At 68.3% G+C, this 55,510-nt stretch carries 51 protein-coding genes and 5 pseudogenes (1 of these 56 cut by a window edge); 24 read left to right on the top strand and 32 right to left on the bottom strand.

What is annotated here, in order from left to right:
- From upp to mutY, 7 genes and pseudogenes are all read right to left on the bottom strand, one after another.
- Positions 1-10, bottom strand: partial view of a uracil phosphoribosyltransferase gene (upp, locus tag CLG85_RS17185; protein WP_095884186.1) — the 5' portion only. The gene continues 620 nt to the left of window position 1, outside the view; the window shows 10 of its 630 coding nt (coding positions 1-10); its start codon is at positions 8-10; its stop codon lies beyond the left edge, outside the window.
- On the bottom strand, positions 7-1,029 hold the full coding sequence (locus CLG85_RS17180) for an adenosine deaminase (RefSeq protein ID WP_095884187.1): 1,023 nt from the start codon (positions 1,027-1,029) through the stop codon (positions 7-9). Before CLG85_RS17180 ends, upp begins: the two co-directional genes overlap by 4 nt.
- Positions 1,026-2,231, bottom strand: coding sequence for a phosphopentomutase (locus CLG85_RS17175; RefSeq protein ID WP_375796934.1), 1,206 nt, complete (start codon positions 2,229-2,231; stop codon positions 1,026-1,028). The genes CLG85_RS17180 and CLG85_RS17175 overlap by 4 nt, the downstream gene beginning before the upstream one ends.
- Positions 2,231-3,522 (bottom strand): annotated as a pseudogene (locus tag CLG85_RS17170) (thymidine phosphorylase). Before CLG85_RS17170 ends, CLG85_RS17175 begins: the two are co-directional and overlap by 1 nt.
- Complete coding sequence (locus tag CLG85_RS17165; protein WP_512699375.1) at positions 3,522-3,926, bottom strand: cytidine deaminase; 405 nt, start codon at positions 3,924-3,926, stop codon at positions 3,522-3,524. The pseudogene CLG85_RS17170 and the gene CLG85_RS17165 overlap by 1 nt, the downstream one beginning before the upstream one ends.
- A gap of 133 nt (positions 3,927-4,059) precedes the next feature.
- The gene (locus tag CLG85_RS17160; RefSeq protein WP_095884361.1) at positions 4,060-5,202 is read right to left on the bottom strand and encodes an alkane 1-monooxygenase; all 1,143 of its coding nucleotides are present in this window, start codon (positions 5,200-5,202) and stop codon (positions 4,060-4,062) included.
- A 123-nt stretch (positions 5,203-5,325) separates the two neighbouring features.
- Positions 5,326-6,381 (bottom strand): A/G-specific adenine glycosylase, encoded by a 1,056-nt coding sequence (gene mutY / locus CLG85_RS17155; RefSeq protein WP_224845610.1) that lies wholly within the window; start codon positions 6,379-6,381, stop codon positions 5,326-5,328.
- Positions 6,382-6,467: 86 nt separating this feature from the next.
- On the opposite strand from mutY, the gene CLG85_RS17150 reads away from it, so the two are divergent.
- The 3 genes from CLG85_RS17150 (at position 6,468) to CLG85_RS17140 (ending at position 8,424) form a co-directional block, all read left to right on the top strand.
- The gene (locus tag CLG85_RS17150) at positions 6,468-6,977 is read left to right on the top strand and encodes a DUF721 domain-containing protein (RefSeq protein WP_095883078.1); all 510 of its coding nucleotides are present in this window, start codon (positions 6,468-6,470) and stop codon (positions 6,975-6,977) included.
- Between the two features lie 85 nt (positions 6,978-7,062).
- Entirely contained in the window at positions 7,063-7,725 is a 663-nt protein-coding gene (locus CLG85_RS17145; protein WP_095883077.1) for a DsbA family protein, read from the top strand.
- Positions 7,726-7,866: 141 nt separating this feature from the next.
- Positions 7,867-8,424, top strand: coding sequence for a CYTH domain-containing protein (locus tag CLG85_RS17140; RefSeq protein ID WP_260349702.1), 558 nt, complete (start codon positions 7,867-7,869; stop codon positions 8,422-8,424).
- Positions 8,425-8,506: 82 nt separating this feature from the next.
- Here the strand turns inward: CLG85_RS17140 and CLG85_RS17135 are convergent, their stop codons facing one another.
- The 7 genes from CLG85_RS17135 to aroA form a co-directional block, all read right to left on the bottom strand.
- On the bottom strand, positions 8,507-9,634 hold the full coding sequence (locus tag CLG85_RS17135) for a saccharopine dehydrogenase C-terminal domain-containing protein (protein WP_095883075.1): 1,128 nt from the start codon (positions 9,632-9,634) through the stop codon (positions 8,507-8,509).
- Entirely contained in the window at positions 9,631-10,692 is a 1,062-nt protein-coding gene (locus CLG85_RS17130; RefSeq protein WP_095883074.1) for a saccharopine dehydrogenase, read from the bottom strand. Before CLG85_RS17130 ends, CLG85_RS17135 begins: the two co-directional genes overlap by 4 nt.
- Before the next feature lie 65 nt (positions 10,693-10,757).
- On the bottom strand, positions 10,758-11,411 hold the full coding sequence (locus CLG85_RS17125) for a histidine phosphatase family protein (protein WP_095883073.1): 654 nt from the start codon (positions 11,409-11,411) through the stop codon (positions 10,758-10,760).
- Between the two features lie 51 nt (positions 11,412-11,462).
- A complete protein-coding gene (locus tag CLG85_RS17120; protein ID WP_095883072.1) occupies positions 11,463-12,461 on the bottom strand; it encodes an aldo/keto reductase in 999 nt (332 codons plus the stop codon).
- A gap of 2 nt (positions 12,462-12,463) precedes the next feature.
- Positions 12,464-13,087 (bottom strand): (d)CMP kinase, encoded by a 624-nt coding sequence (locus CLG85_RS17115; protein WP_224845600.1) that lies wholly within the window; start codon positions 13,085-13,087, stop codon positions 12,464-12,466.
- Positions 13,088-13,145: 58 nt separating this feature from the next.
- Positions 13,146-13,649, bottom strand: a complete 504-nt coding sequence (locus CLG85_RS17110; RefSeq protein WP_260349697.1) for a hypothetical protein — start codon at positions 13,647-13,649, stop codon at positions 13,146-13,148.
- Positions 13,650-13,653: 4 nt separating this feature from the next.
- Positions 13,654-15,000 (bottom strand): 3-phosphoshikimate 1-carboxyvinyltransferase, encoded by a 1,347-nt coding sequence (gene aroA, locus CLG85_RS17105; protein WP_224845596.1) that lies wholly within the window; start codon positions 14,998-15,000, stop codon positions 13,654-13,656.
- A 216-nt stretch (positions 15,001-15,216) separates the two neighbouring features.
- Between aroA and CLG85_RS17100 the strand changes: the two are divergent.
- The 5 genes and pseudogenes from CLG85_RS17100 to CLG85_RS17075 form a co-directional block, all read left to right on the top strand.
- Positions 15,217-16,078 (top strand): annotated as a pseudogene (locus CLG85_RS17100) (MFS transporter); the annotation flags it as partial.
- A 97-nt stretch (positions 16,079-16,175) separates the two neighbouring features.
- Positions 16,176-16,436, top strand: coding sequence for a hypothetical protein (locus tag CLG85_RS17090; RefSeq protein WP_260349695.1), 261 nt, complete (start codon positions 16,176-16,178; stop codon positions 16,434-16,436).
- Between the two features lie 253 nt (positions 16,437-16,689).
- Complete coding sequence (locus CLG85_RS17085; RefSeq protein WP_095882288.1) at positions 16,690-17,628, top strand: sulfurtransferase; 939 nt, start codon at positions 16,690-16,692, stop codon at positions 17,626-17,628.
- Positions 17,628-18,767 carry a YeeE/YedE family protein gene (locus tag CLG85_RS17080; protein WP_375796932.1) on the top strand — a complete coding sequence of 380 codons (1,140 nt, stop codon included), beginning with the start codon at positions 17,628-17,630 and terminating at the stop codon, positions 18,765-18,767. The genes CLG85_RS17085 and CLG85_RS17080 overlap by 1 nt, the downstream gene beginning before the upstream one ends.
- Complete coding sequence (locus CLG85_RS17075) at positions 18,764-18,928, top strand: hypothetical protein (RefSeq protein WP_260349692.1); 165 nt, start codon at positions 18,764-18,766, stop codon at positions 18,926-18,928. The genes CLG85_RS17080 and CLG85_RS17075 overlap by 4 nt, the downstream gene beginning before the upstream one ends.
- A 324-nt stretch (positions 18,929-19,252) precedes the next feature.
- On the opposite strand, the gene CLG85_RS17070 is transcribed toward CLG85_RS17075, so the two are convergent.
- Positions 19,253-20,008, bottom strand: coding sequence for an SDR family NAD(P)-dependent oxidoreductase (locus tag CLG85_RS17070; RefSeq protein WP_260349690.1), 756 nt, complete (start codon positions 20,006-20,008; stop codon positions 19,253-19,255).
- 118 nt (positions 20,009-20,126) lie between these two features.
- Between CLG85_RS17070 and CLG85_RS17065 the strand changes: the two genes are divergently transcribed.
- From CLG85_RS17065 to CLG85_RS17050, 4 genes are all read left to right on the top strand, one after another.
- A complete protein-coding gene (locus tag CLG85_RS17065) occupies positions 20,127-21,041 on the top strand; it encodes a LysR substrate-binding domain-containing protein (protein ID WP_260349688.1) in 915 nt (304 codons plus the stop codon).
- A 68-nt stretch (positions 21,042-21,109) separates the two neighbouring features.
- On the top strand, positions 21,110-21,436 hold the full coding sequence (locus tag CLG85_RS17060) for a hypothetical protein (RefSeq protein ID WP_235865517.1): 327 nt from the start codon (positions 21,110-21,112) through the stop codon (positions 21,434-21,436).
- A 150-nt stretch (positions 21,437-21,586) separates the two neighbouring features.
- Positions 21,587-22,708, top strand: a complete 1,122-nt coding sequence (locus CLG85_RS17055) for an isochorismate synthase (protein ID WP_260349686.1) — start codon at positions 21,587-21,589, stop codon at positions 22,706-22,708.
- Between the two features lie 43 nt (positions 22,709-22,751).
- On the top strand, positions 22,752-23,414 hold the full coding sequence (locus CLG85_RS17050) for an isochorismatase family protein (RefSeq protein WP_095884093.1): 663 nt from the start codon (positions 22,752-22,754) through the stop codon (positions 23,412-23,414).
- A 38-nt stretch (positions 23,415-23,452) separates the two neighbouring features.
- Here the strand turns inward: CLG85_RS17050 and fzlA are convergent, their stop codons facing one another.
- The 6 genes and pseudogenes from fzlA to CLG85_RS17020 all read right to left on the bottom strand — a co-directional run bounded on the left by fzlA (position 23,453) and on the right by CLG85_RS17020 (position 33,113).
- Entirely contained in the window at positions 23,453-24,118 is a 666-nt protein-coding gene (gene fzlA, locus CLG85_RS17045) for an FtsZ-binding protein FzlA (RefSeq protein ID WP_095884094.1), read from the bottom strand.
- A gap of 213 nt (positions 24,119-24,331) precedes the next feature.
- The gene (locus CLG85_RS17040; RefSeq protein ID WP_095881792.1) at positions 24,332-25,408 is read right to left on the bottom strand and encodes a linear amide C-N hydrolase; all 1,077 of its coding nucleotides are present in this window, start codon (positions 25,406-25,408) and stop codon (positions 24,332-24,334) included.
- Positions 25,409-25,605: 197 nt separating this feature from the next.
- Entirely contained in the window at positions 25,606-26,355 is a 750-nt protein-coding gene (mtgA, locus tag CLG85_RS17035; protein ID WP_095881791.1) for a monofunctional biosynthetic peptidoglycan transglycosylase, read from the bottom strand.
- 112 nt (positions 26,356-26,467) lie between these two features.
- A pseudogene (gltB, locus tag CLG85_RS17030) lies at positions 26,468-31,010 on the bottom strand (glutamate synthase large subunit).
- A 106-nt stretch (positions 31,011-31,116) separates the two neighbouring features.
- Positions 31,117-31,632, bottom strand: coding sequence for a GFA family protein (locus tag CLG85_RS17025; RefSeq protein WP_235865361.1), 516 nt, complete (start codon positions 31,630-31,632; stop codon positions 31,117-31,119).
- Between the two features lie 41 nt (positions 31,633-31,673).
- The gene (locus CLG85_RS17020) at positions 31,674-33,113 is read right to left on the bottom strand and encodes an NAD(P)-dependent oxidoreductase (RefSeq protein WP_095881788.1); all 1,440 of its coding nucleotides are present in this window, start codon (positions 33,111-33,113) and stop codon (positions 31,674-31,676) included.
- Between the two features lie 226 nt (positions 33,114-33,339).
- On the opposite strand from CLG85_RS17020, the gene CLG85_RS17015 reads away from it, so the two are divergent.
- Positions 33,340-34,143, top strand: a complete 804-nt coding sequence (locus CLG85_RS17015) for an undecaprenyl-diphosphate phosphatase (RefSeq protein ID WP_095881787.1) — start codon at positions 33,340-33,342, stop codon at positions 34,141-34,143.
- 282 nt (positions 34,144-34,425) lie between these two features.
- Here CLG85_RS17015 and rlmH read toward each other — a convergent pair whose 3' ends face one another.
- From rlmH to deoC, 4 genes are all read right to left on the bottom strand, one after another.
- On the bottom strand, positions 34,426-34,896 hold the full coding sequence (gene rlmH, locus CLG85_RS17010) for a 23S rRNA (pseudouridine(1915)-N(3))-methyltransferase RlmH (protein ID WP_095881786.1): 471 nt from the start codon (positions 34,894-34,896) through the stop codon (positions 34,426-34,428).
- A 12-nt stretch (positions 34,897-34,908) separates the two neighbouring features.
- Positions 34,909-35,280: a ribosome silencing factor gene (gene rsfS, locus CLG85_RS17005; RefSeq protein ID WP_095881785.1), complete on the bottom strand. Its 372-nt coding sequence runs from the start codon at positions 35,278-35,280 to the stop codon at positions 34,909-34,911.
- A gap of 248 nt (positions 35,281-35,528) precedes the next feature.
- A complete protein-coding gene (locus CLG85_RS17000; RefSeq protein ID WP_095881784.1) occupies positions 35,529-37,868 on the bottom strand; it encodes an aldehyde dehydrogenase family protein in 2,340 nt (779 codons plus the stop codon).
- Positions 37,869-37,899: 31 nt separating this feature from the next.
- A complete protein-coding gene (deoC, locus tag CLG85_RS16995) occupies positions 37,900-38,892 on the bottom strand; it encodes a deoxyribose-phosphate aldolase (protein ID WP_235865359.1) in 993 nt (330 codons plus the stop codon).
- A 404-nt stretch (positions 38,893-39,296) separates the two neighbouring features.
- Between deoC and CLG85_RS16990 the strand changes: the two genes are divergently transcribed.
- Complete coding sequence (locus CLG85_RS16990; RefSeq protein ID WP_095881783.1) at positions 39,297-39,641, top strand: antibiotic biosynthesis monooxygenase family protein; 345 nt, start codon at positions 39,297-39,299, stop codon at positions 39,639-39,641.
- Positions 39,642-39,707: 66 nt separating this feature from the next.
- Here the strand turns inward: CLG85_RS16990 and CLG85_RS16985 are convergent, their stop codons facing one another.
- From CLG85_RS16985 to smpB, 3 genes and pseudogenes are all read right to left on the bottom strand, one after another.
- Entirely contained in the window at positions 39,708-40,892 is a 1,185-nt protein-coding gene (locus tag CLG85_RS16985) for an amino acid aminotransferase (protein WP_095881782.1), read from the bottom strand.
- Positions 40,892-41,750 (bottom strand): annotated as a pseudogene (sseA, locus tag CLG85_RS16980) (3-mercaptopyruvate sulfurtransferase). The gene CLG85_RS16985 and the pseudogene sseA overlap by 1 nt, the downstream one beginning before the upstream one ends.
- A 109-nt stretch (positions 41,751-41,859) precedes the next feature.
- Entirely contained in the window at positions 41,860-42,333 is a 474-nt protein-coding gene (smpB, locus tag CLG85_RS16975) for an SsrA-binding protein SmpB (protein ID WP_095881780.1), read from the bottom strand.
- A 410-nt stretch (positions 42,334-42,743) separates the two neighbouring features.
- Between smpB and puuE the strand changes: the two genes are divergently transcribed.
- The 4 genes from puuE (at position 42,744) to CLG85_RS16955 (ending at position 46,970) form a co-directional block, all read left to right on the top strand.
- Positions 42,744-44,156 carry an allantoinase PuuE gene (gene puuE / locus CLG85_RS16970; protein ID WP_095883230.1) on the top strand — a complete coding sequence of 471 codons (1,413 nt, stop codon included), beginning with the start codon at positions 42,744-42,746 and terminating at the stop codon, positions 44,154-44,156.
- 5 nt (positions 44,157-44,161) lie between these two features.
- Entirely contained in the window at positions 44,162-45,004 is an 843-nt protein-coding gene (locus tag CLG85_RS16965; RefSeq protein ID WP_095883231.1) for a bifunctional allantoicase/(S)-ureidoglycine aminohydrolase, read from the top strand.
- Positions 45,001-45,498 carry an ureidoglycolate lyase gene (locus tag CLG85_RS16960; RefSeq protein ID WP_095883221.1) on the top strand — a complete coding sequence of 166 codons (498 nt, stop codon included), beginning with the start codon at positions 45,001-45,003 and terminating at the stop codon, positions 45,496-45,498. The genes CLG85_RS16965 and CLG85_RS16960 overlap by 4 nt, the downstream gene beginning before the upstream one ends.
- 104 nt (positions 45,499-45,602) lie before the next feature.
- Positions 45,603-46,970 (top strand): uracil-xanthine permease family protein, encoded by a 1,368-nt coding sequence (locus tag CLG85_RS16955; RefSeq protein WP_095883222.1) that lies wholly within the window; start codon positions 45,603-45,605, stop codon positions 46,968-46,970.
- A 28-nt stretch (positions 46,971-46,998) separates the two neighbouring features.
- On the opposite strand, the gene CLG85_RS16950 is transcribed toward CLG85_RS16955, so the two are convergent.
- Positions 46,999-47,607: a hypothetical protein gene (locus tag CLG85_RS16950; RefSeq protein ID WP_095883223.1), complete on the bottom strand. Its 609-nt coding sequence runs from the start codon at positions 47,605-47,607 to the stop codon at positions 46,999-47,001.
- A 171-nt stretch (positions 47,608-47,778) separates the two neighbouring features.
- Between CLG85_RS16950 and CLG85_RS16945 the strand changes: the two genes are divergently transcribed.
- The 6 genes and pseudogenes from CLG85_RS16945 to CLG85_RS16920 all read left to right on the top strand — a co-directional run bounded on the left by CLG85_RS16945 (position 47,779) and on the right by CLG85_RS16920 (position 52,824).
- Positions 47,779-48,069 (top strand): hypothetical protein, encoded by a 291-nt coding sequence (locus CLG85_RS16945; protein WP_095883224.1) that lies wholly within the window; start codon positions 47,779-47,781, stop codon positions 48,067-48,069.
- Positions 48,041-48,743 (top strand): annotated as a pseudogene (locus CLG85_RS16940) (winged helix-turn-helix domain-containing protein). Before CLG85_RS16945 ends, CLG85_RS16940 begins: the two are co-directional and overlap by 29 nt.
- A 231-nt stretch (positions 48,744-48,974) precedes the next feature.
- Positions 48,975-50,303, top strand: a complete 1,329-nt coding sequence (locus CLG85_RS16935; protein WP_260349678.1) for an arylsulfotransferase family protein — start codon at positions 48,975-48,977, stop codon at positions 50,301-50,303.
- Positions 50,304-50,353: 50 nt separating this feature from the next.
- Positions 50,354-50,578, top strand: coding sequence for a hypothetical protein (locus CLG85_RS16930; protein WP_095883227.1), 225 nt, complete (start codon positions 50,354-50,356; stop codon positions 50,576-50,578).
- Positions 50,575-52,086: a sulfotransferase gene (locus CLG85_RS16925; RefSeq protein WP_260349676.1), complete on the top strand. Its 1,512-nt coding sequence runs from the start codon at positions 50,575-50,577 to the stop codon at positions 52,084-52,086. Before CLG85_RS16930 ends, CLG85_RS16925 begins: the two co-directional genes overlap by 4 nt.
- 243 nt (positions 52,087-52,329) lie before the next feature.
- Positions 52,330-52,824: a hypothetical protein gene (locus tag CLG85_RS16920; RefSeq protein ID WP_095883229.1), complete on the top strand. Its 495-nt coding sequence runs from the start codon at positions 52,330-52,332 to the stop codon at positions 52,822-52,824.
- A gap of 28 nt (positions 52,825-52,852) precedes the next feature.
- Here the strand turns inward: CLG85_RS16920 and CLG85_RS16915 are convergent, their stop codons facing one another.
- From CLG85_RS16915 to CLG85_RS16905, 3 genes are all read right to left on the bottom strand, one after another.
- Positions 52,853-54,091 carry a lytic murein transglycosylase gene (locus CLG85_RS16915; protein ID WP_260349674.1) on the bottom strand — a complete coding sequence of 413 codons (1,239 nt, stop codon included), beginning with the start codon at positions 54,089-54,091 and terminating at the stop codon, positions 52,853-52,855.
- Between the two features lie 120 nt (positions 54,092-54,211).
- Positions 54,212-54,814, bottom strand: a complete 603-nt coding sequence (locus tag CLG85_RS16910; protein ID WP_260349672.1) for an SCO family protein — start codon at positions 54,812-54,814, stop codon at positions 54,212-54,214.
- A 10-nt stretch (positions 54,815-54,824) separates the two neighbouring features.
- Entirely contained in the window at positions 54,825-55,379 is a 555-nt protein-coding gene (locus CLG85_RS16905; protein ID WP_260349671.1) for a copper chaperone PCu(A)C, read from the bottom strand.
- Positions 55,380-55,510: the final 131 nt, after the last annotated feature.

The raw sequence follows: 55,510 nt of genomic DNA, 5'->3' as shown, positions 1-55,510 counted from the left end.
GGTGTTTCATGCGCTCTCCAGTCTTTTCAGCAGCGCCTCGCGCGTGTCGGCCGAGCAGAAGGCCGCATCTGCGGAGGTCTTGGAAATCTCGATGAAGTCCTCTTCTTCCCATCCGAAGGTGCGTGCAAGGTTTTCGTACTCCTGCATCATGGTGGAATGGAAGAACGGAGGGTCATCCGTGGACACGGTGACCCGGGCGCCGCGATCGCGCAGCTTCTGGATCGGATGCGCGGCCAGCGAGGGGTAGACGCCGAGCCGCACGTTCGAGCCCGGGCAGACCTCGAGGGTGATGCCGCGCTCGGCGATGAGATCAACCAGCGCCGGATCCTCGATGGCGCGCACGCCGTGGCCGATGCGCTCGACGCCGAGATCCTCGATCGCCCGGCGCACCTCGGCGGCCCCGCGCCATTCGCCGGCGTGGGTGGTCAGCCGCAGCCCGGCCTCGCGCGCCATGTCGAAGCTGTAGGCAAAGTCGCGCTGCTCGCCGCGGTTCTCGTCGCCGCCCATGCCGAAGCCGCAAATCCAGTCTCCCGCGGTCTCGGCCGCGCAAAGCGCCGCGGCCCTGGCCTTCTCGGGGCCGAAGTGGCGCACGCAGGTGACGATACCGCGCAGGGTGATGCCCATGTCGCGCTCGGCCTTGTCCGCGGCGTCCTGCATCGCGTGCAGGTACTCGCGCCACGCCCCGAGATCACCGCCGCCGCAGAAATCGGGCGAGATGAAGGTCTCCGCGTAGATCACGCCGCTGCCGGCGCATTCCTCGAGCACCGCGGTGGTCAGCCGGGCGTAATCCTCGGGCGATTTCAGCACCGAGGTCGCGGCCTCGTAGACCTCGAGGAAATGCACGAAGTCGCGGTAGACGTAGGAACCATCCTCGGCGAAGACGCCGTCGAGCCGCACTTTCTTCTCCTGCGCCAGCCCGCGGATGAAGGCCGGCGGGGCCGCGCCCTCGATGTGCAGATGCAGCTCGACCTTGGGCAAGCCCTTGATCCGGTGCAGGCTTTCCTCGTCGTGGTCTCTGGGGTCTCTCAAAGGAAGCTCCTTCCCGGTCCTTGCGCGGGCACCCCCAGGTGCGCCGCGATACTTGCCGCCACATCGGCGAATGCGATCTGCCCGATCTGCCCCGCCCCGCGCCCGTGCACAAGCACCGGAACCCGTTCGCGGGTGTGGTCGGTGCCGGTCCACGTCGGGTCATTGCCATGATCGGCGGTGATCAGCAGCAGGTCGCCCTCGCGCAGGCGCGGCAGCAGGCGGCCAAGTTCAGCATCGAACCACTCCAGAGCCCGCGCGTAGCCCGAGACGTCGCGCCGGTGTCCGTAGAGGCTGTCGAACTCGACGAAATTGGCAAAGGTGAGCGCGCCGTCCGCGGCGCTGTCCACGAGATCGGACAGGTGGCGCATGAGCGTGGCATCGTCGCCCTTGCGGACCTCGTCGATGCCCTGCATCGAGAAGATGTCGCCGATCTTGCCGATGGCGTAGACGCGGCGCCCGGCGTCCTGCACCCAGTTGGTGAGGATCGGCTCCGGCGGCATGATCGCGTAGTCGTGGCGATTGCTGGTGCGCCTGTAACTGCCGGGCTCCCCGAGGAAGGGCCGCGCGATCACCCTGCCCACCTTCATCGCATGCAGGGTGGGGGCGATCTTCTCGCAGAGGTCCAGCAGTCGCTCCAGTCCGAAGCTCTCCTCATGCGCGGCGATCTGGAAGACGCTGTCGGCGGAGGTGTAGCAGATCGGCTTTCCGCTGCGCTGGTGCTCCGGGCCGAACTGGTCCAGCATCACCGTGCCCGAGCCGTGGCAGTTGCCGAGCGTGCCGTCCACCCCGGCAATCTCGCAGACCTTCGCGAGCAGCTCTGCCGGAAAGACCGGCTGCGCGACCGGAAAATAATGCCAGTCCCAGGGCACCGGCAACCCCGCCAGTTCCCAATGCCCCGAGGGCGTATCCTTGCCCTTGGAGCTTTCCGAGGCCGCGCCCCAGAGGCCTGAGGGTTCCGCCCCGAGCCCCGGCACCGCCTCGCCGCTGGCCAGCCGCGTGGCCGCGCCGAGCCCCAGCGCATCCAGGACCGGCAGGTGCAGCGGCCCGTTGCGCCCTTCCTCGGCCCGCCCCTCGGCACAGGCCTGCGCGATATGCGCCAGAGTGTTCGCCCCGGTGTCCGGCACGCCGGCGTTGAAATAGGAGGCCGCATCCGGCGCGCCGCCGATGCCCACCGAATCCATCACCACCAGAAATGCCCGCATCAGGCGATCCTTTCCCGCACCAGAGGGCCGACATCCGGCGGCTCGCCGATCTGGACCGCCGCCGTGACCGCCCGCGCCGCAGCCTGCGCGTCGTCCGCGCTTGCCGCATGGACCCGCGCCAGCGGCTCTCCCGCCTCGAGCCTTTGCCCGAGCCGCACCACATGGGACAGGCCGACGGCAGGGTCAACCGGATCGCTCTCGACCTCGCGCCCACCGCCGAGCCGCACCACCGCCAGCCCCAGCGCCTCGCCGTCCATGGCGGCCACGTGCCCCGCCCTGGGGGCGGGCACGTCGATCACCACCGGCGCCTGCGGCAGCATCTGCTGCCAGCGTTCGACAAAATCCGCCGGCCCGCCGAGTCCGTGCACCATGCGCCCGAACCGCTCCGCCGCCGCGCCGCTGGTGATGCTGCCCCGCAGCTTCGCCGCGCCGTCGCCGATCCCGGCCCCCGCCAGAAGCTCGGCACCCAGCGCCACGGAGAGCTCCAGCAGCGGCCCGCCAGCCCCCCCCGGTCAGCACCCCCATCGAAGAGCGCACTTCCAGCGCATTGCCAAGCGCATCGGCGAGCGGCTGGTCCATGTCGGTGACCAGCGCCGTTGTCGGGCAGCCCGCGGCCTTGGCGGTGCCGACCAGCGAACGCGCCAGCGAACGCGCCTCCTCCGCGGTCTTCATGAACGCCCCTGATCCCACCTTCACATCCAGCACCAGCCCCCACAGCCCCGCCGCCAGCTTCTTCGACAGGATAGAGGCGGTGATGAGATCGAGCGACTCCACCGTCGCGGTCACGTCGCGGATGGCATAGAGCCGCTTGTCCGCCGGGGCGATCCCCTCCGAGGCCGAGACGATGGCACAGCCCGCCTCCCGCATGACCGTACGCAGCCGGTCCTCCGAAGGATCGGTGACATAGCCCGGGATCGCCTCGAGCTTGTCGAGCGTGCCGCCGGTATGGCCGAGCCCGCGCCCCGAGATCATCGGCACGTAGACCCCACAGGCGGCCAGCATCGGCGCCAGCACGAGGCTCACGCAATCCCCCACGCCGCCGGTCGAATGCTTGTCGAGCACCGGTCCCGGCAGATCCCAATGCAGCACGTGGCCGCTGTCGCGCATGGCCAGCGTCAGCACCGCCCGTGCCTCTTCGGGCAGACCGCGCAGGCAGACCCCCATGGCAAAGGCCCCGGCCTGCGCCGAGGTCACCGTGCCATCGGCAAGCCCTTTGGCGAACCAGCGCAGCCCCTCGTCCGAAGGCGTCTCCCCCCCGCCGCAGCGCGGCGATGACCGTGCGCGCGTCCATCAGACGCGGTCCATGTGCCCCGCACCGAAGGCGCCGGGCAGCAGCTCGCCGACGGTGGTCTCCAGCGTCGCCCCGTCGGTGGTCGCGAGCGTCACCTTGGCATGGGACTTGCCGAACTCCGCGAGCTTCTGCCGGCAGCCGCCGCAGGGCGGCAGCGGGTGCTCGCAATCGGCGACGACATAGGCCTCGAGGAACTCGGTCTCTCCCGCCGCGACCATGGCCGCGATCGCCCCGGCCTCGGCGCAGGTGCCCTCGGGATAGGCCACGTTCTCGACGTTGCAGCCGGCATAGACGGTCCCCGAGGGTGCCAGCAGCGCCGCCCCCACCTTGAACTTCGAATAGGGGACGTAAGCGTTTTCACGCACCGCGCGGGCGGCTTTCTCGAGCGACATGGCGCACCTCATTGACCTTGCTTGGCCCATGTTGCTGAGCGCACAGGCCGAATGCAATCCCCGCGCCCGCGCCGGCCGTTCTTCTAGGCGGAAATATCCCGCGGGGGTCCGGGGGCATGAAACCCCCGGCGGCGCGACACCGGCCTCAGGCCGAGCCCTTCGGCAATGGCGTGCGCGCCTTGTTGTAGTCCGACCAGTCCTCGATTTCCGGGTACCAGGTCCGCCTCCAGGCCTTCACCTTCGGGTTCATCACCCGCCGCCAGACCGGCGGCACCATGGCCGCCATGGTCATCACCGGATAGCCGTAGGGAAGCTGCGGCGCCTCGCTCTCGGCGTAGGTCTGCAAGAGCGGGAAGCGCCGGTCGGGCTTGTAGTGGTGGTCGGAATGCCGCTGCAGGTTGATCAGCAGCCAGTTGGTGGCCGTATGGGCCGAGTTCCACGAATGGTGCGGCTTGACGTGTTCGTAGCGCCCCTCGCCGAGGTACTTCCGGGTCAGAGCGTAGTGCTCAACGTAATTGGTCAGCTCGAGTTGCCAGATCGCCACCCCGGCCTGCACAAGGAACAAGGCAAGCCCGCCCCAGCCGCCCAGCGCGACAGCCAGCGCCAGCATCGCCACCTGCAGCAGCAGGTAGAGCCAGAACGGGTTGCGCCGGTGCCACCAGGGCAGCCCGCGACGGGCCAGCAGCCTCTTCTCAGCGCGAAACGCCGAGACCGGGCATTCGCGCAGCACGCGGGGATAGTAGCGGTGGAACCCCTCGTTGTAGCGCGCGGTGACCGGGTCGCGCGGCGTGCCGACCCAGAGGTGATGCACCAGCAGGTGCTCCGAACGGAAATGCGAATAGAGCACCATCGCCAGCAGCCAGTCCCCGAGCCGCCGCTCGAGGTTGTTGCGCTGGTGCAGGAGCTCGTGGGAATAGACGATCCCAACCGTGCCGGTCATCACCCCGGTGCCGAAGAAGATGCCGAATTTCTCCCACCCCGAGAGCGCCGCGTTGCCCGACACATACCAGATCAGCGCAAACAAGGTGACGAACTGCACCGGCGTCCAGAGCATCACCCCGGCGCGGTACCAGAAGAGCGCGCGCTCCTCGGTCTGCGGATCGGCATTCTCGGTGTGCAGCCCCAACGCCGCGTCCAGCGCCGAGAAGAGATACCAGGTGGCCAGCGGCGGCAGGATCACCCAGAGCCCGCCGTTGAGGGCGCCGATCCAGACCAGCACGGGCAGCAGGTAGACCAGCCAGAAGGGCGCCGCAGCCGTCCAGCGCGCCAGCTTCGTCGAAGAGATCATTGCCCCTGTTTCCATCGTTACGCCTACGCAGGGTCCCGTTGTCACCGCTGGCGCGGGCCGGGGCCTCTGGCGGACAGCTTGTCGCGCGGGGCGGTGCCGGTCAATGCGGCGTGTCGGCCCGGCTCAGGGCGACGTCAGGGCAAAGGCCTTGCGCATGACCGTCGGCAGGTCGCCGGCGTCGAAGACCTCGGCCTCGACGAACGCGCCGCGCGCGGGGGTGCGCTCCATCGGCACCAGCGCGGTCTTCACCGTCAGGCGCAGGTGGAAATGGGTGAAGGTGTGGCGGGCCTCGGCGTTGAGCGTCTTCCACTCCGCCCGGATCGGCGGCGCATCGGCCGGGGCCTCCTCGGACCACTCCGAGCCCGGCCAGCCCAGCATCCCGCCCAGCAGCCCGCTGTCGGGCCGCCGCTCCAGCAGCCAGGCCCCGTCCACCCGCTTCACCAGGTAGGCGATGCCGTGGCGCGTCGGCTTGCGTTTCTTCGGCGCCTTCTTCGGCAGCTCGGCCTGCGTGCCGCGATCCCAGGCGGCGCAGGCGCTGCGCCAGGGACAGAGGCCGCAGGCCGGGTTGCGTGGGGTGCAGATCGTGGCACCAAGATCCATCACCGCCTGCGCATAGTCTCCGGGCCGCTCCTGCGGCGTCAGCGCTGCGGCATAGTCGGTCAGCACGGGTTTCGACTGCGGCAGCGGCAGATGCTCGTCGTGCAGCCGCGCCATGACCCGCTCGACGTTGCCGTCCACCACCGTCTCGGGCAGGTCGAAGGCGATCGCCGCCACCGCCGCCGCCGTATAGGGGCCGATCCCGGGCAAGGCGCGCAGGCCGTCGAGCGTCTGCGGGAACACCCCGCCGTGCTCATCGGCCACCGCCCGCGCGCATTTCAGCAGGTTCCGGGCGCGGGCGTAGTAGCCGAGCCCCGCCCAGGCGGCCATGACGTCGGCATCCTCGGCGGCGGCAAGGTCCGAGACCGTCGGCCAGCGCGTGGTGAAGGCCTCGAAATAGCTCTTCACCGCCGCGACGGTGGTCTGCTGCAGCATGATCTCCGACATCCAGACGCGGTAGGGATCGGGTCTCACCCCCGCCGCCCGCGCCGCCGGGCTGACGCGCCACGGCAGCTCGCGCGCGTGGCGATCGTACCAGGTGAGCAGATCTGCGGCCTGCGCCGTGTCACGCGTGGCTGACATTCCCTTGATCATCGACGACAAAAGCGATTCCCTGCTGGCATGCGGATGCGGGGTCACTAGAATAGGTCCGCAGAGAGGGATTCAAGATGGCACGGCGCAACACCTCAACATACGGGTTCGCAAAAACCTCGGGCCTGCTGAACGCGCAGATCCGCAAGGCCAGCGAGAGCCGCGGCTTCGCGCAGTCGCGCCTGCTCACCCATTGGGACGAGATCGTCGGCGCCGACGTCGCCGCCATGGCCCGCCCGGTCGAGGTCAGCTACGCGCGCCAGCAGGGGCTTGGCGCCACGCTGACGCTGCTCACCACCGGCGCCATGGCGCCGCTCCTCGAGATGCAGAAGGAACAGCTGCGCGAAAAGGTCAACGCGGTCTACGGCTACAACGCCATCGCGCGTATCCGCATCACCCAGACCGCATCGAGCGGCTTCGCCGAGGGACGCGTTGCCTTCGGCCACGCACCGAAGGCCGAGAAGCCCGAGCCCTCGCCCGAGATCAAGGCCGAGGCGCACAAGGTGGCCGGAGACATCCACGATGACGGGCTGCGCGCCGCGCTCGAGCGCCTCGCCGGCAACGTTATCTCGAAATCGCGGCAATAGCGCCGCGCAGAAACACGTGGCAGAAACGCCGCAGGCAGAAACGCGGCCCCGTGCCGCAGGCAAGGCAACCACAAGAGGACCTTACATGACCCGCATTCTTCCCGTCGCCGCGCTCGCGGCCGCAGTCGCCCTCGGCGGCGTCGCCCTGCCCGGCGCGGTCAGCGCGCAGGAGGCGAGCAGCGAGGCCAGCGCCGCCGAAACCACCTCGGAAACCGCACCCGAGATCGTCGAGATGGTGAAGGGCGACGTCAACGCCCCCGTCGAGATCATCGAATACGCCTCCTTCACCTGCCCGCATTGCGCGCGCTTCTCCAACGAGGTGCTGCCGCAGATCGACGAGAACTACATCAAGACCGGCAAGGTGAAGCTGGTCTACCGCGACGTCTACTTCGACAAGTACGGCATGTGGGCCGCCATGGTCGCGCGCTGCTCGCCCGAGAAGTTCTTCGGCATTTCGGACATGATCTACAAGACCCAGGGCGATTGGGTGAAGGCGGGCTCCGATCAGGGCATCGCCGACGGCCTGCGCAAGATCGGCCTGATGGCCGGCATCGGCAAGGACCAGCTCGACGCCTGCATGAACGACAGCGCCAAGCTCAAGGCCCTCGTCGGCTGGTACCAGGAGAACGCGACCCGCGACAAGATCACCGCGACGCCCTCCTTCCTCATCGACGGCAAGTCCTACTCGAACATGTCCTACGACGAATTCGCCAAGGTGCTCGACGAGCACTACGAAGCGGCGCAGTAGGCGCAGCCCGAACCTGCGAAAGGCGCGTCCCTCGGGGCGCGCCTTTTTCGTGGCGCTGCGGGGCCTCGTTCCGGGCCAGAAGCCTCCCGGATCGCGCAGATCGGAAATGCGCCAGATTTCCCCGACGCGGCATTTCTGCCCATGGCGTTTCCCCCCCGCGCCCGGCTAAAGCTGGTGCGCACGCAAACTGCCCAGAAATTCATCGAAAGCGGTGCCGGATTGGCCAAGGAAATCGAACGGAAGTTTCTCGTGGCCGACGACAGTTGGCGGGCTCACGTGGCGCAGAGCGAGCGCCTGCGCGACGGGCTGATCGCCTCCGAGGACGGCCGCAAGGTGCGGGTGCGCTTCTACGACGGGCGCGCGACGCTCTGCATCAAGGGCAAGCGCGAGGGGCTCTCGCGCGACGAATTCGAATACCCGATCCCGGCGCAGGACGCCGAGGAGATGCTCGCCGCCCATTGCGGCGACCTGGTCGAGAAGACCCGCCACCACGTGCCCGCGGGCGCGCTGGTCTGGACCGTGGATGTCTACGAGGGGCTGCTGTCGGGCATCACCATCGCCGAGGTCGAACTGCCGTCGCTCGACACGCCGCTGCCGCTGCCCGCCTGGGTCGGCCGCGAGGTCACCGGGGTGCAGGACTACCGCAAGGTGAACATGGTCGCCGCGCGCAAGGCGTTGATCGGCACGACCGCCGCCTGAGCGGCGCAACCGTGCCCAGCACCGGGCTCCAAACCCATGACCGTACTGGCGAGGCCCTCGCCCCGCCAGCATGTCATCAAGTTCAGCCTGCCTCGTCGACGCGCATCATCCGCTGCGCAAGGCTTTCGACCCCGCCCAGCCAGCGCGTCACCAGCTTGGGATCCGACGGTGCTGCCGAAACCCCCGGCGTGATCTCGCGGTTCAGCACCGCCTCGATCGCCCAGGACACCGGCATCGACACCAGCCGCGCCATCGCAGAGCCGCGGGCATCGCCCCAGGCATCCATCACCCAGGTCTTGTGCCAGACAGTCTCGCCCGCCTTCTCGGCCTTGAGCGTGACGCAGAGCACGACCCGGTCGGGCTCGCCCTCTTCGTACTTGTTCTCGGCCAGCAGCTCGGAGGCCATTTGCGCCAGCCGCGCATCGTCCGCCGTCTCGACCTCGGCGAAGACATCCTTCCACGCCTCGGACCAGCCGTTGAGGCGCAGCGTGCCGCGCACGAAGTCCTTCACCTTCCAGTCCTGCCCGAACTCGTACTGCTCGATGAAGGGCAGCGAGTCGCGGTTGGGGTAGACCTCGAAGCTCTCGGGCGGATCGAGCGGCGCGTCGTAGCGGGTCAGCGCGTCCCAGGGACGCTGCACGTTCAGCTCCTCGAAATGGCGGATCGAGCGCGAGGGCGAGCGCAGCGCCTTCAGCACACCGACCGGTGCCCAGGAGAACTTGTAGCGGAAGGCGTTGGCCTCCTTCGGCACGCCGCCGCAATAGCTCAGGAAGCTGATTTCGTTCTCGGGATCGAAGGCATCGGATGCGCGGTAGGCCGCGACCAGATCATGCGCCATCAGGTGATCGATCCCCGGGTCGAGCCCGACCTCGTTGACCAGCGCCACACCGGCCTCTTTCGCCTTGGCATCCAGCCCGCGCATCTCCGGCGAGATGTAGGAGGACGACACGAAATGCGCCTTCTTCTTGATCGCGATCTCGGCCAGCATCACGTGCCAGTCGCCGGGCAGCATCGAGACGATCACGTCGCCTTCCTGCACCGCGGATTCCACCGCCTCGGGGGCGAAGGCAAGGATGCGATTGGTGATGTCGCCCACCGCCTCGCGGGCCTTGGTTTCGGTCCGGTTCCATACCATCACGTCGTGGCCGGCTTCGATCAGGCGTCGCAGCCCCGGGATGGACGAAAGCCCCGTTCCGCACCAATGAATCATGCAAGGTCCTCCTTGAGGTATCTGTCGTAGGTCGCCGCCGCCCGGCCCCAGACGCCCGCGTCCAGCGCGGGCAGGGTCAGCAGATGCGGCAGCAGTTGCGCGGCGAAATCCTCCGAGCTCTCCCGCGGGAGCAGCGAGGGGAGGTTGTCGATCGCCATGACGTCGAGCGGCGGCTCCTCGTGAACCCGCAACGCGGGGGCCTGCCAGTCGGTCACGTGGTCATAGACCTTCACCGGCGAGAAGTCACTGTCGGGGTCGCAGGCAATGTCACCGATGGCGCGCAGCTTGCGCGGGTCGGTGGTCGCCGAGGCCGGCACGAAGACCGGCGTGCCGGGATGGGCGAGGATGCAGTTGAAGAAGATTTCGTGCTCGAGCACCTCGGGGAAAGGCCCGCCATGGGCGGTCTCGGCCATGTCCCAGCCGGTCACCTCGACGCCGAGCTTGCGGCAGAGGTCCGACGCCCCGGTGCCGACCCGCCCCAGCGCGCCGATGACCAGCGCCTTGGGGCGCGCCCCGCCCGCCGCGTCGAGCGCATCGCCGACGGCATCCTCCATCGCGTCCGCATTCGGCCAGACCGAGACCGGCGCGCAGATGCCGCCCTGCTTCTGTGCCGCATAGGCCAGCAGTGTCACCGCCGCCCCGGCGTAGCCCGCCCAGTAGCCAAAGGCCGCAACGCGCCGCCCGTCCTCGCCGACGAGATATTCCAGATCGTAGAGCGCCCCGCCGCCTTCGACGAACCGCTTCAGCAGCAGCTGCCCGGCGGGCTGGCCCTTGAAGGCATGGCCGAACATGATGTGACGGTGGCGCAGGGGCGTGCCATTCTCGGGCAGCTCCTTGAGACCGAAGATGATCGCATCGGCGGGCGCCTCGGGCCAGCTGTTCTCGGGGGCGATCTCGGCGCCCGCGGCGCGGTAGCCCTCGATGCCGATGACCCGGGCGCGGCTTTCCTCGACGGTGACCCGCAGCCCCGCGGCGACCAGCGCCTTCACCCCTTCGGGGGTCACCCCCACCCGGTCCTCGTTCTGCCGCTGCTCCGCGCGCACCCAGAGATGTGTCATCCGTCTCTCCACAGCCAAAGTCCCCGCCTTGCTACCGGAAGGCAGCCGCAGGGGAAACCCGGCGGTCAGAGATGGGTGCGCGCCAGTGACCGTTCCGCCGCTTCGAGGTGCGGCACCGCGTTGAACAGCGTCAGGCAGAGCCCGGTCGCGAGTGGCTGGAAGCGGTGCAGCGAGGTGTTCTCGATGGCGAGGCAGGCATGTGCCAATGCCTGCATTTCGAGCCCCATGGTCACCCGCATCGCCATGCCGATGAGCCCGCCCGAGGTCACCACCACGGCCCGCCCCTCGCCCGCGGCGATTTCGTCCAGCACCTCGCGCACCCGGCCCTCGAAGTGCTCGAAGCTCTCGGGCGCGCCCTCGAGGCGGCCCTCGCGCCAGTAGGTGAACAGCGTCGGCAGGTGACGGATGAAGCCCTCGCGGTCCGGTGGCAGGGCAATGCCGTGCTGCTGGTCGAGAAGCTGCGCCATGGTGAAATACTCGAGCTCGTTGAGCCGCGCGTCCTGCACCACCTCGAGCCCGATCGCCATCTCTGCAGCGGTTTCGCGGTGGCGCTGCAGCGTGCCGCAATAGGCGCGGGCAAAGACATCGCCGGTGCCGCGCATGTGCTCGCCGAGCCAGCGCGCCTGCTGGCGGCCCAGATCGCTCAACCGGTCATAGCTGATCTCGTCCTTGGCATGGGTGTTGGCCTGCCCGTGCCGCACGAGGGTGACATGTGACATGCCCGCCCCTTTCCTTTTTCCTATGCACCGGGGCTGAGGCCCCGACCTCTGTCAGCAGAAGTACTCGGGCCCGACCCGCTGCGCCGGCGAGTAGCGGTCTCCATGCGCCCAGCCGACCGGGAGCACCTCCTCGATCCGCGCGAGGTCACTCTCGGTCAGAGTGGCGCTGAGCCCGCTCAGCAGCTCCCTGAGATGCGCCACCGAGCGTGTGCCCGGGATCGGGATCACGTGATCGCCGCGGCTCAGCAGCCAGGCGATCGCGAGCCCCGCCGCGGGCAGGCCCATCTCGGCGGCCAGCGCGCGGAAGTTTTCGGTGATCCCGAGGTTCGCCAAGAGGTTCGGCTCGCTGAACCGCGGATTGGTCGCGAGGAAGGGGTTGGCGGCGATCACTTCGGCCCCGATCGGGCTGTCGGTCAGCAGCGAGCGGCCCACCGGCGAGAAGGCGACCAGCGCCGTGCCCAGCTCCTTGCAGGCCTGGACCAGCCCAAGCTCGGCGAAGCGCGTGGCCAGCGAATATTCCGACTGCACCGCGGCCACCGGATGCACCGCCGCCGCTCGCCGCAGCGAGGCCGGTGCGATCTCGGAAAAGCCGAAGCTCTTGATCTTGCCCTTTTTCACCAGCCCGGCGAGCGTCTCGGTCACCTCTTCGATGGGCCGCGCCTGCTCGCGCCGGTGCACGTAGAAGAGATCCACCTGCTCGATCCCCATCCGCGAGAGCGAGCCGTCGAGCTCGCCCTCGAGGTGCTCGGACGAGTTGTCGTAGCAGCGGTTGCCGGCCGCGTCCTTGGTGATCCCGGCCTTGGTGGCGATATGCAGCGTCTCGCGGGCGCCGGGGTTGGCCTTCAGCCAGGCCCCGATCGCCTTTTCCGAGCGCCCCATGCCGTAGACGTTAGAGGTGTCGATATGCACCACCCCGGCCTCGACGGCGGCATCGAGCACCGCGTAGGAGTTCGCCTCGGTGGTCGGTCCGTAGAACTCGGCAAAGGACATGGCGCCGATGCCGAAGGCGGGAACCTCGGGGCCACCGGGGCCCATGCGGACAGTCTTCATGTTCATCCTTTCACATGCTCGAGGCTGCGGGCTTCCACTGCCGAGATGGCGGCGGCCACGGCAGCCTCGACGTCCAGCTCCGAAGTGTCGATCATCTGCGCATCCTGCGCCGGTTTCAGCGGTGCATCGGCGCGGGTGGCGTCGCGGTGGTCGCGCTCGCGGGTCTCGGCCAGCACGGTCTCGAAATCGGTTTCGGCGCCCCCGGCCACCAGCTCCTCGAAGCGGCGCCGTGCCCGCACCTCGGCGCTGGCGGTGACGAAGAGCTTGGCCTCGGCCTCGGGGCAGATCACCGTGCCGATGTCGCGCCCGTCGAGCACCGCGCCGCCGTCGCGGCGGGCAAAGGCGCGCTGGAAGTCCAGCAGCGCTGCGCGCACCTCGGGGATGGCCGCCACGCGCGAGGCGGCCTGCCCGACGGCAGCAGTGCGCAGACCCTGCACCTGCAGGTCCGCCGGCAGCAGTTCCTGCGCCGCGCGGATCGGATCGACCCCATCCAGCATCTTGCGCCCCACCGCTCGGTAGAGCAGCCCGGTGTCGAGATGGGCAAAGCCGAAATGCGCGGCAACGGCGCGGCTGATCGTGCCCTTGCCGGCAGCCGCCGGCCCGTCGATGGCGATGGTAAAGGCCATGGCCGTCCCTTTCTGTCAGATCGCGGCCTTTATGACCGCCGCCGGGAAGGGCCGCAAGTTACCTGCGGCGGCCCTGCCGCCACAGGCCGAAAAGCCCCACCGCGCAGACCGCCAGCAGCACGAACTTCAGCCGGGTGAACAGGCTCGACCAGTCGACCAGCGCATGATCGAGCGCCACCGGCCCGCGCAGCAGCATCTCGTTGACCAGCAGGTTCTCGGCGGCATCCGCGCCGATCCAGGCCAGCGCCAGCAGCAGGAAGATGCCGCGCCGCCACCAGGCCCGGCCCTGCGACAGGACCCAGGTGCCTATCAGCAGCGTCAGGCCAAAGACCACGCGAAAGCCGAGCCCCAGCCAGCGCATCTCGAGCAGGTAGACCGAGCGCGCCTCGCCGCTCAGCGCCATCAGGTAGCGCTGCGCCTCGCCGGCGGTATAGCCCAGCACCCGCACGTCGAAGGGGGCCTGCCCGCCCGCGCCGGGCCAGAGCACGCGCACCGCGTAATAGCCCATGCAGATGAAAAGCGCGGCAGCCAGCGCCGCGACGTAGGGCAGGATGCGGCTCAAGCGCTCAGGCCTCGCGGCCGAGATCGGCGCCCAGCCCGGTCATCAGCGTCTCGAAGATCGGGAACGAGGTGGCGATCGGCCCGCCGTCATCCACGCGCACCGGTGCCTCGGTGGCGAGCCCCATCACCAAGAACGACATGGCGATGCGGTGGTCGAGATGGCTCTGCACCGTCGCCCCGCCCGGCACGTCACCAAAGCCGCGGCCATGCACCGTCCACCAGTCCTCGCCCTCGTCGACCTCGACGCCGCTCGCGCGCAGGCCGGTCGCCATGGCGTCGATCCGGTCGCTTTCCTTGACCCGCAGTTCCTTGACGCCGGGCATATGGGTCTTGCCGCTGGCAAAGGCCGCGACCACCGAGAGCACCGGGTATTCGTCGATCATGCTCGCGGCCCGCTCGGCGGGCACCTCGATGCCCTTGAGGTTCGGCGAGAACTTGGCGCGCAGGTCGGCGACCGGCTCGCCGCCCTCCTCGCGCATGTTCTCGAAGGTGAGATCCGCGCCCATGTCCTGCAGGGTGAAGAACAGCCCCGCGCGGGTCGGGTTGAGGCCGATGTTCGGCACAAGCACGTCCGAGCCTTCGGTGATCAGCGCGGCGCAGACCGGGAAGGCGGCGGAGGAGGGATCACGCGGCACGATGATGGTCTGCGGCTTCAGCTCGGGCTGGCCGGTGAGGGTGATCACCCGGCCCTCCGAGGTCTCCTCGGTGGTGACGGTCGCGCCGAAGCCGGTGAGCATCCTCTCGGAGTGGTCGCGGGTCGCCTCGCGCTCGATCACCACGGTCTCGCCCGGGGCGTTGAGCCCGGCCAGCAGCACCGCCGATTTCACCTGCGCCGAGGGCACCGGGGTGGCGTAGCGCACCGGGATCGCGGCCTCGGCCCCGACGATGGTCATCGGCAGCCGCCCGCCCTTGCGCCCGTAGGCGCGCGCCCCGAATAGCGCCAGCGGATCGGTGACCCGGGCCATGGGCCGCGAGTTCAGCGAGGCGTCGCCGGTGAAGGTCGCGGTGATCGGGGTGGTCGCCATGGCGCCCATGATCAGCCGCACCCCGGTGCCGGAGTTGCCGCAGTCGATGACGTTGCCCGGCTCGGCGAAGCCGCCGACGCCGACGCCATGCACGTGCCACGTGTCGCCGCGCTTCTCGACCTCGGCACCGAAGGCGCGCATCGCCTTGGCGGTGTCGAGCACGTCCTGCCCCTCAAGAAGACCGGTGACCTTGGTCTCGCCCACCGCCATCGCGCCGAGGATCAGCGAGCGGTGCGAAATCGACTTGTCGCCCGGCACATGCGCCTCGCCCTTAAGACCCGCGGACTTGCGGGCAATCATCGGAATGGGGTCCCCGTGGCTCGACATGGCGCCTCTCCTGTTATCGCTCGCGCGCCTGATAGCAGTGCGTTGCGCCTGCGTCCATCGCCCGCGCGCCCCGATGCGACCCAACGGCAGGCGCTGTTGTGCGCAATCCCCCACCCATGCCTTGCTTCGCCTGCCGCAGCGTCCTAGGTGTGATCTCAGGGAGAGAGACACACAGCCGGAATCCCTCCCGATTCCCGACAGACACGATGGATTGGCATGACCCACAGAGCGGCCGAGACCGCACCTGCCTCGATGGCCGGTGCCGAAAGACAGATTTCGTCGCGCATGGTGCTCTTCGCGCTGGCCATGGGCGGCTTTGCCATCGGCACCACCGAATTCGCCGCCATGGCGCTGCTGCCCAGCTTCGCCCGCGACCTCGGGGTCACCGAGGCCCGCGCCGCGGATGCGATCAGCGCCTATGCGCTCGGCGTGGTGGTTGGCGCGCCGATCCTTGCCGTTGCCGGGGCAAAGATGCGCAAGCGCATGCTGCTGATCTGGCTCATGCTCGCCTTCGCCGCCTTCAACACGCTCTCGGCGCTGGCCCCGAGCTTCGGGCTCTTCACCCTCGCGCGCTTCGCCTCGGGCCTGCCGCATGGCGCCTATTTCGGCGTGGCGGCGCTGGTCGCCGCCTCGATCGTGCCGCGCAACAAGCGTGCCACGGCGGTCTCGCGGGTGTTCCTCGGGCTGACAATAGCCACCACCATCGGCGTGCCCGCCGCAAGCTGGCTCAGCCAGTTCTTCGGCTGGCGCTCTGGCTTCGTCATCGTCGGCGCGCTGTCGCTGGCGACGGCGCTGGCGGTCTACCTCAAGGCCCCCCCGAACTCCCGCCGACCCGGACGCCAACCCCCTGCGCGAGCTCGGCGCACTGAAGAACCGGCAGGTCTGGCTGACACTGGCCACCGGCGCCGTCGGCTTCGGCGGCTTCTTCGCGGTCTATACCTACATCGCCTCGACGGTGCAGAGCACGCTTGGCGCCTCCGAGGACATGGTGGCGCTGATGCTGATGATCACGGGCTTTGGCATGACGATCTTCAACCTGCTGATGGGCGCGCTGGCCGACCGCAACCTCAACCTCACCGCCTTCGCGTCCTTCGGCGGCGGTGCCATCGTGCTCGCGCTCTTCCCGGCGGCGGTGTCGGGGGGGGCTCTGGACCATGGGCCTCGCGGTGCTCTGCATGAGCATCCTCGGCGGCGTCTCGACGGTGATGCAGACGCGGCTGATGAACGTCGCCGGAGAGGCCCAGCAGCTGGCCGCCTCGCTGCACCATGCCGCCTTCAACGTCGCCAACGCGGTGGGCCCGTTCCTTGCCGCGCGGGTGATCGCAGCGGGCCATGATTTCCCCGCCTCGGGCTACGTCGGCGCGGCGCTCAGCGCCGCGGGATTCGGGCTCTTCGCGATCACCCTCTGGGACGCGCGCCGCAGCGGGCTCGAGTAAGGCCGGAGGAACAGGGGTCCGCGCGCCCCCCGTTCGCGCGGATCAAATAAGAACGTTGTCACCCGGCAGGCGCTTCGGACGGAAATCCTTCCCACCCGTGGCGCCACGCCAAATCAGCCTTCCACGCCGGGCCTGCAAGCCGGAGCGCTGTTCCCTGCGCGCCGCGCCCGCGCCCGCGCAGAGCCCTTGCCGCCCGGGCCTGCCGGGTCGAAATAAGGCTGGAAAACGAAGACCCTTACCCGGAGGCCCTCTCATGACCTACAAAGCGATCGCCCTCTCCGCCGCGATCAGCGGCCTCGCCGCGACCGGCGCCTTCGCCGCCAACCTCGGCCCGCTGGTCAGCCCCGCAGAACTGGACACCGCCCTCGCCGCCGAAGGCGCACCCGTGGTGCTCGACATCCGCGGCGACGCCTATGCCGACGGCCACATCGCCGGCGCCGTCTCGGCCCCCTACGGGCTCTTCCGCGGCCCCGACAACAACCCCGGCGCGACCGTCCCGGTGGACCAGCTCGAAACCACCTACGAGAAGCTCGGCCTGGCGCCCGATGCTCAGGTGGTCATCGTTTCTCAGGGCGACACCGACACCGACTTCGGCGCCGCCGCCCGCGTCTACTGGACGCTGAAAAGCTCGGGCTTCACCGATCTGTCGATCCTCAACGGCGGTGCCCAGGCCTGGGTCAACACCGGCTTGCCGCTCAGCAAGGACGCGGTGACCCCCGAGCCGACCGAGCTCGACATCACCTGGAACGACGCCTGGACCGCCGAGACCCCCGAGGTTGCCGACGTGGTCGATGGCGGCCACGAGGCGCTGCTGCTCGACGCCCGCCCCGCCGCCTTCTTCGAGGGCAAGAAGGCCCATGGCGCCGCGGCCAAGCCCGGCACCCTGCCCGGCGCCCAGAACTACGCCTACACGCAGTTCTTCCAGAGCGGCGCCACCGCCATCGGCCAGATCTCGGACGTTCAGGCGCTCAAGGCCTCGCTCGGGATCACCGAGGGCGAAGAGATCGTGTCGTTCTGCAACACCGGCCACTGGGCGGCGACCAACTGGTTCGCGCTGAGCGAGATGGCGGGAATCGAGAATGTGAAACTCTACCCCGGCTCGATGGTCGAATACTCGCAGACCGGCGGTGAGATGCAGAACGCCCCGGGCCTCTTCAAGAACCTGCTGAACCAGGTCACCGGGGGCAACTGATGAGCCAGTCCGCCACCCAAGGCGCGGCACCCGCCGCGCCCGCAGGGGCCATGCCGCAGCGCGCCGGGTTGATCCTCGGCGCGCTTGTCGTCGTGGCCCTCGTCGCGCTCTTCGCGGGCGCACGCTACGGCCTGCTGCTGGCCATCGGCCTCGGCTTCGGCATCGCGCTCGAGGGCCTGCGCTTCGGCTTCGCCGGGCCGTGGCGGGCGATGATCCTGCGCCGCGAACCCTCGGGCGTGCTGGCGCAGCTGCTGTCGATCGCGCTGGTGGCCGTGGTTGCCATCCCGCTGCTCTCGAGCCACGCCGGTGAGCTGGTCGGCGCGCAGGCCCCCATCGGCTTTGCCATGGTCGGCGGCGCCTTCGTCTTCGGCGCCTGCATGCAGATCGTGCTCGGCTGCGGCTCGGGCACGCTGGTCAACGCCGGCAGCGGCAACCCCGTCAGCCTGCTGGCCCTGCCCTTCTTCGCGCTCGGCAGCTTCGCCGGGGCGTGGAACCTGATCTGGTGGACCGACCTCGGCGCGCTGCCGATCCTGAGGCTCTCGGGCATCCCGGGTCTTGGTGTCACGCTGGTGCTTCTGGCCCTCGCCGCGGCGATCTTCCTGTGGCGCGCCGCCCCCGGCACGGTGAAGCTGAGCCGCCGCCACGCCATCGCCGCCGTCGTGCTGGCGCTGCTCGCCATCGGCAACCTGCTGGTCGCGGGCCAGCCCTGGGGCGTGGTCTACGGGCTCGGCCTCTGGGCCGCCAAGGGTTTCGCAGCCTTGGGCGGAGACCTCTCCGGCTCCGCCTTCTGGGCCGCGCCGGGCTCGATGGAGCGGGTGCAGTCGAGTGTGCTGACGGACTACACCTCGCTGACCGACATCGGGATCATCCTCGGTGCCTTCGGCGTCGCCGCCTGGCGACGCGGCGCGCTCGCCACCAAGCTGCCGTCCTACCCGGCGCGGGCCTGGATCGCGACCATCATTGCGGGCTTCCTGCTCGGCTACTCGTCGCGTCTTGCCTTCGGCTGCAACGTCGGGGCCTTCTTCTCGGGGATCTCCACCGGCAGCCTGCACGGCTGGGTCTGGTTCGTCGCCGCCTTCGCCGGGGCCTTCCTCGGCATCCGGCTGCGCCCTGCGCTGGGGCTGGAGGCGCGGACATGACCCGCAGCCTCACCGCCGCTCTGGCGCTCGCCTTCGTCGCGGCGCTGCTGGTCTTCGACCTCGCCCGGACCCCGCCGAACCCCTACCAGGCCCCCACCCTGCTGGCCTTCGGCTCCGGCGCGATGGCCTCGGGCGGCTTCTGCGGCGCCTTGCCGGACTGAGCATCGGGACAGATGGACACAAGAGCGGGGCGGCCAGCGATGGCCGCCCCGCTTGCGTTAACCACGCGCACCCCTGACATACCGCCGAAACCTCAAGAAAGACGGCAAACCCTGACCTAACGACAAGGTAAATTTCATGAAAATTTACCAAAAATTAACTCTCTCGCGGTTAGGGTCAGGATCAGGGCAGTTACCAAACTGAGTGGCTATTTTCCTCCCCTTACACACCCTTGGGACCAACCGCGTATCTCCAAGCGGCCCAAGGGGCATTGATCCCTTTTCAGCACCGGATCGCCCTGTCCCCGCAGGGACAGGGCTCCCCAGTCAGAGCCCCTGGCCACCCGACAGCTCGACCCGCTGCCCGCTCATCCAGCCCAGCCCACCGTCCAGAAGTGCCGCGACACCGGCACCGATGTCCTCGGGCGCGCCGACCCGGCCGAGCGCCGTCATCCGCGCCACCCGCGCGTTCAACTCGGCGTTGTCGCGCACCGCGCCACCGCCGAAATCCGTGGCGATGGCACCGGGCGCAAGGCAGTTGACCCGGATGCCGCGCGGCCCGAACTCCTGCGCGGCATAGCGGGTCAGCACCTCGACCGCGCCCTTCATCGCCGCATAGGCGGCGTAGCCCGGCAGGGTGAAGCGCGCCAATCCCGAGGAGACGAAGAGCACCGCCCCGCCCTCGGCAATCCGCGGGGACAGCGTCTGGGTCAGCACGAAGGGCGTGCGCAGGTGTACGCGGTAGAGCAGGTCGAGCTGCTCGGGCTCGGTACCGGCGATGCTGGCATGCACCCCAAGGCCGGCGTTATTGACGAGGTAGTCGAAGCTGTCGCGGCCAAAGGTGCCCTGCAGGGTCTGCTCCAGCGCGGCGGCGAAGGCGGCGACGTCGCCGCCGTCCGCATCGAAGGGCAGCATCGCCGCGCGCACGCCGAGGGCTTCGATCTCGCGCCGGGTCTCGGCGGCGGCCTCGGCGGACCTGTTGTAGGTGCCGATCACCTCGACGCCCGCGCGGGCAAGGTGCAGCGCGGCAGAGCGGCCAAGGCCGCGGCTCGCGCCGGTGATGAGGGCAATCTTGCGGGTCATGGGGTCATCTCCTGTACCAGCGGGGCGGTGCATCCGCCCCGGTTCATGCCGGAGATAGGTTGTCGGGACGGTTCGATAAATCGTACAGATACGTATGGGCCATTCGGATTTCCGAACAATGCAGCAGATCGACCTCAACTCCCTCGCGCAGTTCGTCACCCTCGCGCGGCATCTCAACTTCCGCCGGGCGGCGGCGGAGCTGGCGATCTCGCCCTCGACGCTCAGCGAGCGGATCCGCGAGCTCGAGGCGCGGCTCGGGGTACGGCTGCTCAACCGCAACACCCGGAGCACCTCGCTGACCGAGGAGGGCGAGCGCCTGCTCGCCCGCGCCGGCGATGCGGTGGCGGTGCTGGGCGAGGCCGCCGCCGCGGTCGGCAGCGGGAGGCAGGCCCCGCTCACCGGGCGCATCCGCATCAACGGTCCGGCCCCGGCGATCGAGCTGCGGCTGATGCCGCTGGTCGCCTCCTTTCTCGCCCGCCACCCCGGGGTGCGGATCGAGGCGGTCAGCGAGGGCGACCTCATCGACGTGGTCGCCCGCGGCTTCGATGCCGGGCTGCGCTACGACGAGGCGCTGGCGCAGGACATGGTGGCGGTGCGGGTGGGCGCCGACCAGCGCATGCTGGTGGCCGCCGCGCCGGGGTACCTCGCGCGGCACGGCACGCCGGAGCACCCCGACGAGCTGGCGCAACACGCCTGCATCACCCATGTCTTCGGAACCGGCAACACGCTGCCCTGGTCCTTCGAGAAGGACGGCCGGACGCGCGACATCACCCCTCAGGGGCGGCTTGCGGTGAACAGCTCCGCCGCCGCGCTGGTGGCCGCCCGCGCCGGGCACGGGCTGGTCTACGCCTTCGACGACTATCTCGTCGAGGATCTCCGCAGCGGGCGGCTGGTGGCGGTGCTCGAGGACTGGACCCCGCCCTTCCCGGGCCCGTCGCTCTATTTCACCGAGCGGCGGCTGATGCCCCCCGCCCTGCGCGCCTTCGTCGACCACGTGAAGGCCGAGATGCCGGCGGGGGCGCCCCGGTCCTGAGCCACCTTGTGCCCGCGGCGCGAGGCCCTATGTTGAAGGCAAGGACCACTCAGGGATCGGAGCCCGCCATGAAAAGCTATGCTGTTGTCTTCGTGATCGGCGCGCTGCTGGTCGTCGCCGGGCTGGCCATGGTCAACCGCAGCCGCACGCCGGGCACCGACGACCGCGCCGCGGCACCGTCCGAACAGACCGAGACCGAAAGCGAGCGTTATGCCATGAGCCTCGGTCGCCCCGTCGAACTGACCCAGGGCGAGATGCAGCAGGTAAGGACGCTTGCCCCGAGCATAGATACGAGCCGGATCCGCCCCGAGGAGGTCGGCAAGATCCGCGCCATCCTCCACAGCCAGGGCAATGACGCCAACAAGCGCGGTCGGCTCGAGCGCCTGCTGAACTGAGCACCCAGCCACGGGACGCACCGGCGAGGACTTGTGAATTGACACCCCTCGGCGCTCCGCGCTAGGTCGGGATCACATGCCGCCCCGCGGCCCCTTTCACCGACAGCACCCACCGAACCGGCAGGCAGCTCCTAGAACAGGATTTGTTCCTTGAGCGACCTTGCGATTTCGTACCCCATGAGCGCGCCAGAGGGCGCCTGCCTCGGCCTGCCACTGCGCCTCGGTGCGCGGAGCGGCATCATCGAGGAGTCCATCTCGGGCCCGCTCTCCTCGCTTGCCGCGCGCGGCGCGGGGGCAGCGCAGCGCCTCTTCGGCGCCTTCCCCTTCGAGCGTGACCTGCCCGGCTGGCTCTACGGGCTCCGCCCCGAGACGGAGCCGGCCCCGGTTCAGCAAGCCCGGATCGACGCGGTCGCCCGCCCGCTGGCGCTCAACCGCCTGCCCTCGCAGGACCGCTACGCCGAGGCCGTGGCCGCGGTGGCGGCGCAGGTGGCCAATCCCGACACCCCGCTCCGCAAGGCGGTGCTGGCGCGGGCGCTCGATCTGCGTACCGACCGGGCGCTCGATCCCTTTGCCGTGGCCCAACGGCTCGGCGCCGACCCGCATGTGACCGCCTATTGCCTGCCGCTGCCCGGCGCCCGCCGCGCGGCGCGCTGGCTGGTCGGGGCCACGCCCGAGCTGCTGCTGCGCAAGACCGGCACGGCGATCCGCTCGCACCCGCTCGCCGGCTCGGCGCGGCGGCGCGCAGATGCCGCCGAGGATGCGCAGGCCAAGGCGGCGCTGCTGGGCTCGGAAAAGGACAATGTCGAACACCGGGTGGTGGTCGAATACATCCACGACATTCTCGCCCCCTATTGCGCCGATCTCGCCGTGCCCGAGGCCCCGCAGCTCGACCGCACCGCCAGCATGTGGCACCTCGGCACCTGCATCGACGGGGTGCTGCGCGATCCCGAGACGCCCTGTCTCGAGCTGCTGGCGGCGCTGCATCCGACACCCGCCGTCGCGGGGGCACCGCTGCGCGAGGCGCTGCAGGCGATCGCCGGGTCCGAGCCATTTGACCGCGAGTTCTACGCGGGCACGCTCGGCTGGGTGGACGCCAGCAACGACGGCGAATGGCACGTCACCCTGCGCTGCGCGATGATCGAGGGCAGCACGGCTCGGCTCTTTGCCGGGGCCGGGATCGTCGCCGCCTCGGACCCGCGCGAGGAGGTCGCCGAGACCCGCGCAAAGTTCATCGCCATGCGCCGCGCGCTCGGCATCTCCGAAGGCCTCTGAGGCCTGCACGTCGCACATTTCGCTCACCCCGCAGAAAGCTCCCATGGCCCTTCCGAAGATCCCCGACTACCCGCTGCCCACCGCCGAAGATCTGCCCCGGCCCCGCGCGCCCTTTGCGCTGGAGACCGGACGCGCCGCGCTGCTGGTGCATGACATGCAGCGCTACTTCTGCGCCGCCTACGGCGAGGATGCCTTCAGCCGCGAAGGCAGCACCATCGCCGCCGCCGCCGCCAATATCGCGCGGCTGCTCGAGGTCGCCCGCGCCGCCGGCGTGCCGGTCTTCTACACCGCGCAGAAGGGCAACCAGTTTCGCCCCGACCGCGGGCTGCAGGCCGATCTCTGGGGGCCGGGCATGTCGGCGACGCCCGAGCACGAGGAGATCATCCCCGCGCTCGCCCCGGCGGAGGGGGACATCACGCTGGTCAAGCATCGCTACAGCGCATTCCAGCGCTCGAACCTCGAGACGCTGATGCGGGCGCGCGGGCGGGACCAGCTCATCGTGACGGGTATCTACGCCCATATCGGTTGCCTCGCGACGGCGGCAGAGGCGTTTCAGCGCGACATCGAGCCCTTCTTCGTGGCCGATGCGCTCGCCGATTTCAGCCGCGAGAAGCAGGATACGGCGCTGGCCTGGGTGGCCGGCTGCAGCGGCGTGCCGATGGTCACGGACGCCGTGCTGGGCAAGCTGGAGAGCGCCGCCGGCTAGGGCGGTCAATGGCGCGCGGGGGCATCCCCGCGCGCGCCTCAGAAATCGAGATCGGCGTAATGCGCCGGCTGCGGGAAGCCTGGGATCTGGTCGGCGAGGATCGAGCGGAAGGCCGGGCGCGACTTGATCTTGGCGTACCAGTCCTTGACCACCGCCGAGCGATTCCAGTCCACATCCGAGATGTAATCCAGCGACGACAGATGCGCCGCCGCGGCGAAATCCGCCAGCGTCATCACGTCGCCCGCCAGCCAGCGCCGGTGATCGAGCAGCCAGGCCATGTAGTCGAGGTGGTACTTGATCGCCTTGGCCCCGGCCTTGACGTTGCTCGAGTCGGGGAAGCCGGCCTTCATGATCTTCTTGTTCACCCGCTCGTAGAGCAGCTTCGAGGTCACCTCATGGTGGAACTTGTCGTCGAACCAGGCGACCAGCCGGCGCACCTCGTAGCGGGCGTCGGGCGAACGCGGCAGCAGCGAGGGCTCGGGGTATTTCTCTTCGAGCCATTCGCAGATCGCGGCGCTTTCGGACATGGTCTTGTTGTCGATGCGCAGCACCGGAACCTTGCCCGCCGGGTTGCGGCGCAGGAAGTCTGCCTCCTGCTCCCAGTAGCGTTCCTCGACCAGCTCGCATTCGATCTTCTTCTCTGCGAGGCTCAGGCGAACCTTGCGGCAAAAGGGCGAGAGCGGCACGTGGTAAAGCTTTGCCATTCGAGAAAGCGGCTCCGGGTCTGAGGGAAATCTCCCGCCTGTTTGCCGTGAAAGCGGCGGCGATTCAACTGGGGATGGGAACACGGGCGGGTGATGGCCCGACCTTCGGCCCGGAGGCCGGTGCCGCAGGGGGCTCCGCCCCCGCAGCGCCGCGTCGCGGCGCGCTCCCCCGGCGTATTTTCAAAGAGAAGAAGCCGCGCGCCGCGCGCTGGGTCAAAGGCCGAGGAAATCGAAAGGCTCGGTCGCGACGAAACTGGCGTTGGCGAGACCGGAATAGGTATTGGTCTGCTGCGGGCCCAGATCGAGGCGCAGCACCTTGCCGTTCTCCGGCGTGAAATCGAAGGCCTTCAGATCAACCCAGAAGGTGTTCGGAGTCATCGCGGATTCAAAAAAGTAGAGCAGCCGCTTCTGGTCGGCGACAGTGCGCCAGCGGGTCGAGGAGATATTGGGCTCATCCGGTGTGGTGATGCCATAGGGCACCGAGGCGTTGCGGATCACCCCAAAGACGCTGGCGAGGGTCTCGACCGCGTCTTCGGTCTTCGGAATGGCGTTCACGTAAAAGGAGGCGCGGGCAAACCGGTCCGAGGCGCGGTTGGTGCCGGGCAGCATCACCGTGCCGCCGATCTGCCGCCAATAGGACTCGAGCGCCAGCTGCTCCTCGAAGATCGGCGAGTTGGTCATCACCTGGTACGCGCGGCTGTGGTGGATGACCTGCTTGCCGCCAATGTATTCGATGATGGCGCTGTCACCGGTCTTGTCCGAGATCGACAGGTGCAGCGTCGCGAGCCGGTCCTCGCCGGGCACCGCATCGGTGACAATCGTGAAGGGTTCGAGCTCCAGCGCCGCCACTGCCTCCTCGACGGTGGCAAAATTGTCGAGCACGTATTGGGTCCAGGCCGCGATGCTGAGGCCGGTCTGGCTGCCGTCGAACTCGGGGTATTCGGATTCCACCAGCCACAGCAGGTTGGCCACGAGCCCGGCCTCGTTCATCCCGTCGGTCGTCGCGATGTCATAGGCCGAGGCGATGACGCTGCCATACTTCGACGTCCAAGTGATCGAGTTCGGCCCCGCCTCGCCGTTCCGTTCCATGCCGCGCGGAAAAACCCAGAGATTGGTGCCGATATCGCTGCGCCAGTCCATCGAGCGGGCGGTGATGATCTGGTCACCGGCACCGTGATAGACAAGCCGGGTGCAGGCGTCAGCGATGCCGGCCCAGCCAGCGCCGACGATCAAGGTCACCGCGGCAAGAGGTCTTAGGCCGGCAGTGAGAGGGAGGAAATTACCCGTCATTTCAAACTCTTTTCAATAAAATTTCGCAAAGATAGATATCGCGCAGGAAAAAAAGGCGCGCGAGGCACTGGCAGTTTTTCAACTCAATGGAGAAAGTATGGCTGGAGCATCGCGCGTTGACAACATCGCCCCTGCCCCTGCGCGTCATTCTGCCTTGCAGTAAGCCGGTGCCGAAACGCGCTGCCCGGCCGGGCGCGTTACTCGAAGCAGCGCGCCCGGCCATCGCGGGCAATTGTCGCCGCGCCGTCGCGGATCTGCCCGGTGCGGCGCTGCACGAAGCTTGAGGGGTTCGAGGCCGAGCGGTCCTTGGGGTCCGGCAGGATTGCCGCGAGCCGCGCTGCCTGCGTCGAGGTCAGCTGCGACGGTGCGACCCCGAAGTAGTGCTGCGAGGCCGCCTTGATGCCGAAGACACCCTCATCGAACTCGGCGATGTTCATGTAGACCTCGAGGATGCGCCGCTTCGGCCAGAGCGCCTCCATCAGCGGGGTGAGCGCCGCCTCCAGCGCCTTGCGCGGCCAGCTGCGGCCCTGCCAGAGGAAGGCGTTCTTCACCACCTGCTGGCTGATGGTCGAAGCGCCGCGGTTGCCGCCCTCGGCGATGGCCGCACGGATCGCCCGCATGTCAAAGCCCCAATGGGTGCAGAAATTCGCGTCCTCGGCGGCCACCAGTGCGCGCAGGGCCACGGGGGCCACGTCCTCGGCATCCACCCAGGCATAGCTTACCGGGCTGCCGAGCCGGCGACCCTCGCTCCACATGTAGAAGCTGCCGGGCGGGTTCACGAAGCGGTAGGACAGCACCGCGAGGCCAAGCAGCAGCGCCAGCGCCACCGCGGCCTGCACGGCGCGCTTCACCAGAAAGCGCAGCGGCCTGGGGCGTCGTGCGGTCTTGCCTGATCCCTTTGCGGGTGTCTTCGATTTGCTTTTGGTCGTCTTTGCTGCTCGCGCCATGGCGCAGATCTACACGTCTGCGCGCGCGCGGAAAAGCGTTCTGCGCCGAGGCGGGACGGAAAACGCCCGGACCAGGGGTCCGGGCGCTTCACCTTTTCAGGAGCGGGCGGGCCTATTCCGCCGGTACCGCCAGATCGCTCTCGATGCCCAGCGGATGCGGGATCTTGTTGAGCATCTCGGTCGGGCAGACCTGCACGAAGTTGGCCTTCTCGCTCTCCCAGTTCTGCAGGATGTCGAGCGCCTTGCGGCTGCCGGTCTCGGTCGCGTGACGCTCCACGAGGCCCTTGAGGTCGGCTTCCCAATGCGCTTCGGCCACCGGGCAGGTCACCAGGCTCTCCATGTTCATCAGGTCCGGGGACAGGCCCTCGGGATCATAGAGATAGGCCATGCCGCCGGTCATGCCGGCGCCGAAGTTGGCGCCGATCGGGCCGAGGATCACCGCGGTGCCGCCGGTCATGTACTCGCAGCCGTTGGTGCCGCATCCCTCGACCACCACTTTCGCGCCCGAGTTGCGGACCGCGAAGCGCTCGCCCGCCTTGCCGGCGGCGAAGAGGTAGCCGTCGGTGGCGCCGTAGAGCACGGTGTTGCCGATGATCGTGTTGGTCGCCGCGGTGAGCGGCGACATCATCGGCGGGCGCACCACGATGGTGCCGCCCGAGAGGCCCTTGCCGACGTAGTCGTTGGCATCACCCGACACTTCCAGCTTCAGGCCCGGGGCCGCGAAGGCGCCCAGCGACTGGCCGGCAGAGCCGGTGAGCTTGACGTGCAGGTGGTCGGGCTGCAGCGCGTTGCGCATGCCGAACTTGCTGACGATGTGGCTCGAGGTGCGGGTGCCCACGGTGCGGTGGGTGTTCTGCACCGCGTAGGAGAGCTGCATCTTCTCGCCGTCCTGCAGGAAGCGGCTGCCGTCGCGGACGATCTCGGCGTCGAGCGTGTCGGGCACCACGTTGCGCTCTTTCGCCCGGTCGTAGACGATGTCGTCGGCCCCATCCACGCGGATCAGCAGCGGGTTGAGGTCGAGATCATCGAGATGCTCGGCACCCCGGCTGACCTGGCTCAGCAGGTCGGCGCGGCCGATCACGTCGTTCAGCGAGCGCGCGCCGATGGAGGCGAGGATCTCGCGCACCTCGGTGGCGTAGAAGGTGATCAGGTTCACCACCTTCTCGGCGTTGCCGGTGAACTTGGCGCGCAGATCCTCGTCCTGGGTGCAGACGCCCACCGGGCAGGTGTTCGACTGGCACTGGCGGACCATGATGCAGCCCATGGCGATCAGCGCGGCGGTGCCGATGCCGAACTCCTCGGCGCCGAGCATCGCGGCCATGACGATGTCACGCCCGGTGCGCAGCCCGCCGTCGGTGCGCAGCGTCACGCGGTCGCGCAGCTTGTTCATCGCCAGCACCTGGTGCGCCTCGGTGAGGCCCATTTCCCACGGCAGGCCCGCGTATTTGATCGACGTCGCCGGCGACGCGCCGGTGCCGCCGTTGTGGCCCGAGATCAGGATGATGTCGGCCTTCGCCTTGGCGACGCCCGCGGCGATGGTGCCGACGCCCGAGGAGGCCACCAGCTTCACCGTCACCTTGCAGCGCGGGTTGATCTGCTTGAGATCGTAGATCAGCTGCGCCAGATCCTCGATCGAGTAGATGTCGTGGTGCGGCGGCGGCGAGATCAGCGTCACGCCCTCGGTCGAGTGGCGCAGACGGGCGATCAGCTTGGTCACCTTCATGCCGGGCAGCTGGCCACCCTCGCCGGGCTTGGCGCCCTGCGCGACCTTGATCTCGAGTTCTTCGCAGTGGTTCAGGTACTCGGCGGTGACGCCGAAGCGGCCGGATGCCACCTGCTTGATCTTCGCCGAGGGGTTGTCGCCGTTGGGCTCGGGCACGAAGTGTGCCGGATCCTCGCCGCCCTCACCGCTGTCGGACTTGGCGCCGATGCGGTTCATCGCGACGTTCAGCGTCTTGTGCGCCTCGGGCGAGAGCGCCCCCAGCGACATGCCCGGCGTCACGAAGCGCTTGCGGATCGAGGTGATGGATTCCACCTCTTCCAGCGGGATCGCCTCGCCGATGGGCTTGATGTCCAGCAGGTCGCGCAGGTGGATCGGCGGGTTGGCCCGCATCGCCTTGGAATAGGTCTTCCACAGCTCGTAGCTGGCCTTGTTGCAGGCGGCCTGCAGCAGGTGCATGTTCTGCGCGCCCCAGGCGTGGGTCTCGCCGGACTTGCGGGCCTTGTAGAAGCCGCCGATCGGCAGCACGTCGCGCCCCCCCCTTGAAGCCAAGCGCGTGGATCTCTTCCGCCTTCTGCTGGATGCCGTGCACGCCGATGCCCGAGATCCGCGACAGCATGCCGGGGAAATACTCGGCGCACATGGCGCGCGACAGGCCCACGGCCTCGAAGTTGAGACCGCCGCGATAAGACGAGATCACCGAGATGCCCATCTTGGACATGATCTTCAGCAGGCCCTGGTCGATGGCCTCGCGGTAGCGCGCCACGGCCTCGGTCAGGCTGCCGTCGATCAGGCCGCGCGCGATGCGGTCGGCGATGCTGTCCTCGGCGAGGTAGGGGTTCACGATGGTCGCGCCGCAGCCGACCAGCACCGCGAAGTAATGCGGGTCGATGCATTCCGCCGAGCGCACGCCCAGCGAGCAGAAGGTCCGCAGGCCTTTCTTGGTCAGCCAGCTGTGCACCGCCGAGGTGGCGAGGATCATCGGCATGGCGACCTTGCCTTCGCCCTGGTGATGATCGGTCAGCACGATGTGGCCGCCGCCCGAGCGTACGGCATCCTCGGCCTCGGCCCGGATGCGGGCCAGACCATCACGCAGCGCGCCCTCGCCGGCATCGGCGGGGAAGGTACAGTCGATCTCGACCAGGCCCTGCGCGAAGTGCTGGGTCAGCTCCTCGAACTGCGCATTGGCGACGAAGGGCGTGTCCAGAACGAGGATCTCGGTCTGCGCCGAGCTCTCGTCGAGCACGTTCTTGAGGTTGCCGAAGCGGGTCTTCAGCGACATCACGCGATACTCGCGCAGCGAGTCGATCGGCGGGTTGGTCACCTGGCTGAAGTTCTGGCGGAAGAAGTGGCTCAGCGGCCGGTACTTCTTGGACAGGACCGCCGACGGGGTGTCGTCCCCCATCGAGGCGAGCATTTCCTTGCCGTCCTCGGCCATGGCCGAGAGCGACTGCTCGAGTTCCTCGACGCTGTAGCCCGCGGCGATCTGGCGCTTGCGCAGCTCGGCGCCCGAGAAGAGCGGCTTCTCGGTGACCTTGCCGAGGCTCTCGTCGAGCTCGGTGATCTTGCCGACCCATTCGCCGAAGGGCTGCGAGGCTGCGAGGCGGTCCTTGATCTCGGTGTCGCGGTAGAGCTTGCCCTCTTCCATGTCGACGGCGATCATCTGGCCCGGCCCAAGCGCGCCCTTCTCGCGAACGGTCGACTCGTCGACCGGCACCATGCCTGCCTCGGAGCCGGCGATCAGCAGCCCGTCCCCGGTGACGACGTAGCGCATCGGGCGCAGGCCGTTGCGGTCAAGACCGCCGCAGACCCAGCGGCCGTCGGTCATGGCCAGCGCCGCGGGGCCATCCCAGGGCTCCATCACCGAGTTTACGTAGGAATACATGTCGAGCCAGGCCTGCGGCAGTTCGACCGCCTGCTTCGACCAGGCCTCGGGGATCAGCATGGTCTTGGCCATCGGTGCGTTGCGCCCGGCGCGGACCAGCACCTCGAACACGGCATCGAGCGCGGCGGAGTCCGAGGCCCCGGTAGCGATGATCGGCTTGATGTCCTCGGCCATCTCTCCGAAGGTCGACGAGGCCATGCGGATCTCGTGCGACTTCATCCAGTTGGTGTTGCCCTTGATGGTGTTGATCTCGCCGTTGTGGGCGAGCATGCGGAAGGGCTGCGCCAGCCACCACTGCGGGAAGGTGTTGGTGGAATAGCGCTGGTGGTAGATCGCGAAGGCGGATTCGAAACGCTCGTCCTGCAGGTCCGGGTAGAAGACGGCGACCTGCTCGGCCAGCATCATGCCCTTGTAGATGATCGACCGGCAGGACAGCGAGGCGATGTAGAGCCCGTTGATGCCCGCGGCGGCCGCGGCCTTCTCGATGCGGCGGCGGATGACGTAGAGCTCGCGCTCGAAGGTTTCCTCGTCGATGCCCTTGGCGTTCGAGATGAGGATCTGCTCGATCTCGGGGCGGGTCGCATTGGCCTTTTCACCAAGACAGTCGACGCTCACCGGCACGTGGCGCCAGCCGTAGATGTAGTGGCCCATGCGCAGCACTTCGGTCTCGACGATGGTCCGGCAGGTTTCCTGCGCGGCAAAGTCGGTGCGCGGCAGGAAAACCTGGCCGACGGCCATCAGCTCATCCTTGCGCGGCGCGTGGCCGGTGCGCTCGATCTGGTCGTAGAAGAAGGAGACGGGGATCTGCACGTGGATGCCCGCGCCGTCGCCGGTCTTGCCGTCGGCGTCCACGGCACCGCGGTGCCAGATCGCCTTCAGCGCGGTGATGCCCGCCTCGACAACCTTGCGCGACGGTTTCCCGTCGATGGAGACGACGAGGCCGACGCCGCAGGAAGAGTGTTCATGCTCTTCGCGGAACAGGCCGTTCTCCTCCATCCACTTGCGCTTGGCTTCCTCTGCGGCAACCCAGTTGGCGTCGAAAGTGGTCATGGCTTAGCACCTCCATGGAAGGCCGCCGGAGCGGCCGGGATACGTGGCTGGCGCGCGCGGCGCCGAATGATATGGCGCGGGGTCGCGCCGGAATTTGGTTAACGGCTCAGGCGCCGCTGACGTCCGCACCGAATTTCTTCAGCGTCTCGGCGCGGGTGTATTTCGGATGGCCCCCGGTGAGCGCCCAGCTGTCGGGCTTCTCGTCGGCGAAGATCTCGCTCTTCATCTCGAAGCCGTTGCCGTCGTCGAGCAGCCCCAGGCAGACCTCGTACTCCCCTGCCCCGTCGACGCCCTTGTCGTAGCGGTACCAGAGCACCGAGCCGCAGGTGCCGCAAAAATGCCGCGACGCCCAGCTCGAGCTGCGGAAGCTGCGGATCGCCTCGGTCCCCTCGATCTGCATCGCCGTCTCGGGCACGTTCACCGCAAAAAGCGCCGATCCGGCCCAGCGGCGGCACTGCTCGCAATGGCAGACGCCGAAGCTGCCGAACTCGGTCACGGTGAAGCGCACCGCGCCGCAAAGGCATTGTCCGGTCTTCTGCGTCATGCGCCGCTCCTTGGTCTCGGCAAGGGTCAGCGCCGCTGACCTCACCTCGGGCGTGGGTTTCGGGGATGCACGCCCCATGCGGATGATCTGTGCATGGGATGTGCAGGGCGGGTGTGGCCTTACTCGGCGGCGAGGGCCGCGAGCTTGTCGAAGTCCTTGAGCACGTGCTCGGCGCAGTCGCGGCCGTCGCGGATCGCCCAGACCACGAGGCTCGCGCCGCGCACGATGTCGCCCACGGCGTAGACGCCCGGCAGCCCGGTCCGGCCCGAGGTGAACTCGGCCTTCACGGTGCCCCAGCGGGTGACTTCCAGCTCGGGCGCGCCCCAGAGGGTCTGCAGTTCCTCTGGCTCGAAGCCGAGCGCCTTGATCACCAGGTCGGCGGGCTCTTCGTAATCCGCGCCCTCGATCAGCTCGGGCGACTGGCGCCCGGTGGCGTCGGGCAGGCCGAGGCGCATCTTCTGGACGATGACGGCCTCGACGGCCTCGCCGCCCTTGAAGCCCTTCGGCGCGGTCAGCCACTCGAACTGCACGCCCTCTTCCTCGGCGTTCGCGGTCTCGCGCTGCGAGCCGGGCATGTTGGCGCGGTCGCGGCGGTAGAGGCATTTCACGCTCTCGGCGCCCTGGCGGATCGCGGTGCGCAGGCAGTCCATGGCGGTGTCGCCGCCTCCGATCACCACGACCTTCTTGCCCTTGGCGTTGAGCTCGCCGCTTTCGAACTCGGGCACGGTGTCGCCGAAGTTGGCGGTGCGGTTCGAGGCGGTGAGATAGTCGATCGCCTTGACGATGCCCTTGGCTTCCGAGCCCGGGCCGCGCAGGTCGCGCGACTTGTAGACGCCGGTGGCGATGATCACCGCGTCATGCTGGTCGCGGATCTCGTCGAAGCTCAGGTCCTCGCCGACGTTGCAGTTGAAGACGAAGCGCACGCCGCCGTCCTCGAGCTGCTTGATGCGGCGCATGACCACGTCCTTCTCGAGCTTGAAGCCCGGGATGCCGTAGGTCAGCAGGCCGCCGCCACGGTCGTAGCGGTCATAGACGATGACCTGCACACCGGCGCGGCGCAGCATGTCGGCGGCGGCAAGACCACCCGGGCCTGCGCCGATGATGCCGACGCTCTCGGCGCGCTCGGACACCGGGGCGGCTGGCTTCACCCAGCCCTGCTCCCAGGCGGTGTCGGTGATGTATTTTTCGACAGAGCCGATGGTCACAGTGCCGTGACCGGATTGCTCGATCACGCAGTTGCCTTCGCACAGACGGTCCTGCGGGCAGATGCGGCCGCAGATTTCCGGGAAGGTGTTGGTGGCCTGGCTGATCTCGTAGGCTTCCTCCAGACGGCCGGTCGCGGTGAGGTTCAGCCAGTCGGGGATATTGTTGTGCAGCGGGCAGTGGGACTGGCAGTAGGGCACACCGCACTGGCTGCAGCGGCTCGCCTGCTCTTCGGCCTTGGCCTTTGCGAACTCAGCGTAAATTTCGTCGAAGTCGTGGCTGCGGACGGAGGCCTCCCGCTTTTCGGGCATGTCGCGCTCGATCTTCACGAATTTTAGCATGGGTTGCTTTGCCATGATGCCTTGTCTCCAAGCAAATCAATCGGTCGCGCTTGCTTACTTAAACTCGAAACCGAATAAAAGTCATACATACTGACCTATATTGATAAAAATTTACCCTCATCCACCTGAAGCGCGCCAAGTTGATCAAAAAATAGGTCCGAAAACGGACCAATTTCACTCTTTCCCCCTGAAAACCAAGGGCCTATAGCGAGGAAGGTTCTTTAAGCGGAGACCAGCTTTCATGCCCCTGTCTCAACTGATTATTCTCGCGCTCATCCAAGGCATCACCGAGTTTCTCCCGATTTCCTCCTCCGGTCACCTGATTCTCCTCCCCGGACTCACCGGGATGGAGGACCAGGGGCAGGTGATCGACGTTGCGGTCCATGTCGGCACTCTCTTTGCGGTTGTGCTCTATTTCTGGTCTGACGTGCGCGAGGGGCTCGCAGGCATTCCGCGCATGCTGACCGGAAAGATCGACACCCCCGGCTCCAAGCTCGCCTTCCTGCTTGCCGTTGCCACGGTGCCGGTGATCCTCGTCGGGCTGATCCTCAACGTCACCGGCCTGTCGGACATGCTGCGCTCAATCGCGGTGATCGGCTGGACCATGCTGATCTTCGGCATCGTGCTGTGGTGGGCTGACCAGAAGGGCCCAGAGGTGAAGACCGAGACCGACTGGAACCTCAAGGATGCGATCAAGCTCGGCCTCTGGCAGGCGGTGGCGCTGATTCCGGGTACCTCCCGCTCGGGCATCACCATCACCGGCGCGCGCCAGCTCGGCTACAAACGCCATGATGCGACGAAGATCTCGATGCTCATGTCGATCCCGACAATCTTCGCTTCGGGCGTTCTGCTCGGCGCCGAGGTGATCGGCACCGCAGACGCGCAGGCTGCCAAGGACGGCGCCATCGCGGCAGGCTTCGCCTTTGTCTCGGCCCTGCTGGCCCTGACGCTGATGATGCGGCTGCTGCGCTCGGTGAGCTTCACCCCCTACGTGATCTACCGGGTGATCCTCGGGGCCGTGCTTCTGGTCATCGCCTACAGCTGATCCCGCACCGGATTCCCAAGACGGCCCCCAGAAATGGGAAGGCCCCGGAGTTCGGGGAAACTCCGGGGCCGTTGATCTACCCGGGACCGGCGGGGGAGCCGGCAGGGACAGTAGAAAGGGCAGTCAACCTCGCTCGTCTTCACAGCTGCGCGACGGTGCGATAAGTGCAGCTAAATCAGGGATTTCGGTGTTTGCAACGTAGGGTTTGCATTCGCGCGGATTCCCGCCGTAGGCGAGTCGCTTGACAGGCAAGAACCTGCCTATGCGGAACCCGGCACAAATTTATACGCGGTGGTAGGGGCTGCCCGCCAGGATGGACGCCGCGCGGTAGAGCTGCTCGGAGAGCATCACCCTGACCAGCATGTGCGGCCAGACCATCTGCCCGAAGCTGAGAGCCATGTCGGCCTCGGCGCGGAGCGAGGGGTCGATGCCATCCGCGCCGCCGATGACGAAAGCCAGATCGCCCGTCCCGCCATCTCGGATCTCGCCGAGGCGCTGCGCGAAGTCCGGCGAGCTCATCAGCCTGCCGCGCTCGTCGAGGATGCAGAGCCCGGCTCCCGAGGGAATCGCCTTGCGCAGCAGCGCGGCCTCGGCGGCCATGCCGCCGCCCTTGCGGTCCTCGACCTCGGTGACCGTCACCGGCCCCAGGCCAAGCGCGCGCCCGGTGCGGTCGAAACGCTTGAGGTAATCGTCAATTAGATCGCGCTCGGGGCCAGACCGAAGCCGGCCCACGACGCAGAGATGCACACGCATGAGCGCTCCCGGTCAGGTCGCGCTCTGGGCCACCTTGCCCAGCGGCATCCACATCTTCTCGAGCTGGTAGAACTCGCGAACCTCGGGGCGGAACACGTGGACGATCACGTCGCCCGCGTCGATCAGCACCCAGTCGCCGGTCTCTTCGCCCTCGGTCTTGCACAGGACGCCCAGCTCATGCTTCAGATCCTCGGCGAGCTTCTGCGCGATCGCAGCCACCTGCCGCGAGGAACGCCCCGAGCAGATCACCATATGGTCGCAGACGGAGGTCTTGCCGCGCAGATCGATCTGCACGACCTCTTCCGCCTTGTTGTCGTCGAGAGACTTGAGGACAGCGGCGAGGATAATCTCGCTCGTGACCTCGGGTTGGGTCAGCCCGCTCATGGGCATCCCCGCAACAGCGGCACCGGCCGCATCGGCAGTAAGTGACAGGACATTGTCCTCCTTCATGGCGCGCGCCGAATGTGACCCCGGCGCCGGGCCCTTATAAGATAGCATCGGAGAGGGCTTTTCTCAACGTTGCGGCGAAAGATCGCCCCTTATCCGGGACAGCAGGCTGATTCAACGCCTAAAACGGTGGGGCGCGACAAGGCGCCCCACGCGCGACTCGGGGTCAGGGATGGACCGCCCGCTCAGGCGCCCCAGGGAATCCACACGGTCTGCACCTCGGTCGCCGCCTCGAGGAAGGTCTCGCCCTCCCCTGCCGCCGACAACCAGTCGCGGGCCGTGCCGTCGTTCACCCATGTGCGCTTGAGGTTGCCCGCGGCACCCGTCTCGATGGCCTTCGACAGGTCCGACGACGAGAAGCTCCACACCGCCTCGACATCCATGTGGCGGGCGAGCGTCGGCGCCAGCTCCTCGTGCGAACCGGTGAGGATGTTGACCACCCCGCCCGGCAGGTCCGAGGTATCGAGCACCTGGTAGAAGTCCGTCGCCGCCAGCGGGAAGGGCTCGGAGGCGACCAGCACCACGCGGTTGCCCATGGCGATGGCAGGCGCCATGACCGAGACCAGGCCCAGCAGCGGTGCCTCGTCCGGGCAGAAGGCGCCGATGACGCCGGTGGGCTGGCGCAGCGACAGCGCAGTGCCGCGCAGCGGCACGGGCTTTACCGCGCCTTCGTATTTGTCGGCCCAGGCGGCATAGGTGAAGAGCCGGTCGACCGAGGCCTCGACCTCTGCCGCGCCGGACTTGCCGCCGGTCATGGCATCGATCCGCGCGGCAAATTCAGCCGCCCGCGCCTGCAGGTTCTCGGCGATGAAGTAGATCACCTGCGCGCGGTTGTGTGCCGTTGCTGCGGACCAGCCCGCAGCGCCCCGTGCCGCCTCGACGGCGTTGCGGATGTCCTTGCGGGACGAGATCGGCGCCTGCCCCAGCAGCCTGCCCTTGCGGTCGTAGATGTTCTGCGCGTAGCCACCATCCGGCCGCGCCTGCTTGCCGCCGATGTAGAGCTTGGCGGTGCGGTCCACGTCCTGTGGCTCGGCGGTCTCTCCCGCGAAGGCTTCGACCTTCTTCATCGCCTTCGACTTGCCCGCGGCACGGGTGTAGGCCGCGAGGCCCTCCCAGCCGCCTTCGCGGCCAAAGCCGCTCTCGCGCAGCCCGCCGAAGGGCGCCGCCGCGTCGAACATGTTCGAGCCGTTGACCCAGACCACCCCGGCCTCGAGCTTCGGCGCCACGTCGAGCGCGGTGTTGATGTTCTCGGACCATACCGAAGCGGCGAGCCCATAGTGGGTGTTGTTGGCGATCTGCACCGCCTCGGAGGGCGTGCGGAAGGTGGTTGAGACCAGCACCGGTCCGAAGATCTCTTCCTGCATCAAGAGCGACGCGGGCGAGAGGCCGGTGACCAGCGTCGGCGCGATGAAGCAGCCTTCGGGCGCGGCGCAGCCGGTGTAGACCTCGCCCTCGCCCGCAGCCTTCTGCATCAGCGCCTCGATCCGGGCCTTCTGCTCGGGGTCGACGATGGCGCCGATGTCGATGCACTTGTCGAGCGGGTCGCCCATGCGCAGCTTGTCCATCCGCGCCTTGAGCTTGTCGTGGAAGCGCTCGGCGATGCCCTCCTGCACCAGCAGACGCGAGCCCGCGCAGCAGACCTGCCCTTGGTTGAACCAGATCGCATCCACCAGCCCCTCGACCGCGCTGTCGAGATCGGCATCCTCGAAGACCACATAGGCCGACTTGCCGCCCAGTTCGAGCGTCAGCGACTTGCCGCTTCCCGCCGTCGCGGCGCGGATCTTCCGGCCCACCTCGGTCGAGCCGGTGAAGGCGATCTTGTCGACCTCGGCCCCGGTGATCATCTCGCCCACGGCGCCGTCGCCGGTGACGATGTTGACCACGCCCTTCGGCAGGCCCGCCTGCTGGCACAGATCGGCAAAGCAGAGCGCAGTGAGCGAGGTCCATTCGGCGGGCTTCAGCACCACGGTGTTGCCCATCGCCAGCGCCGGGGCGATCTTCCAGGCCAGCATCAGCAGCGGGAAATTCCACGGCACGATCTGGCCGCAGACGCCCAGCGGCTCCTGCCCCGGCAGTTCCGCCTCCATCAGCTGCGCGCAGCCCGCGTGGTAGTAGAAATGCCGCGCCACGAGCGGCACGTCGATATCCCGGCTCTCGCGGATCGGCTTGCCGTTGTCGAGCGTTTCCAGCACCGCCAGCAGCCGCGAATGCTTCTGCACCAGCCGCGCCAGCGCGTAGAGAAAGCGCGCGCGCCCCTTGCCACCCAGCTTCGCCCAGGCCGGCTGCGCCGCGCGCGCGGCCTTCACCGCGGCATCGACATCGCCCTGCGTCGCCTGCGTCACCTCGGCCAGCACCTCGCCGGTGGCGGGGTTGCGGCTCTCGAAGGTCTTGCCCGGCTTGGTGAATCCGCCGTCGATGAAGCAGCCGAAGCGCGAGCCCTGATCGACGATCCAGGTCAGCGCATCCGCAGCGCTCTCGGGCGAGGGTCCATAGTCCATGCTCTCGAAGATCTCTTTCACGCTCATGTCCGTCGTCTCCAGTTCCGCAGTTGCGCCATCAGCTCGTGGCGTGGCGCCAGGAGGCCGAGTAGGCCCCGGTCACATGGTGTTCGAGCTGCCGCTCGATGTCGCCCAGCAGCGAGGAGGCGCCGAAGCGGTAGAGATCGGGCCGCAGCCAGCGGTCGCCCAGCTCCTCCTTGACCAGCGCGAGGTAGGTCACCGCGTCCTTGGCCTTGGAGATGCCGCCCGCGGGCTTGTAGCCGACGCGGTAGCCGGTCTCCTCGTAGTACTCGCGGATGGCGCGCATCATCACGAGGCTGACGGGAAGCGTGGCGTTGACGCTCTCCTTGCCGGTCGAGGTCTTGATGAAATCGGCGCCCGCCATCATGCAGACCATCGAGGCGCGCGCCACGTTCTGCAGGGTGCCGAGCTCGCCGGTGGCGAGGATCGCCTTGACGTGCGCCTCGCCGCAGGCCTCGCGGAAGGCGCGCATCTCGTCGTAGAGCGCCTGCCAGTCGCCGGTCAGCACGTGGCGGCGCGAGATGACGATGTCGATCTCCCGCGCGCCGGCCTTCACGCTCTCGGTGATCTCCGCGACGCGCAGGTGAAAGGGCGAGAGGCCCGCCGGGAAGCCGGTCGAGACCGCCGCCACCGGAATGCCGGTGCCCTCCAGCGCTTCGACGGCGGGGGCGATCATGTCGTGGTAGACGCAGACCGCGCCGGTGGTCAGCCCTTCGAGCCCCAGTGCCTCGAGGATGTCCGCCCGCACCGGCTGGCGCGCCTTGGCGCAGAGCCGCGCCACGCGTCCCGGCGTGTCGTCGCCCGAGAGCGTGGTCAGGTCGATGCAGCTGATCGCCCGGGCGAGCCAGGCCGCCTGGTAGTCCTTCTTCACCGAGCGCCGCCCCGGCAGGGTCGCGGCGCGGCGCTCGATCGCCGAGCGGTTGGCGGTGGCGCGCATCACCCGGTCCATGTCGAGCGGCATGCCCGGGTTGCGCGGCTCATGGAGCTGCGGCAGCAGGCTGGTTTCGGATCGGCTCATCGTCTCAGACATCACTTGGGTCCTCCGGCGGGAAGGGTCGCATGGCCCCCACGCTTCGGCAAGCGGGCCACAGCTGCGGATACGTGTCAAAACCCCGCGCAGCAAGGGTGTTGTCCCGGCCGGGATCCGCCCGACCGCGAAAGGCCGCGCTTTGCCATGACGCGGCAGGCAAGATCAAGCCCAGGAACGGCAGCCGGCAAGGCGCCGCCCGGCCCCGGCCTCTTGCCCATGGCTCGCCGGTGCAGGCGTATTTGGAAAGAGAAGAAGCAAGGCGCCGCGCCCGGCCCCTTCTTCTCTTTCCAAATACGCAAATCCCGCCCGTGCCAAAGAGAGCGCCGCTCGGCAGGCCCGCGCCGCAACCCGCTTGCAAACCGGGGCGCCCGGCAAGAAAGCTGGCGCGTAAAGAGGAGACAGCCATGATCGCCATCATCTTCGAGGTCATCCCCGCCGAGGGACGCAAGGACCAGTATCTCGACATCGCCGCCGCCATGCGGCCCATGGTCGAGGAGGTCGAGGGTTTCATCTCGGTCGAGCGCTTCCAGAGCCTCACCAATCCCGAGAAACTGCTCTCGCTCAGCTTCTTCGAGGACGAGGCGGCGGTGCAGCGCTGGCGGACCCTTGCCGCGCATCGCGGCGCGCAGAAGGCCGGGCGCGAGGGCATCTTCGAGGGCTACCGGCTGCGGGTGTGCCAGGTGCTGCGCGACTACGGCATGGAGGAGCGCGCCGAGGCGCCGCAGGACAGCCTCGCCGAGCATGGCTGAAATGCGAAACGCGGGCCCGAGGGCCCGCGTTTGATACTCATGCCGCTTTGAACCGGCGGTCGCGGCTCAGCAGCCCGCCTTGATGATCGCCTCGGCGAGGATCGGCACGGTGGTCTTGTTGAGGCCCGCGATGTTCAGCCGCGAGTCGCCGACCATGTAGATGCCGTGATCGTGGCGCATGGCCTCGACCTGCTCGGGCGTGGCGCCGAGGCGCGAGAACATGCCGCGGTGCTGGGCGATGAAGCCGAAGCGGTCCGAACCCGAGAGGCGCTGCAGCTCGGAGGCCAGCTGCTCGCGCAGGCCCAGCATCGACAGGCGCACCTCTTCGAGCTCGGCGGCCCAGTCGGCGCGCAGCTCGGGATCGTTCAGAACCATGGTCACCAGCCGCGCGCCGTGGTCAGGCGGGAAGGAGTAGTTCTGGCGGTTGAGGTAGTTCAGCGTGCCCTGGTTGAGCTTCTTCGCCGAGGCGTCGCTGCTGACGGCCATCAGCAGGCCAGTGCGCTCGCGGTAGATGCCGAAGTTCTTCGAGCAGGAGGCAGCGATCAGGCACTCGGGCACCGAGGAGGCGACGAGGCGCACGCCCGCGGCGTCCTCCTCGAGACCGTCGCCGAAGCCCTGGTAGGCGATGTCGATCATCGGCGTGCCCTGCTTTTCAAGCAGCAGCTCGGTCACGGCCTTCCACTGCGAGATATTCAGGTTGGCGCCGGTAGGGTTGTGGCAGCAGCCGTGCAGCAGCACCACGTCGCCGGGCATCACCTGGTGCAGATCGGCGATCATGCCGACGAAATCGACGCCGCGGGTCTCATTGTCGAAGTAGCGGTAGGGGACGATCTCGAGCCCCATGTGCTTGAGGATCGACAGGTGGTTCGGCCAGGTCGGATCCGAGACGAAGACGCGCGCCTTGGGGTTGGCCATCTTGATCATGTCGAAGGCCTGGCGCACGGCGCCGGTGCCGCCGGGGGTTGCGGCGGCCGCCACGTTCTCGGCCGGGACCGCGTCACCAAGCACCAACTTGCCCAGAGCCTCGGCAAAGGCCGGATCGCCGGCGAGGCCGGTGTAGGCCTTGGTGGTCTCACTCTCCCAGAGCTGCTTTTCCGCCGCCTTGATGGCGCGCATGACCGGCGTATTGCCGCTGGCGTCCTTGTAGACGCCGACCCCGAGGTCGACCTTCTGAGTGCGCGGGTCCTCTTTGTAGGCCTGCATCAGCATCAGGATCTTGTCTGCGGGTTGCTCTTTGAGAGTCTCGAACATCAGTTCTCTCCGGTGGCGACGGGCAGCGTGGGGAATTGCCCCCACTCGGTCCAGGACCCGTCATAAAGGGCGTGGTCGGTCTTGCCCAAACGCGTCAGGGCAAGGCTCAGGATGGCGGCGGTGACCCCCGAGCCGCAGCTGGTGATCGCCGGCTTGCCGAGATCGACGCCGGCGCCTTCGAAAGCGGCGCGCAGCGCGTCGGGCGATTTCATCGTCTGGTCGGGGTTGAGCAGCGTGCCGAAGGGTACGTTCTTGGAGCCGGGGATATGCCCCGAACGCAGGCCCGGGCGCGGCTCGGGCACCTCGCCGCGGAAACGGGCCGGCGCGCGGGCGTCGAGGATCTCGTGGTCGCGCAGCTTGGAGGCGGCGGAGACCTGCGTGACGTCCTTCACCAGGTGGTTCTGGCGGCGCACCATCATGTGGCGATCGCGGATGACGGGGGGGAAGGTCCTCGACCTCGCGGCCCTCTGACTGCCACTTGGGCAGGCCGCCATCGAGCACGGCGATGTCGTCATGGCCCATCAGCTTGAACAGCCACCAGACGCGGGCGGCGGAGAAGAGGCCGGCGCCGTCGTAGACGACGATCTGGTGGCCGTCACCAACCCCCAGGGCGCGCATGCGGGACATGAACTTGTCCACGGGGGGCACCATGTGCGGCAGCTCAGAGCGCAGGTCGGATATCTCGTCGATGTCGAAGAAGCGCGCGCCGGGAATATGCGCGGCCTCGTACTCGGCCTTCGGATCGCGTCCCGAACCGGGCATGTACCAGCTCGCGTCGAGCAGGCGCAGGTCCGGATCCTTCAGGTGGCGCGCCAGCCAGTCGGTCGACACGAGCGTCTTGGGGTCGTCACTTGCCATCACCTCTCCCCGGGGCAGTCAGCATCGCCTCGTCTCTAAGGTGCCGGCTGCGGACTCGCAAGGGTGCGATGGCCTCTCGGCGCGGGCGCGCGGAGAGTCACTCGCCGGATCAGCCGCGTTCCTTGAGGAGCCGCTGCTTCTGGCGGTTCCAGTCGCGCTTGGCCTCGGTCTCGCGCTTGTCGTGGTTCTGCTTGCCCTTGGCGATGCCGATCTTCAGCTTCACCGCACCCTTGTGGTTGAAATACATGACCAGCGGCACGATCGTCATGCCCTTGCGCTGGGTCTCGTTCCACAGGCGCGAGAGCTGCTTCTTGGAGACCAGCAGCTTGCGGCGGCGGCGCTCCTCGTGCGGGAACATGGCGCGGGTGTAGGGGGCGATGTAGGAGTTGACCAGCCACAGCTCGCCGTCCTCCACCGCCGCGTAGCTCTCGGCGATGTTGGAGCTGTTCTCGCGCAGGCTCTTCACCTCGGAGCCGGTCAGCACGATACCGCATTCGATATCGTCCTCGATCGCGTAATCGAAGCGCGCGCGCCGGTTCTCGGCGATGATCTTGTAGTTGGGGTCGGACTTCTGCTGGGCCATGATGGGTGCACATAGGGGCTGAGGGGCGCTCTGTCCATATGTCGGGCGCGCCGCGCTGCTGGAGGGGCGCTCCCCCCGCGCCCGACCGGCGCGTGTTAAGGACAAGAAAGGGGCTCCGCCCCCGCGGCGCTGCGCGCCTCTCCCCCGGGATATTTGAACCCAGAAGAAAGCCGGACGGGCGGCTCTGGAGGGCTTTCTTCTAGGTTCAAGTATCCCCGCCGGAGGCATCCGGCCTCTCCACCCGCGCGGTGCCGGGCGGTCGCGCTGCTGCCGCCACTTGTTCTTGCTCCTTTTTTCAGCGGTGCTAACAGGGAAGGCAAGGCGCGCGTCCCGGTACGGGGCTTTGCGGTTCCGCCCGGCCCGGTGCGCCAGTATCGACAGGAGAACGACCCATGCCAGAGGACCGGCAGATGCAGCGCTACCCCCGCAACATGATCGGCCACGGCCCCGACCGCCCCGACGCGCAATGGCCCGGCGGTGCGAAGATCGCCTTGCAGTTCGTGCTCAACTACGAGGAGGGCGGCGAGAACTGCGTGCTGCACGGGGACGCGGCCTCGGAAGCCTTCCTGTCGGATATCGCGGGCGCGGCGCAATGGCCCGGTCAGCGGCACTGGAACATGGAATCGATCTACGAATACGGCGCCCGCGCCGGCTTCTGGCGGCTGCATCGCCTCTTCACCGGCTACGACATTCCACTCACCATCTACGGCGTCGCCACCGCCCTCGCCCGGTCGCCCGAGCAGGTCGAGGCGATGAAGGACGCCGGCTGGGAGATCGCCTCGCACGGGCTGAAGTGGGTCGAGCACAAGGACATGCCCGAGGAGGAGGAGCGCGCCGCCATCGCCGAGGCGATCCGCCTGCATACCGAGGTCGTGGGCACGCCCCCGCGCGGCTGGTACACAGGGCGTTGCAGCGCCAACACCGTGCGGCTGGTCGCCGAGACCGGGGCGATGGATTACGTCTCCGACACCTACGACGACGACCTGCCCTACTGGCTGCCGGTCGGGGATCGCGACCAGCTGATTATCCCCTACACGCTCGAAGCCAACGACATGCGCTTCGCCACCTCGCCCGGCTGGATCGAGGGCGAGATGTTCTACACCTACCTCAAGGACGCCTTCGACACGCTGATCGTCGAGGGCGAGGCGGGCAAGCCGGCGATGATGTCGGTCGGGCTGCACTGCCGGCTGATCGGCCGTCCGGGCAAGATGGCGGGGCTGAAGCGCTTCCTCGATTACATCGGCGGCTTCGAGGGAGTCTGGACCCCGACCCGGCTGGAGATCGCAGAGCATTGGGCGAAGGTGCATCCGCCGAAGACCGGCCCGCGCCCCTCGACCATGGACCGCGAGACCTTCGTCGGCACCTTCGGCGGCATCGTCGAGCACTCGCCATGGGTGGCCGAGCGGGCTTTCGAGCTGGAGCTGGGCGCGGCGCATGACCGTCCCGCGGGTCTGGCCAATGCCCTCGCCCGGGTGCTGCGCACCGCCTCGCGCGAGGAGCGGCTCGGCGTGCTGCAGGCGCACCCCGACCTTGCGGGCAAGCTGGCGGAGGCGAAGCGCCTGACCGAGGACAGCACCGCCGAGCAGGCCAGCGCCGGGCTCGACGCGCTGACCGACGCCGAGCGCGCGCGCTTCACCGAGCTCAACGCTGCCTATGTCGAGAAGCACGGCTTCCCGTTCATCATCGCGGTGCGCGACCATGACAAGGCGGGCATCCTCGCCGCCTTCGAGCGCCGCATCGCCCATGACACCGAGACCGAGTTCGCCGAGGCCTGCCGACAGGTCGAACGCATCGCCCGCCTGCGCCTGGAGGCCCTCCTGTGAGCGTGATGGACAGCCCCAAGAGCTACGCCTTTCCCCCTGCCGGAATGCCCCCGCGCGAGGACAACCCGCAGGGCGCCGCGGTCTTCACCACGGCCTATGCCTTCATTCCCGCCGGCACGATGCGCGACATCGTCAGCTCGCTGCTGCCGGGTTGGGAGCAGGCCCGCGCCTGGATCATCGCCAAGCCACTCTCGGGCTTCGCCGAGAGTTTTGCACAATACGCGGTGGAGCTGGCGCAAGGCGGCGGCAGCGACGCGCCCGAGCCGGATCCGCAAGCGCAGGCGGCGCTGCTGATCACCGAGGGCAGCGCACGGCTGACGGTCGGCGGCACGGTGCACGATCTGCGCGCCGGTCACGTGGTCTACCTGCCGCCAAGCTCGGGCTGGACGGTCTGGAACAGCGGCGAGACGCCCTGCCGGTTCCACTGGATCCGCAAGCGCTGGGAAGCCGCGCCGGGGGTCTCGGTGCCGCCGGTGATCGTCACCCATGACGACGAGGTGCCGGTGAACTGGATGCCGGGCTGCGAGGAGCTCTGGGGCACCCAGCGCTTCTTCGATCCCGCCGACATCCGCCACGACTTCCACGCCAATATCGTCACCTTCGGCAAGGGCGGGCGCATCCCCTTTGCCGAGACCCACGTGATGGAACACGGGCTCTACGTGCTGGAGGGGCGCGCGAAGTACCTGCTCAATCAGGACTGGGTCGACGTGGGGCCGGGCGATTTCATGTGGCTGCGCGCCTTCTGCCCGCAGGCCTGCATCGTCGAGGAGAGCGAACGCTTCCGCTACCTGCTCTACAAGGACGTCAACCGGCACGTCTCGCTGGCCCCGGTGGGGGCGGCGCGATGAGGCAGATCGCGGCACGCCCCCTTACCGCCGAGAGTTTCGCGCCCTTCGGCGAGGTGCTCGAGGTGAAGGGCGCCCCGGACAAGGTCATCAACCAGGGGCTCTGCGGGCGGCACCACGACCGCGCCGCGATGGACTTCGGCCCCGGCGGACGCGCGGGCATCAGCCTCTTTGACGCCGAGCCGCGCGCCCTGCCCTACAAGCTGGAATTGGTCGAGCGGCACCCCGAGGGCAGCCAGGCCTTCCTGCCGATGCACCAGAACGCGTGGCTGGTGATCGTCGCCGAACCCGGCCCCGGGACAAACGAGGTGCCGGGCGAAGTGCATGCCTTTCTCGCCGCGCCGGGACAGGGGATCAACTTTCACCGCGGCACCTGGCACGGGGTGCTGACGCCGCTGCAGGCGCCGGGGCTCTTTGCCGTGGTCGATCGCATCGGCGCGACGCCCAACCTCGAAGAACACTGGCTGGAGGAGCCGCTGCTGATCACCCGGGGCTGACGGACCCCGGCCCGGCCCCGCCGGGGCCACCCCGCGCAGACGCCCGGCAGAGGCGGCGGGTCATCTCATAACCACCGCGCAACAACGACGAGGGAGACTATGGAATGACTGACGCAACCGCCCCCAAGGGCCACCCGATCGGTACACCCGAAGAACTGATGAACCCCGACTACATGCCGCCGCTGGCCAAGGCGGTGCCGCTGGGTCTGCAGCACGTGATGGCGATGTTCGCCTCGAACGTCACCCCGGCGATCATCATCGCCGGGGCCGCGGGCTTCGGCTACGGATCGAACAGCCCCGACTTTCCAAACATGATCTACATGATCCAGATGGTGATGCTTTTCGCCGGCATCGCCACGCTGTTCCAGTCGATCGGCTTCGGCAGGGTCGGAGCACGGCTGCCGATCGTGCAGGGCACCTCCTTTGCCTTCCTGCCGGTGATGATCCCGGCGGTGGCCGGACAGGGGGTCGCGGGACTCGCCGGGCTGATGACCGGCGTCGCGATCGGCGGGCTCTTCCACTTCTGCCTTGGCTTCTTCGTCACCAAGATCCGCCACGCACTGCCGCCGCTGGTCACCGGGCTCATCGTGCTGATGATCGGCCTCGCGCTGCTGAAGGTCGGCATCCAGTATGCCGCGGGCGGCGTGCCGAAGCTGGGCACACCGGAGTTCGGCAGCCTTGCCATGTGGCTGCCGGCGCTGGTGGTGATCCTGGTGACGCTGGCGGTGAAATTCTTCACCCGCGGGCTGCTGGCGCTCTCGGCGGTGCTGGTCGGCCTGGTCGCGGGCTATCTCGTGGCGCTCGCCATGGGGCAGGTCAGCTTCGGCAATGTCGCCAGCGCGCCGATCTTCGAGCTGCCCATGCCGTTCCGCTGGGGCATCGAGTTCAACCCGGCGATCATCCTCGGCATGTGCTTCATGGCGATCATCTCGGCGATCGAGACCGTGGGCGACGTCTCGGGCATCACCAAGGGCGGCGCCGGGCGCGAGGCCACCGACAGGGAAATCGGCGGCGCGACCTTTGCCGACGGGCTCGGCACCGCGGTGGCGGGGGTCTTCGGCGGGCTGCCCAACACCTCGTTCAGCCAGAACGTCGGGCTGATCTCGATGACCGGCGTCATGAGCCGCCACGTGGTGACCATCGGCGCGCTCTTCCTGATCCTCTGCGGGCTGGTGCCCAAGGTCGGCGCGGCGGTCTCGACAGTGCCGATCAACGTGCTCGGCGGCGCGGTCATCGTGATGTTCGGCATGGTCTGCGCGGCGGGGGTCAACATGCTCTCGGAGGTGGTCTGGAACCGCCGCAACATGGTGATCTTCGCGATCTCGCTCTCGGTCGGCTTCGGGCTGCAGCTTGAGCCCACGGCGCTGCAGCACCTGCCCAAGACGGCACAGGTGCTGCTGACCTCCGGGTTGCTGCCGGCGGCGGGCCTGTCGATCCTGCTCAACCTGCTGCTTCCCGAGGACCTGCACTGATCCCCGGGCGCTGATCCGGTCGGCGCGCTCAATCGCGCCGGCCGTCATGGTGCTTGTCATTGTGCCACGCACCGTGCCGGTCATGGCCTTTCCCGGCCCCGCGGCCGACGATGCGCCACCCGGCCTTTTCGAGGCATTGCGCCGAGAAGACGTGTTCCTTGTCCTTGCCGATGCGGATCTTCCTGCTGCAGCGGTCGGGCAGTGCGTCGGTGCGGATCGCGGCGCTGCGCAGGCAGGAGCGCTGCATCACCGAGCCCCGCTCGCCGCGCACCTCGCGCAGGCAGGCGCCCGGCAGAATCCGCTGGGGCTGCGCATGGGACGACTGGGAAAACTGCCCGGAACGGCCCTCGAAACTGTAGGGGCGCGGCAGGTAGGGCGCCGGATCGGGCGCGCGCCAGCTGTGATCCTGCTGCGCCGCCTGCAGCTGCAGGGCCTTGGTCCTTTCCTTGTCCTTCCTGTCGCGCTCGCGGTCTGCCTCGCGGGCCTCGGTGACCGCCTTGCCGATCATGTAGACGAGGGCGGCACCGCCGATGACCTTGGCCACGTCCCGCGCTTCGGCGGCGCGGAGCGGGGCGGCGGAAAAACCGGTGACGACGAGCGAGGCGGCAAGCACGCCGGCGATGAACTTCCTGGACATGGGCTGTCTCCTTCGGGATTCTGTGGGGCATCACGGCGGCTGCCGCGACCTGTCCCGACCCTCGGCCCTCCCCGGGAAAACAGGCAATATCCCTGCAATGTTATCGGATATCCGCCACCTATCCGTCCGGGGCTATTGAATTGCGCGCGCCGCGCGCTCAGTCTCCCCCCCATGAACACCCCGCTTCTCGCCCTCTCGTTCTCGCTCGCCCTCGGCGCCTCTGCGGCGCAGGCCGAGTGCTACGCGGAGTACAAGGCCAAACAGGACGACCCGCTGCGCCTGCAGTACGGCATCGCCCTCCTGCCGACGGACACCTGCCCGTCGAAGAACACCGCGGCCGCCCAGCTGGAGATCCGGCTCGACCGCAACGGCTGGACGCTGCTGAGCGTCGTGGCATTGTCCGAACAGCCGCCCTCGGAAGAAAAGAAGAAGAATGCCGGCGAGTTCTATCTCCGCTACTGACGCCCGCCGCGCGGGGGGGGCGCATCGTCACCTTCGGAATCGCCGCGATCGTCGCCCTGCTGGTGCTTGCTGGCGCGGTGCTGATGTTCACCCTGCCCGACGGCAATGCCTTCAACGCGCGGGTCGAGCGGATCTTCGTCGAGCATGACCTCACCGCCCAGGCCGAATTGAAGCTGCTGGAGATTCTCGCGCTCTCGGGCACCGCCTTTGCCGACACGCTGGCGAGCTACCGGATGGTGATCTTCGTGCTGCTGGTCTTCGCCGCCGCCATGCTGGTGGCCGCTCTGGTCTTCCTGGTGATGCTGGCGGGGATGAACCGGCGCATGGCGCAGATCGAGCGCTCGGGCATCCAGGTCAGCTCGCTGATCATCAGCCGGGAAGAGAATATGGTCTATCTCAACACCATGGGCTTCAAGCTGACCGCGGCGATGATCGAGACGCTCTCCGTGCTGGCCGAGGCGCGCATGGACGACGAGACACTGACCGGCGCGCAGATCGAAGGGATGATCTCGGGCCGCGATCCCACCGACTGCGAGGAGGCGGCCGGGGCGACCCGGATCAAGCGGCTGCGCGACGGGCTGGGCAACCAGATGGTCAGCGAGCTGTTGGTGCGCAACATCGCCCGCAAGGGCTATCACCTGGCCATCGACAAGGACGTGATCGAGGTCGTCTGAGCGCGCCGCGCCGCTGCAGCGGCGCTGGTGCAACCCCGGGCTTTCGGCACGATTCCCCACAAATCTTACGAAAAGCTTGCGATTACGCGGAGGCTGTACAAGACTGACCGACGCTTGGACGTATGTCTCGCCGAGCCGGCTCCTCCCTAGTTTTCCCGGGGCTCGTCAGATTTTCGAAAGCCACATTTGATGTCGCAATTCTCCGACAAGATCGCTCGGCGCATATTTTCCGTGTGCCTTTTGGTTGCCCTTCTCGGCGCCGGGTTTCTTTACGGCTCCATTGCCACGCGCAAGCATCTCTTCCCGGCCCCCCAACTCGAGCTCACCTACGACATGCTCACCACGCTGGGGCATAACGACCTGACCAGCCACCCCCGGCGCCACCACCTGCAGCCGTCGCGCGGCATGGGCGAGGGCGTGACCGTCAACAAGATCGTCGACGACGGCACGCTGGTCTTCATGGCAGGGTTCTTCGACGACGAGAACCAGGCCCGGCTGGTGCGCCGCGACGGCAGCGTGATGCGCAAGTGGACGCTCGACTATTTCACCCACTTTCCCGACGCCGAGACCCGGGTCTGCGATCTCGCCAGCACGCTCAACGTCGACCAGCACGGCGCGCTTGTGACGCCGAGGGGAGAGGTCGTCTTCAACTACGAATACTGCGGCACGGTGAAACTCTCGCCCTGCGGCGAGGTGGTCTGGACGCTGAACGAGCGCACCCATCATTCGATCGTTCCCGCAGCGGGCGGCGGCTACTGGCTGCTCGGCCGCCAGCGCTGGCTGGACTCCGATGCGCCGGACCGCATGCCGCCCTTCTCATCCTCGGCGAGTGGACTGGAGATCAAGGAAGACACGATCATGAAGATCAGCGAAGCGGGCGAGATCGAGCTTGAGGTGTCGATCCCGAAGATCCTTCGCGACGCCCATCTCGAAGCGTTGCTGACCGCCAACGGGGCGGACTTCAGCCGCGAGTCCCCCGACCGCGATGAGCTGGTGCATTCCAACAAGGTGGCCGAGCTGCCCGCGGCCTATGCCGCCGCCTATCCGCAGTTCGAGACCGGGGACCTGCTGGTCTCGATGCGCGATCTCAACCTCGTCATGGTGGTCGACCCGGTGAGCTGGGACGTGAAGTGGCACCAGACCGGCCCCTGGCTGCGCCAGCACGATCCCGAGTTCCGCCCCGACGGGCGCATCTCGATTTTCAACAACAACGTCTACCGTACGGATTACCCCGGCGAGGTGCTCGACCTCGACACGCCCAAGGTCACCAACATCACCGCCGTCGAGCCCGGCAGTGGCGAAATAGAGGTGCTCTTCGGCGAGGCCCCGGGGCAGGAGATGCTCTCGGCGATCCGCGGCCAGCACGAGCTCCTGCCCGACGGCGGCATGGTGATCGCCGAGTTCGACGGCGGCCGGGTGATCCAGACCAGCGCCGAGGGCGAGGTGGTCTGGGAATACATCAACGCCTTCGACGACGCCCATGTCGGCGAGATCACCAACGCCGATGTCTATCCTCCCGGCTATTTCGAAACCGTCTGGGAGACCTGCACCCAGCCCTAGCCCCGTCCAAGGCCGGCCCTTCCCCCCCTTCGACAAGGAGACCCCGACAGATGACGCCTTATGCACGCCTCGCGGCGCTCCTGCTCCTGAGTTTCGGCATGGGTCTGCCCGACCCGGCCGCCGCCTATATCGGGCCCGGCGCCGGGCTCGGCGCCATCGCGGTCACCGTCGCCATCCTGCTCGGTGTGCTCCTGCTCATCGCCGGACTGGTCTGGTACCCGCTCAAGCGGATGCTGAAGAGCCGGGCCGCCGCGCGCGGTGACACGCGCAAATGATCGCCGCCTTCGTCGTCTCGCTGCTGGCGGTGGCCGGTTTCGGCCTCGGGCTCTGGCGCAGCAGGGTCGTGCCGGTGTGCCGCACCGCGCTCGGCACCGCGATGACCGGCATCACCGCGATGATGGACAGCGAGCTCGACGACGCCGCCAAGGAGATCGCCGTGCGCCGCGCCGGCTTTGCGCTGATCGGCGCGGCCTTCGGCATCTTCTGGCGCTTTGCCCTGTCCCTGGCGCTGGCCGCGCTGCCGGTGCTCGCCGCCGACCTCATTGGTCTGGTCCCGCGCGAGGCGGTCCTCTCGCTGATGCTGCGGCTCGACTACATCTTCGTCGTCTCGGTGGCCGCGATCGCCGGGGCCGAGGCCCTTCGCCGCCTGCGCGGCCCGGGCCGGCACGATCCCGAGGCGCTGCCCGAGATCAACCGCTATTCCACCGCCGACCGCTTCTTCCACATGCTGGCCTTTGCCAGCCCGGTGGTGCTGAAGAGCGCCTCGAAGCTCGAGGATCGGCTGATGCCCGGGGCGATGCAGGAGCCGAGCGGCCCGCCGATCTTCGTCACCTCGCTGGCGCGGGGCGGCACCACGGCGCTGCTCAACGCGCTGCACGAGGTGCCAGCCATCGCCACGCACACCTATCGCGACATGCCCTTCGTCACCGCGCCGGCGCTGTGGAACCGGCTCGCCGGCGGGCGCGGGCGCGACGTGGGGCGGCACGAGCGCGCCCATGGCGACGGGCTCGAGATCGACCTCGACAGTCCCGAGGCCTTCGAGGAGGTGCTGTGGAAGACGCTCTGGCCCGGCAAGTACGGCCCCCAAGGCATCGCGCTCTGGCAGGCCGAGGACCGTGATCCGGCGGCCGAGGCCTTCATCGCCCGGCAGATGCGCAAGGTGATCCACGCCCGAAGCCCCGACGCCCCGGCCCGCTACTGCTCGAAGAACAACGCCAATATCGCCCGCATCCCCTACCTGCTCGAAGCTTTCCCGGGCTGCCGCATCGTGGTGCCGCTGCGCCGGCCCGAGACCCATGCCGCCTCGCTGTTGCGCCAGCACCTGAACTTCCTGAAGCTGCAGCAGGACGACGAGTTCATCCGCCGCTACATGCGCGACATCGGCCATTTCGAGTTCGGTCGGATCCACAGGCCGCTGCTGTTTCCGGGCTTCGATCCCGTCGCTTATGAGACCACGACGCCGGACTATTGGATCAACTACTGGCTGCGGGCCTTCGGATACGTACGGCGCTTCGAGGACCGTTGCCTCTTCGTGCTGCAGGACGACATGCGCGCCGCCCCGCAGGAGACACTCGAGGCGCTCTGCGACGAGCTCGACGTGGCGCCCGGCAGGATCGATTTCGGCGCCCACTTCCGCCTCACCCCGGACCGCGCGCCGCAAGATCTCTACGATCCGGCGCTCTTTGCCGAGGCGGACGAGGTCTATACCCACCTCGCGCGGCGCAGCGCCCTCCCCGGCACCCTGTCGCCCGTAGGCGGAAAAGTGATCACCGCGCGCGCCTGAACGCCATCCGGCGGGTCCGCGCTGGATCACCCGCCCCGGTTGAGCTAGGCTCCAAGCGTTCCGGCTCAGGCCCTTAGCACCGGGACTGGCCAGAAGTTTGAGGCCGGACCCGCCCATTTCAGACAATCGCAGGCAGCGAATTTTCAGCCTGCGTCCCACTCCGGCCTTGCGCCGGACAATTTTCCGACGGCCCGTCGCCGGACATCCGTAACGGACTCACACAACGATTGAGCGGAGGCTCTCATGGCACTCAAGGAAAAATTCACCGAGACCGACTGGGCGATGGTTCTCGAGGCCCCGATGCTGGCCGGGCTGGCGATCACCGCCGCGGATCCCGGCGGCCTGATCGGCGCGGTCCAGGAAAGCGCGGCGATGGCCGGCTCGCTCAAGGATGCCTCCGCGGGCTCGCTCGCCGCCGAGGTGGCAGAGGCCTACAAGACCTCCGAGGGCCGCTCGGCCGCGATGGACGGGGTGAAGGCGCTGGTGAAGGGCAAGAAGCCGCCCGAGATCACCGATGCCGCGATCGCCCGCCTGTCCGAGATCCTCGGCACGGTGAAGACCACCGCGCCGGAAGAGGCCGGGGCCTTCTCGGAGTTCCTCATCGACACCGCCACCCGCACCGCCGAGGCGGCCAAGGAGGGCGGGTTCCTTGGCTTCGGCGGCGAGGCGGTCTCGGATGCCGAGAAGAAGACGTTGGCCGACCTGCAGGCCGCGCTCGGCGGCAGCGCGGGGGTGTGACTCCTGTCTGAAGGAAGGGGCGCGGCGCTCAGCCGCGCCGCAACTGCGCCAGAAGCCCCTGCGAGGGCTCGCCAGTGACCGGCAGCCCGACCCGCGCCTGGTAGCCCTCGATCGCGGCCGTGGTCTTCTTGCCCAGCACCCCGTCGGGCGTGCCCGCGTCATAGCCCGCCGAATTGAGCCGGCCCTGCAGCTCGCGCCGATCCTCGATGGTCAGCCCGTAGCGGTCCGGCGGGAAGCTGCCGCGCAGCGGTCCCGCCCCCAGCAGCCGGTCCGACAGGTGGCCGACCCCGAGCCCGTAGTTCTGCGCGTTGTTGTAGCGCAGGATGACGTTGAAGTTGCGGTAGACGAGGAAGGCCGGCCCGCCCGCGCCCTGCGGCAGCAGCAGCTTGCCCGAACCCGAGGGCAGCGATCCGCCCGCCGCCGGGCGGACTCCCGCCGCGGCCCAGCCCGCACCGCTGCGCGATCCGCCCGCCATGGAGGCTCCGCCTGCGGGCAGCAGCACCTCGAGTCCCCAGGGCTCGCCGCGGCGCCAGCCGCTCCGCGAGAGGTAGTTTGCGGTGGAGGCGAGCCCATCGGTCGGATCGTCCGACCAGATGTCGCGCCGCCCGTCGCCACGGAAATCGACCGCGTAGCTCTGGTAGGTGGTGGGGATGAACTGCGTATGCCCCATCGCCCCGGCCCAGCTGCCGGTGAGATGCGCGGGATCAATGTCGCCGCGTTCGAGGATGCGCAGGGCGGCCAGCGTCTGCTGCTCGAAGAAGGCGCCACGGCGCCCGTCGAAGGCCAGCGTCGAGCAGGCGGAGATCACCGGGATGTTGCCGCGCCGCGTGCCGTAGCTGCTTTCCATGCCCCAGACCGCGCAAACTACATGTGGCGGCACGCCGTAGCGCGCCTCGATCTCGCGCAGCACGCCCATGTTGCGGCTGAGCTCCGACCGCCCCTGGCTGACCTTCTGCTCGTTGGCGGTGATCGCGAGATAATCCTCGAGCGTGCGGGTGAACTCGGTCTGGCTGCGGTCGCGCTCGACCACGCCGGGCAGGAAGCCCGCAGACCGGAAGGCGGTGTCATAGGTCCCCGCCGAGATGCCCTGCGACAGCGCGCGGCCGCGGAAGCCGGCGACCCAGGCGTCCCAGCCGGGGTTCGGCTGCGGCCGCAGCATGGGATCGTCGGGGGCGCCGGCGCCGCCCGAATAGCCGCCGCCTCCGCAGCCCGCCAAAAGGGCCATCGCCCCGCCCGTGATCAGGAAAGTCCGTCTTGTGTTGCCCATCTGCCCGCTCCGCCATTTATAGGTTTTGCAGCCAGACTGACGCGGCCCCGGCGCCCCGGCAAGGCCCTGCCGGAGCATCGGCAAGCCCTTGCCAACGGGCGGATTTTACCGCGCCGGCTGTCAGGAGGCCCCGACCAGCGCGCGCAGCTTGCCGAGCGCCCGGTCGTAGTCTTCCTGGTAGTTGATCAGCCCCGCGTAGTCGCCGCCCTCGTCAAAGAGCAGCACCATGGCCGAGTGGTCCATCGTGTAGCCGCCGTCGTCGAGTGGCACCCGGCGCGCGTAGATGCGGAAGGCCTTGATCGCCTTGTCCATCTCCTCGCGCGAGCCCGAGACCCCCAGCACCCCGGGCACCCAGGAGACATATTGCTCGAGCTGCTCGGCCGTGTCGCGCTCGGGATCGACGGTGACGAAGAAGACGCGCAGCACCTTGCCCGCCTCGCCCAGCCCCTCCTGCCAGGTGGCGATGTCGCCAAGGGTCGTCGGGCAGACCTCGGGGCAATGGGTGAAGCCGAAGAAGACCGCCGAGGGCGCGCCCTTCAGGCTGTCCTCGGTGAAGCTGCTGCCGTCGGTGGCCGACAGGTGATAGTCGCCGCGCCCCAGCGAGGCGGTGACGTCCTGCTCCAGTCGCGGCGCAAGGACGCGGACCCACAGCAGGGCGACGAGGGCCAGAAGGACCAGCCCCCAGAGCGCGAAACGTAACGCGGTGATGCCTGGCTTGCGCATGCCCCGCTCCTCAGTTGCCGTGGGTCATGTGACCCTGCGCCGTGCCGCCCTTGGCGTTGGGCGCGCCGATGGCCAGCGGGATCTCGATCGTGCCGGCCTTCTCGAAGGTGAGCGAAATGGTGACGCTCTCGCCCTCGACCAGCGGCTGCTTCAGGCCCATCATCATGAGGTGGAAGCCGCCCGGCTTCAGCTCGACGGTCTCGCCCGCGGGGATCGGCAGCCCGTCGGGGAGTTCGCGCATCTTCATCACCTGCCCGTCCATGGCCATCTCGTGGATTTCCATGTGGTCGGCCCGCTCCGGCGAGGTGCTCGCAGAGATCAGCCGGTCATCCTCGGCGCCAGTGTTGGTCACGGTGAAGAAGCCGCCGCCCACCGGCTGGTTGGGCAGGCTGGCACGCGAGAAGGCGTTCTCGATGTGCAGGACTCCGATCTCGTAGACCGCGTCGGCGTGCATGGCCATCTGCTGGCCGTGTTCCATCTTGTGATCGGCGTGTTCATGGTCCGCATGGGCGCCTGCGGCCGACAGCAGGGCAAAGCCGAGGGCGGTGATCAGGGTGGTCTTCATTGGGGGTCTCCTCCGACGCGCGCGCGGACGCACCGCTGCCTGCGCGGGACATGCTCCGGGCACATCGGCCCGGCGGGTGAATTCGGGAGTGCGGCGCTGCGCCGCGGGTCCGGGTCAGGCCAGCGCCGGGG

Source organism: Alloyangia mangrovi, assembly GCF_002300555.2.
Lineage (GTDB): Bacteria > Pseudomonadota > Alphaproteobacteria > Rhodobacterales > Rhodobacteraceae > Salipiger > Salipiger mangrovi.
Note: the sequence above shows the minus strand (reverse complement) of the source record. Positions and strands in the feature narration are given on the sequence as shown.

Coding starts and splice junctions, on each gene's coding strand:
- CLG85_RS17175 (WP_375796934.1), bottom strand. CDS start 2,231: ATGCGGGCATTTCTGGTGGTGATGGATTCGGTGGGCATCGGCGGCGCG.
- CLG85_RS17165 (WP_512699375.1), bottom strand. CDS start 3,926: ATGAGGTGCGCCATGTCGCTCGAGAAAGCCGCCCGCGCGGTGCGTGAA.
- CLG85_RS17160 (WP_095884361.1), bottom strand. CDS start 5,202: ATGATCTCTTCGACGAAGCTGGCGCGCTGGACGGCTGCGGCGCCCTTC.
- mutY (WP_224845610.1), bottom strand. CDS start 6,381: ATGTCAGCCACGCGTGACACGGCGCAGGCCGCAGATCTGCTCACCTGG.
- CLG85_RS17150 (WP_095883078.1), top strand. CDS start 6,468: ATGGCACGGCGCAACACCTCAACATACGGGTTCGCAAAAACCTCGGGC.
- CLG85_RS17145 (WP_095883077.1), top strand. CDS start 7,063: ATGACCCGCATTCTTCCCGTCGCCGCGCTCGCGGCCGCAGTCGCCCTC.
- CLG85_RS17140 (WP_260349702.1), top strand. CDS start 7,867: ATGGCGTTTCCCCCCCGCGCCCGGCTAAAGCTGGTGCGCACGCAAACT.
- CLG85_RS17135 (WP_095883075.1), bottom strand. CDS start 9,634: ATGATTCATTGGTGCGGAACGGGGCTTTCGTCCATCCCGGGGCTGCGA.
- CLG85_RS17130 (WP_095883074.1), bottom strand. CDS start 10,692: ATGACACATCTCTGGGTGCGCGCGGAGCAGCGGCAGAACGAGGACCGG.
- CLG85_RS17125 (WP_095883073.1), bottom strand. CDS start 11,411: ATGTCACATGTCACCCTCGTGCGGCACGGGCAGGCCAACACCCATGCC.
- CLG85_RS17120 (WP_095883072.1), bottom strand. CDS start 12,461: ATGAAGACTGTCCGCATGGGCCCCGGTGGCCCCGAGGTTCCCGCCTTC.
- CLG85_RS17115 (WP_224845600.1), bottom strand. CDS start 13,087: ATGGCCTTTACCATCGCCATCGACGGGCCGGCGGCTGCCGGCAAGGGC.
- aroA (WP_224845596.1), bottom strand. CDS start 15,000: ATGTCGAGCCACGGGGACCCCATTCCGATGATTGCCCGCAAGTCCGCG.
- CLG85_RS17090 (WP_260349695.1), top strand. CDS start 16,176: ATGAGCATCCTCGGCGGCGTCTCGACGGTGATGCAGACGCGGCTGATG.
- CLG85_RS17085 (WP_095882288.1), top strand. CDS start 16,690: ATGACCTACAAAGCGATCGCCCTCTCCGCCGCGATCAGCGGCCTCGCC.
- CLG85_RS17080 (WP_375796932.1), top strand. CDS start 17,628: ATGAGCCAGTCCGCCACCCAAGGCGCGGCACCCGCCGCGCCCGCAGGG.
- CLG85_RS17075 (WP_260349692.1), top strand. CDS start 18,764: ATGACCCGCAGCCTCACCGCCGCTCTGGCGCTCGCCTTCGTCGCGGCG.
- CLG85_RS17070 (WP_260349690.1), bottom strand. CDS start 20,008: ATGACCCGCAAGATTGCCCTCATCACCGGCGCGAGCCGCGGCCTTGGC.
- CLG85_RS17065 (WP_260349688.1), top strand. CDS start 20,127: ATGCAGCAGATCGACCTCAACTCCCTCGCGCAGTTCGTCACCCTCGCG.
- CLG85_RS17060 (WP_235865517.1), top strand. CDS start 21,110: ATGAAAAGCTATGCTGTTGTCTTCGTGATCGGCGCGCTGCTGGTCGTC.
- CLG85_RS17050 (WP_095884093.1), top strand. CDS start 22,752: ATGGCCCTTCCGAAGATCCCCGACTACCCGCTGCCCACCGCCGAAGAT.
- fzlA (WP_095884094.1), bottom strand. CDS start 24,118: ATGGCAAAGCTTTACCACGTGCCGCTCTCGCCCTTTTGCCGCAAGGTT.
- CLG85_RS17040 (WP_095881792.1), bottom strand. CDS start 25,408: ATGACGGGTAATTTCCTCCCTCTCACTGCCGGCCTAAGACCTCTTGCC.
- mtgA (WP_095881791.1), bottom strand. CDS start 26,355: ATGGCGCGAGCAGCAAAGACGACCAAAAGCAAATCGAAGACACCCGCA.
- CLG85_RS17025 (WP_235865361.1), bottom strand. CDS start 31,632: ATGGGGCGTGCATCCCCGAAACCCACGCCCGAGGTGAGGTCAGCGGCG.
- CLG85_RS17020 (WP_095881788.1), bottom strand. CDS start 33,113: ATGGCAAAGCAACCCATGCTAAAATTCGTGAAGATCGAGCGCGACATG.
- CLG85_RS17015 (WP_095881787.1), top strand. CDS start 33,340: ATGCCCCTGTCTCAACTGATTATTCTCGCGCTCATCCAAGGCATCACC.
- rlmH (WP_095881786.1), bottom strand. CDS start 34,896: ATGCGTGTGCATCTCTGCGTCGTGGGCCGGCTTCGGTCTGGCCCCGAG.
- rsfS (WP_095881785.1), bottom strand. CDS start 35,280: ATGAGCGGGCTGACCCAACCCGAGGTCACGAGCGAGATTATCCTCGCC.
- CLG85_RS17000 (WP_095881784.1), bottom strand. CDS start 37,868: ATGAGCGTGAAAGAGATCTTCGAGAGCATGGACTATGGACCCTCGCCC.
- deoC (WP_235865359.1), bottom strand. CDS start 38,892: ATGTCTGAGACGATGAGCCGATCCGAAACCAGCCTGCTGCCGCAGCTC.
- CLG85_RS16990 (WP_095881783.1), top strand. CDS start 39,297: ATGATCGCCATCATCTTCGAGGTCATCCCCGCCGAGGGACGCAAGGAC.
- CLG85_RS16985 (WP_095881782.1), bottom strand. CDS start 40,892: ATGTTCGAGACTCTCAAAGAGCAACCCGCAGACAAGATCCTGATGCTG.
- smpB (WP_095881780.1), bottom strand. CDS start 42,333: ATGGCCCAGCAGAAGTCCGACCCCAACTACAAGATCATCGCCGAGAAC.
- puuE (WP_095883230.1), top strand. CDS start 42,744: ATGCAGCGCTACCCCCGCAACATGATCGGCCACGGCCCCGACCGCCCC.
- CLG85_RS16965 (WP_095883231.1), top strand. CDS start 44,162: ATGGACAGCCCCAAGAGCTACGCCTTTCCCCCTGCCGGAATGCCCCCG.
- CLG85_RS16960 (WP_095883221.1), top strand. CDS start 45,001: ATGAGGCAGATCGCGGCACGCCCCCTTACCGCCGAGAGTTTCGCGCCC.
- CLG85_RS16955 (WP_095883222.1), top strand. CDS start 45,603: ATGACTGACGCAACCGCCCCCAAGGGCCACCCGATCGGTACACCCGAA.
- CLG85_RS16950 (WP_095883223.1), bottom strand. CDS start 47,607: ATGTCCAGGAAGTTCATCGCCGGCGTGCTTGCCGCCTCGCTCGTCGTC.
- CLG85_RS16945 (WP_095883224.1), top strand. CDS start 47,779: ATGAACACCCCGCTTCTCGCCCTCTCGTTCTCGCTCGCCCTCGGCGCC.
- CLG85_RS16930 (WP_095883227.1), top strand. CDS start 50,354: ATGACGCCTTATGCACGCCTCGCGGCGCTCCTGCTCCTGAGTTTCGGC.
- CLG85_RS16925 (WP_260349676.1), top strand. CDS start 50,575: ATGATCGCCGCCTTCGTCGTCTCGCTGCTGGCGGTGGCCGGTTTCGGC.
- CLG85_RS16920 (WP_095883229.1), top strand. CDS start 52,330: ATGGCACTCAAGGAAAAATTCACCGAGACCGACTGGGCGATGGTTCTC.
- CLG85_RS16915 (WP_260349674.1), bottom strand. CDS start 54,091: ATGGGCAACACAAGACGGACTTTCCTGATCACGGGCGGGGCGATGGCC.
- CLG85_RS16910 (WP_260349672.1), bottom strand. CDS start 54,814: ATGCGCAAGCCAGGCATCACCGCGTTACGTTTCGCGCTCTGGGGGCTG.
- CLG85_RS16905 (WP_260349671.1), bottom strand. CDS start 55,379: ATGAAGACCACCCTGATCACCGCCCTCGGCTTTGCCCTGCTGTCGGCC.